This window comes from Candidatus Kryptonium sp. (assembly GCA_025060635.1).
Classification (GTDB): Bacteria; Bacteroidota; Ignavibacteria; order Kryptoniales; family Kryptoniaceae; genus Kryptonium.
In genome coordinates, this window is the sequence record JANXBN010000009.1 from 1 (window position 1) to 57671 (window position 57671).

The following is a 57671-nucleotide window of genomic DNA, read 5'->3' on the forward strand; positions in this document are numbered from 1 at the left end:
AGGTGCGATTCAAACATTTTTTGAAAAATATGTCTATGAAATTTCATTGCCGTTTCAATCCCTCACAGGTGCGATTCGAACGAGGATAAAATGAGTTATTACATCACAAATTATATAAGTTTCAATCCCTCACAGGTGCGATTCAAACTTTTTTAACGATGTTGTAGAAATTTTTTCATACAAAAGTTTCAATCCCTCACAGGTGCGATTCAAACTATTTCAACGATGTAGCGGAAATTTTTTCATACAAAAGTTTCAATCCCTCACAGGTGCGATTCAAACGCAATGTATTTAAACATCGTTGATGGAGAAAAGTTCAGTTTCAATCCCTCACAGGTGCGATTCAAACTTGAGAAGCCTTTAAATTTGAAATTCATATATGAAATGTTTCAATCCCTCACAGGTGCGATTCAAACATTTTTAGTGTGAACTGGCAAGAGGTCGAACTAGAGGTTTCAATCCCTCACAGGTGCGATTCAAACCAAGGAGCCATTCCAGGTGACGTAGCGTTAAAATTAGTTTCAATCCCTCACAGGTGCGATTCAAACGATTTTTGTTAGTAAAAATGGTTTAGCCTTTCCTATGTTTCAATCCCTCACAGGTGCGATTCAAACCCGTATAACATTTATAGTATTGAAAATTATATTCGTGTTTCAATCCCTCACAGGTGCGATTCAAACATCACAAAATTACTTTTACCGTAAACTGGAAATTAATGTTTCAATCCCTCACAGGTGCGATTCAAACAAAGGATAGCTACTTTTACGCTGTTGTTGTAAATTCGTTTCAATCCCTCACAGGTGCGATTCAAACTCCTCCATTTTGTTTTTGTTTGTTTCACTTTAACTTCGTTTCAATCCCTCACAGGTGCGATTCAAACAAAAAATGCTGGTGCAGGGGGGAAAGCACGTCTTCCTGTTTCAATCCCTCACAGGTGCGATTCAAACAGATAAAGGAAGAGACGGGTCTTTCAAGGAGCGAGCGTTTCAATCCCTCACAGGTGCGATTCAAACCAAATTGAATGAGTTAAAGTTTTCAAAGGATAAAGAGTTTCAATCCCTCACAGGTGCGATTCAAACAGTAGTTACCATCTTTTAATTCGGTGCCTCTCAATTGTTTCAATTCCTCACAGGTGCGATTCAAACCTTGTGCTATTTAAATTGCCCCCATTTTCATATGGGTTTCAATCCCTCACAGGTGCGATTCAAACTCATATCCGCTGTATAAGACATAAGCCCCTCATAAATGTTTCAATCCCTCACAGGTGCGATTCAAACAAAGAAAATTTTTGAATCTAGCGTAGGAAGGTTTTTCGGTTTCAATCCCTCACAGGTGCGATTCAAACCAAGGTTAAAATGGACAAAAAATAAAAACAAATAAAAGTTTCAATCCCTCACAGGTGCGATTCAAACCGAAATGTAAAATGAAGTTGTTTTTTAACGATACTATGTTTCAATCCCTCACAGGTGCGATTCAAACTTGACAATTTGCCAAGCCTTGTGGGACAAATGAATTTGTTTCAATCCCTCACAGGTGCGATTCAAACCGCGGAAAAAATATTAGCAGTTTACAACCCAAAAAAGGTTTCAATCCCTCACAGGTGCGATTCAAACATATTGGATAATTGACGATGAGCTGAAAGGGGGCTGTTTCAATCCCTCACAGGTGCGATTCAAACCTGTCTTATATTATTCAAGCTACCTCCCAAAGGGTATCGTTTCAATCCCTCACAGGTGCGATTCAAACTAATTTACGATGTAAAGGAGTTTTGGAGTGAGTGTTTCAATCCCTCACAGGTGCGATTCAAACTGTTTTAAACCTTCAATAACGCCTTTATTTTGTTTGTTTCAATCCCTCACAGGTGCGATTCAAACTGAGTGAGTTTCAAATCAACTTCATCCTTAAATCTCAAGTTTCAATCCCTCACAGGTGCGATTCAAACTAAACGTTTTATTAAACAATGAAATTAAGGTAATTTAGTTTCAATCCCTCACAGGTGCGATTCAAACAAGGTAAAAAAATAAAAAACAAAATGGAGGAATTGCTAGTTTCAATCCCTCACAGGTGCGATTCAAACATGATTTCAATGACAAAACATTATTTGTCCAGCTCGTGTTTCAATCCCTCACAGGTGCGATTCAAACGATTATAGCAAGCATAACTTTCATAAATTTTTAACATGTTTCAATCCCTCACAGGTGCGATTCAAACACGCACTTGGTATAGGAAGAGACAAAATCGAAGTATAGTTTCAATCCCTCACAGGTGCGATTCAAACTATTATAAATGGTATTGAATCTCACGCAGAATATCATGTTTCAATCCCTCACAGGTGCGATTCAAACCCAGGGTAAAACAATACTTCAAACACTGCAAATCACACACTTAAATATAATAAATTCCCAATCAAAAGTCAAGCCCTTTTGTGTTAACTTTTACCCCCAATTTTGCCGAGGATCGGACTGACAAAGTGTCAAGGAAAGTGGCAAAGCGAAATAATTGATTGAAAGACAGTGAGATATTCGGAAAATTTATTGTTAACTTATTCACGCGATTCTCGGCAAACGAAATAACGAATATTGAAAACAAGCGAAAACCATTGACTTTTTCAACTCATTTTATTATCTTAAACCAAAAATCAACCACAACTATGAAAATGAAAGACAATTTCTGGGCCAATATCTTCAAAGGAAAAAAGAAAAAAGATCAGGAGGTTGAAGACATACTAAAAGAAGTTCCCGCCTTCTCACATCTTGACCCGAAAGAAATTTCTCTACTCGCCTCAATCGTCCACAAACGAGAATACAAAAAAGGTGAATTCATATTCTACCAAGGAGATCCAGGTCTTGGAATGTATATCATACAAGATGGCGAGGTCCTAATTCAATACACCGACCCAGATGGGAACAAAAAAGATTTAGCAATTCTAAGCGATGGGGATTTCTTCGGAGAAATAGCACTAATTGATGAATCGCCAAGATCAGCATCTGCAATCTGCAGAACCGACTCTCATATAATTGGCTTCTTTAGACCAGACCTCTTTGAAATAATTGAAAAACATCCAAAACTTGGAATAAAAATCGTCCTTAAACTTGCCGAAATAATCGCCGAACGACTTAGAAGAACAAATCAAGAAGTTGCCCAACTAAAAGCTGAACTTGAATCATTAAAATTGCTGTTGGAAAATAAAAACGCTCAAAAGTAATGACCGAAATAAAAAAAATTCTCGTCCCAATTGACTTTTCGGAACACTCGCTCCAAGCCCTTGAATACGCCAAGCTCTTTGCGGAAAAATTTAACTCTGAGCTTATACTGCTAAATGTAATTGAACCAGTCGTCTTCATACCTGATTTGACCATGGGACAAATTAACATCCCATCAATTGAAAACGAACTTATGCAAAAGTCGGAAGAAAAAATAAATCAGCTCGTCAATGATTTAAAAAATAAATACAATGTCCGAGGTACGGTGAAACTTGGGAAACCTTATGTTGAAATAATTGAGCTCTCAAAGGAAGAGAAAGTTGATCTTATCATCATTGGCTCACACGGTCACACAAGCGTTGAACATCTTCTCTTTGGTAGCACCGCGGAGAAAGTTATCAAAAAATCCACTTGCCCTGTTTTGGTAATAAGACCGCAACTTAAGAAATAAATTAAACTCCCTTCTCAAGCAACGCGCTCTCGCCAGCTTTTATTATCTTCAAAAAAGAATCAACTTTCAAACTTGCTCCACCAACAAGGGCACCGTCAACATCTGGTTGCGAAAGAAGTGAATACGCATTTTCAGGGGTAACGCTACCTCCATATTGTATTGTTAAGTTCTGTGCTACATCTTTGTTAAACAAATCAGATATCAAATCCCTAATAAATTTCTGTGCTTCCTGAGCCTGCTCGGGCGTGGCATTTCTTCCTGTCCCAATCGCCCATACTGGTTCATATGCGATCACAACATCTTTAAGTTGTTCATATGTTAAACCATCAAGAACTCCTTTAACTTGTTTTTCAAGAACTTCAAAGGTTTTTCCTGCTTCTCTTTCCTCAAGTGTTTCACCGACACAAACTATCGGCTTAAGTCCAAATTCAATTGCTCTTTTTACCTTTTTGTTTACAATCTCATCTGTTTCACCAAAATATCTTCTTCGCTCCGAATGTCCCAAAATAACATATTCACATCTAACCGATCTTAACATCTTAGGAGAAATCTCCCCTGTGTATGCGCCTTCAACTTCATAAAACATATTTTGCGCGCCAACTTTTATCTTCGTCTCTTTTAGAAGATCTGCAGTAATCAAAAGGGATGTGAAAGGTGGACAGACGACGACTTCAACATTTAAATTTTGACCGATAAGGTTGTTTTTCAACGGGAGCAAAAAATCAAATGTTTCTTTGATATCTTTGTTCATCTTCCAGTTTCCAGCAATTATCATCTTTCTCATTTTCAGGTTCTATTTGTTTATATTATGAGCATCCGCTTGTTGAGCCACAATTCGGGCAAACATAACAAGATCCTGACCTTTGCATTATGGTTCCACAGCTTGGGCAAGGTGGTGCATCGGATTGGGATTCAAAAATCTGCTTCTCATATTTTTCAATTACCTCGCTCTTAAGTTTTGTCTTGTCTAATTCAGTTGAATAAATTCCATTTAAAATGTCTGCGTAATAATCAACATTGCTTGGCTGTTCATCCGGCGTTAAAAACTTTTTACCGAGCCATCTAAAAATGTAATCAATTATTGATTTCGCAATTGGTATATCAGGATTGTTCGTAAATCCGCTCGGTTCAAATCTCATGTGACTAAATTTATCAACTAATACCTTTAATGGGACTCCATATTGAAGCGCAAGTGAAATAGCTGTCGCAAACGCATCCATCAATCCACTCAAGGTTGAACCTTCCTTGCTCATCGTTATGAAAATTTCCCCTGGGGTTCCTTCTGGATACATACCGACGGTTATATATCCCTCGTGTCCTGCGACGCTAAATTTATGTGTGATTGACTTTCGTTCGTCTGGAAGTCTCCGACGCACAGGTTTAAATTCAATTTTCTTTTCTTCCTCTGTTGTTTTTTTGTCATCAATGCTGGTTGAAAGTGGTTGCGTTCCTTTGCTACCATCACGATAAACAGCGATTGCTTTTATACCCATTTTCCATGCGTCAATGTATAACTGCATTATGTCGTCAACGGTCACATCGCTTGGCATATTTACTGTTTTTGAAATTGCCCCAGATATAAACGGTTGAACAGCTGCCATCATCTTAACATGTCCCATATAGTGGATAAACCTTTGGCCCTTTGCTGGCTTAAATGCACAATCAAACACTGGAAGATGTTCAGGTTTCAAATGCGGTGCGCCCTCAATTGTGTCGTTTTTGTCAATGTAATCAACAATATCTTTTATCTGTTTATCTGTATAGCCAAGTTTCTTAAGTGCAAGCGGGACTGTGTTATTCACAATCTTTAAAAATCCACCGCCGACAAGTTTCTTATACTTAACAAGTGCTATATCTGGCTCAATCCCAGTCGTATCACAATCCATCATAAAGCCGATCGTCCCAGTTGGAGCTATCACCGTCACTTGCGAATTCCTATAACCATATTTTTGTCCAAGTTCGTAAGCTTCTTTCCATACTTTTTTTGCCTCATCATATAGTTCCTCAGGTATCAAATTTTTATCAATTTTATCAACATACGACATATGTTTTCTTATCACGCCAAGCATAGGTTCTCTGTTAAGTTTAAATCCTCTAAACGCTCCCATTTCCTTTGCTATCAAGGCTGATTGCCTATATGCTTCGCCTGTCATAATTGCTGTTATAACTGCAGCATAAGCTCGCGCTGGATCGCTATCATATGGGAGCCCCAAAGACATAAGCAAAGCCCCAAGATTTGCGTAACCTAAACCAAGAGGTCTATAATCGTGGCTGTTTTTTTCTATTGCCTTGGTCGGATAACTTGCGTTATCAACTATGATTTCTTGCGCCGTTATCATAATATCAACTGCATGACGGAAAGCTTTGATATCAAAAGTTCCATCATCATTTCTAAACTTCATCAAATTCAATGATGCGAGGTTGCAAGCTGTGTCATCAAGGAACATAAATTCTGAACAAGGATTGCTTGCGTTTATTCTGCCTGTATTCGGGCATGTGTGCCAATTGTTGATAGTTGTATCATACTGCATTCCTGGATCTCCACAAATCCACGCTGCTTCAGCTATCATTCGCATTATATCTCTTGCTCTATATGTATCGCATATTTCGCCGGTTGTGACATATCTTGTGTGCCATTCTTTATCTTCCAAAACTGCTTTCATAAATTCATCTGTAACTCTGACCGAGTGATTTGCGTTTTGAAATTGCACTGAATCATAAGCTCCTCCTGGGACATTAAATCCTGGATCGTATCCAGCTTTTATTAAAATATGCGCTTTTTTCTCTTCTTCTGCCTTTGTCTTTATAAAATCAATGATATCTGGATGATCAACATTGAGTATGACCATTTTAGCAGCTCTTCTTGTCTTTCCACCGCTTTTTATGACTCCTGCGAACGCATCAAATCCACGCATAAATGAAACAGGACCGCTTGCGATTCCGCCTCCTGAAAGTTTTTCTTTTGATGAGCGAAGTGTTGAAAAGTTCGTTCCAGTGCCAGAGCCATACTTAAAAAGCATCCCTTCAGTTTTAACGAGCTCAAGTATTGATTCCATCGTATCTTGAACTGAATTTATGAAGCAGGCGGAAGCCTGAGGTTTTTCCTCAATTCCAACATTAAACCAAACAGGTGAATTGAAAGAAGCATACTGGTTAACAAGCAAATAAACAAGCTCATTGTAAAAAATATCTGCATCTTCATCGCTTGCAAAATATCCATCTTTTATTCCCCAATTAGTTATCGTCCTTGCAACTCTATCAATCAACTGCTTAACACTGTATTCCCTCTCTGGGGTACCAATTTGACCGTGAAAATACTTTGAGACAACTATGTTAGTTGCAAGCATAGACCATTTTGCTGGAACTTCAACTCCCTTTTGCTCAAAAATAACTTCTCCTCTTTCGTTAGTTATAACCGCATCTCTTTTATCCCATTCAATCTCATCAAATGGATGAACACTCGGCTTTGTAAAAAATCTATTAAACTTTAAACCTTTCGTTGATGCTTTTGAAGAGGACAAAACTTCTTCCCCAAGGGTGTTTGCTTCAACACCCGCTGTTTTTTTCTTAACTTCCTCCATAAATACCTCCCAAATTGTTTTTTAAATTTATATAAAACTCCTACGAGGAGCTTTCGCTATCACAAATTTTAACTGCTGTTGGCTTCAATATAATAATCAAAAACGGAATTGTCAAGTCAAAAACTTAAGAGAAAAACTTTAAATAAATCAACACCCCCCGTTAATCTATTAACAGAGATTCATTTAAAAATTGAAGAATGCCCGCGCCGAAACGCGCGGACGAGGTAGAATTTAAATGTTAAGAACTAATCCCTCAACTCGGTCAATGATTTTCGTATTATCTCAATACCTTCATCAACCTCTTCTTTCGTTATCGTAAGCGGTGGTCTAAATCTTATTGATCTTTCACCACAGCCGATCATAATTGCACCGTTTTCGTAAACTTTCTTCAAGAACTTCTTCCTAAACTCAGCATCTGGCAAATCAAAAGCACACATCAAACCACGACCACGAGCATTTGAAATTATCTCCGGAAATTCAGCTTGTAATTCAACTAACCTATTCAATAAATGCTCTCCGACAACCCTTGCGTTCTCAAGAAGGTTCTCCTCATGTATGACCTCAAGTATCCTTGCAAATCTGACCATGTCGGTCAAATTCCCACCGAATGTTGAATTTATCCTGCTTGAAACATGGAAGACATTGTCCTTCACCTCATCAACTCTCTCGCCGACGAGAATTCCACAAACCTGGGTTTTCTTTCCAAACGAAATTATATCTGGTTTGACGAAATGTTCATGCGCCCACATCTTTCCAGTTAACCCGATGCCAGTTTGAACTTCGTCCATGATATACATAATTTCATTTTCGTCGCATATTTCACGCAAAGCGACCAAAAATTCCTTTCTGAAGTGATTATCTCCACCCTCTGCTTGAATCGGCTCAATTATAAGTGCAGCTATATTGTGACCATACTCTTTTATAGCTTCCTTTATCTGGTTCAGTGCAAGCTTCTCTTCCTCCTCAACTTTCTTGAGATTTTCTTCGTTCAAAGGGAATTTTATCGCTGGATTATGGATGCGAGGCCATTTAAACTTTGGAAAGTATTTATGCTTTATCGGATCAGTGTTTGTAAGCGAAAGAGTATATCCGAGTCGCCCGTGAAATGCATGCCTAAAATGAATTACAACCATCTTTGATTCGTCTTCTACAGATTTGTAAAACCCACGCTCAAGATTTTTCTGCATCTTCCAGTCAAACGCAACTTTTAACGCGTTTTCAACCGCCGGAGCCCCACCCTCTATGAAAAAGGCATACTTAAAATAATTTGGTACTGCGAGATTGAAAAATGTCTCAACGAACTCAGCATACTCAGCTGGATAAATATCAGAAAGCGTTGGCTTATTGATCGCAACAAGTGTAAGTTTTTCAATAAAATCTTTCTCAAGCAGCTTAGGATGATTCATCCCAAGGGCTGAAGACGCAAAAAATGAAAACAAATCAAGATATTTTCTTCCCGTTTTCGCATCAACAAGGTATCTGCCTTGGCTGTTTTTAAGATCCAAAACCATTTCAAATCCATCAGCAAGAATGTGCTTTGAAAGTGTGGTGTGAACCTCGTTGGGGGAAATTCTTATCTTCATCTATCACTTCCTTTTTTGTTATTAACTCACCTTAAATTTAAAAACTCATCCTGTAAAATCAAAAAACGATTCCAGCCAATAAATGCATTTAAAAAATTAATCACCACAGCCATCAACGCCTCGTCCTCCCTAAAATCTGTTTGCGTGAAAAGATTGATTTAAGTCACTTTAAAAATCTTCAGATTTTTGCTAAATTTGTAAAAAAATAAAGGTTAAAAACGAAATGAACGAGCCAAGATATTTATCCGAATACCTTGAGGACATCGTGACGGAAGAAGAAACAAAACCGAAGGCAAAAACAAACGGCAAAATAGATTGGAAATACATCTTGATTCTGCTTTTACCCTTTGGAACTCTTATATTGATTGGATTGATACTTTTCAAAAAACTCTATAGAAAAAACGGAGAGAAATTGGAGTCAGAAAGTAAAAACGGCGCCAGATGAATTTCTAAATCCTCATCTTCGCATAAAATCTAAAAAACCTATAGTTATAAACGCTTGAGCCGTATTTCTCATATTGAGCATAAATCTCAAATCTGAACAGATCAAGCTTTCCGTAAACTCTATAGTTCAAAGAAGTTGGATATTGAGGATTTTTTGCAATTGCTCCGGCAACACCAATCGTAAACCTTTTGAACAAGATTTGCTCAATGTTAACTTCTCCCCAATATGTTGAAAGTTCATTCGGGGTCCAATACGGAATTGAGTTCACATAAATAGAATCAAAATCCTCAAAGGCGTAAAAACCAACAAAAAGCAGCTTGGGATTTTCCCTTGAAACGAACAAGTTGAGATAACTTCCAAATGTTCTCTTTATGTTTCCGTCGGAATAAATTCCGTAGTCAAAAAGAAAGCTTAAACCAAGGGGGCTTAAGATCTGGTTATAAATTGTCACTGTGAAGTTGTCAATTCTGATTTTCCCATCTATCGCTCTGACCCCTTCTCGGTTCTCGCTCCTTCTGTATATAAATTGTGGATAAATTCTATCAAACGCATTCAAACCGAGCGCAAATCGCCAAACTGGGAAATTTTGTGCGCCATATTTAAACCCGCCACCACCAACTTCAAAATAATTTCCACGAGAAAAGTTGTATCTCAAATTAAAACTTCCCCCAAACCCATTGCTTCTCTCGTTAATTCTATCGTCAATGATCTTAACTTGCTCTAAATTGAAACTCAACTCCCAAAATCTATTGATAAAAATCCTCATCTCAAATGGATAGGTCATTCTCGTAAGTTTATTTGTATCTCTAAACCATCTTGCCTCGCCGACGAAATAGCTTGAGTAGTGAGATCTTATTTCATCAAGTATTTTCTTAGCGGTTTGGTTTTCTGGTTCAACTTGGATTAATCTCATCGCATAATTTTTCGCCTCATCCCATTCCCCAGAGTAATAGTGTAGTTGCATTGCAAGATCCAAGGCATCTCTATGTCCGGGATTTTTCCTGAGAAGTTTTTTGAGTTCTTTCTTTGCTTCCTCATTTTTGCTATTCCAAACGAAAAGCTGGCACAAAAGCCAATGATAATTTAAACTATCTGGGAACCTAATTGTAAGTTTTTGGTAAAGCGGGATAGCTTTCAATTGTTGATTGTTCCAAACATATTGCTGCGCAAGATAAGCGATTGTTTCGTAATCTTGTGGATTATGTTCAATAATTTTTTCATATAGTGGAATTGCATCGCTCGGTCTATTGTTCCAGATGTAAAGGTTTGCGAGCGTTCTATAAAAATTAACACTATCTGGATACAACTTGATTAGATTTTCATAAATTTTAATTGCGTCGTTTTGTCTTCCGCTCCATAAATACCATTGTCCAAGGTTCGTGAGTATATCGTGGTCAATGAATCCATTTTTTATGAGAGTTTCATAAACATTGATAGCGCCTTGCAAATTTTCAGTCCAGAGATAAAGTTCAGCAAGGCGTTTTGCAATCCTCAAATCGTTTGGCTCGTTCTTGAAAAGATCGCTGTAAATTTCTACTGCTTTTTTGAGATCTCCGTTTGCGATGTGAAATTCTGCTTGACCAATTCTTTGTGTTTTGCTATTTTGCGCAAAAGTGAAAATGTGTGATATCACAAGCGAGATTAAAAGTAGTTTTTTCACCTTTCAAAGTGTTAAGTTTTTAATTTGCTTTAGAACATATTCCCTTATCTTTGAAGGTTCTGGCGAGCGCTTTAGAATTTTTCCGTTTTCAATTACTTTTTCAAGAAGTGGCTTAAATCCTTTCCTATTGAACTTCTCGTTTGCTGGTAGGATGATTCTCTCACCAGTTTTTTCGTTCACATAAACCTGTTTCTCTCCAGATAATTTTCCGCGCTTTGCTATTGGTTTGCCATCAATTTCAACGATGTCCATTGCGAAGTCAAGCACTGGAGCACTACTTATCGTAGTGCCGACGCCATAAGCATCAGCAACTTCATTCAGCTGTTTTATAATTTCCTCATCAATTCCACCGCTTACGAAAATTTTAACATTTTTAAAACCACGGATATCAAGTTCCCATCTAACTTCCCTCAATATAGCAAGAAAATTTCCTCGTCTTGAGGTTGGAGTGTCAAGGCGAACTCCATAAAGTTTTCCGCCCAAAGCCTCGGCAATACGTATCGCTTCAAATTTTTCATCCGTAAATGTATCAATCAATGCGATCCTTGGAATTTTGGGATCAATTATCTCATCAAATGCTTTAACAGCTTCAAGCGTATCTCCAAACAAGAGTATCATAGCATGTGGCATGGTTCCACTTGCTGGGATTCCAAGCAATTTTGCTCCAATTGGAGTCGCAACACCATCACAACCTCCGATATACGAGCTTCTATCTATCATCGGAGTTATAGCCGGATGCATTCGCCTTGCTCCGAAATGAACGACAATTTTATCTCCCGCTGCAAGCTTGCATCTTGCAGATTTAGTTGCTATTCCCGACGCTTGACAAATTAATCCAAGTATCGCCGTTTCATAAACAGCAAAATCAAGATACATTCCTTCAATCGTCATCACTGGTTCGTTTGTTCTGAAAACCGTTCCTTCCGGCATTGCTTTAACAGTGACAGGTAAGCCCTCAAGAAGCGTTAAAACCTCATCAAGCCCCACGAAAACTCCCCACTGATAATTTGAAGGGAATTTTTTAACAACAAATTCAACTTTGACATACCTGTTTATCCCTTTCGCTTTGAGGACATTTATCGCTCTTTCAAAATATACATCTGTCACTTTGCCCGCCTTTATATCTTCAGGGCTAACTATATTGAACATCGCTTACCTCCGTTTGTTTTGCTTCGGTAAGATTGAAGTATAAATTTTCAATCTCGCTTATGTATTTTTCAAAGCTAAATTTCTCACGCGCAGTTTCTCTTGCTTTTTTCCCGAGCTGTTTAGCCAACTCTTGGTTGTTTATCAAAAATTTTATCTTTTCAGCCAGATCTTGATAGTTCCCTTTTTCAAAAAATAATCCATTTTCACCATCTGAAATTATGTCCAAAAATCCTGCGCTTTTTGTTGCAACGACCGGCAATTCCGTTGCCATTGCTTCAACAAGCGAAAGGCCGAAGGCTTCTGCATGCGATGGCGCAACGAAAATATCCACACCGCATAAAATATCATTAATATCCCTTCTAAATCCAGTCCATACCGTTTTGTCTTCAATGCCCAACTCTTTTTCAAGCTCTTGCAACTTCTTTGCATAGTTAAGCTCGCCAACCGTCGGTTCGCCAACAATTAACAACTTAACATTTTTAATTTCCTCGCTTAAAATTTTGAATGCCTTGAACAAATCCTCGTGTCCTTTCCCGGGACTGAAACGGCTGACAATACCAATTACAACTTCATCTTTAAAACCAAACTCTTTCCTTATCTTCTCGCGTCTATCTTCTCTAAATTTAAACTTATCAACATCAATTCCAAGATGAATTATTCTGACTTTCTCTTTTCCAACCGGCAGATTTTTCAAAAATCCGTTTGCGACATCTCTTGAAGGTGCTATCACAAATTTGATCTTTTTATAAATAAATCGGTGAAACAAATCTTTTTTATTGCTTCCGATGCCGATTTGCGGTTCAAAGATGGCGTTGATATTTTTCCCAAGCCAGAAGCTTACAAGCGAGATGAGTTTAACATCGTGCGAACGAAATATGTGGACGACATCAAAGTTTCTTCGTTTCAGGACATCGCATAATTTCCTAAAGTTTTCAAAAAATCCACTGCCCAATTCAATGATATTTATCTGACTTCCGTTTTCACTCTGGGATTTCCTTATCTCTTGATATAATCTACCTTCGTAATTGCAAGCGATGCTAACATTATATCCTTTTTCGGACATTTTTCTTGCGAGCCGTAAAATGTTCATCTCAAGCCCGCCCCAGCTGACAGCTGATGTGACATAGAGTAGTTCAAGGCTCATTTCACTGTGCTGAATATTTTATTTATGGAGTAAACAATTCCAACCACAAACCAAAAAATTGTCATAATTTCAGCATCTCCAAAGTTCCATTCAAACATTCCACTTACATGAAAAGCGACAAAGATCCCAAGCCCAGATAACAGAAAATCTCTTATCACAGGATAAGCCGAAAGGTTCTTATAAAAGATAAACATATCAATCAACATTCTTATAAAAAGCCCGATTATAAAAGCAAAGCCGACAATGCCGAACAAAACAAGCCACATGACAAAATTATTATGAAGATGCCCATGTCTTTCACTTGCTGGAGGATTCGGTCTAAATTTAATGTAAACCTTGTAAAGGTCAATATCCCCGTAACCAAGTAAAGGTTTTTGCAAAAACATCTTAAATCCAGTTTTCCACATCATATACCTTGCAACAGTTGTCTCCGAACCTAAAACTTCAGAAACATGCGCGTATCTATATTTCAGCGGGAAAAATAAATAAAAAACAACCACAAGAAAGACCCAGCCCGGGAAAAAGTATCTATACCTCAAAATAACAATCAAAAACAGCCCAGCGATGAATCCAAGCCAAGCGCTTCTTACAAATGTAAGAAGAAATGTAAGATATGTTGGAGCCATGACGAGAAGTATAATTGCTCTTCTCCTAAAGCTTATTTCTCTGTCAAGATAAAGCGGAAATAGAAGAAGCAAAGTTATCATCTTCAACTCGCCCGCCGTCATAAATGCTTGAAAAACACCAACCCATAAGATATCAAGCCGAAAATAATAAACTACAAGCTCTACAACTGAAGCAATTGCCGATACAACACCAATTGCGAAGATCGTATTGTAAATTCGTTCAACATCTTTGAGCGTGAATATCGCCATATAAAAAACTGCAATCAAAAGCACACGCCTAGATTGAAAAAATGCCTCCGCTTTATAATCAGAAAAGAGAGCACTTAAAATTTCAACCAAAACGAAAGCAAAAAAGAATAAATCAAGGTTTGTCTTAAGACCTTTGATCTCATCACGATTCAAAAGCATCCTCAAAACGAAAAGCAATCCAGCAATAGCAAACGAAATTGAAGATACCCCGATTGAGAAAAAAACGCTTATAACTTGAAGCACGAGAAAGATGTAAATCAAAACTTCGTAATTTTTTGACAAAACAAATTCTTTTAGATTCAATTTTGCTCCATTTTTGTTTTCACACGACTTGGTAAACAAAATATGGGAAAGAAATCTTTAAAGATTAAACTGCATTTCATAGAGTTTTCTGTAAAGTCCATCTTGCTTTATGAGTTCTTCGTGCCTTCCTTGTTGAACGATTCTCCCATTCTCAAGGACAATTATTCTATCAGCATTTCTTATTGTTGAAAGTCGGTGGGCTATTACGAAAACCGTCCGATTTTTCATCAATCTTTCAATCGCCTCCTGCACAAGGATTTCAGATTCAGCATCAAGGTTGCTTGTTGCTTCATCAAGGATCAAAATTGGTGGATTCTTAAGCAAAGCTCTTGCTATAGAAATTCTCTGTCTTTGACCACCTGAAAGTTTCGTCCCACGCTCACCTATCACCGTGTCGTATCCTTGTGGAAGTTGCATTATGAAATCATGCGCATTCGCTGCGATCGCAGCTTCAATTATTTTTTCCATCGGATAGTTTTCAAGACCATATGCAATGTTGTTTTTAACGGTATCATTGAATAAAATCGTTTCTTGCGTAACTATCCCAATCTTATCACGCAATGATTTTATCTTTAACAATCTCAGATCAATTCCATCAATTAAAATTCTTCCCTTCGTTGGATCATAAAACCTTGGGACCAAGTCAACAAGTGTTGATTTCCCAGCGCCACTTGGTCCGACAATTGCAAGTATTTCGCCTTTATTAACGATGAGATTTATGTTTTTAAGCACAAAATCACCATTTCTTTTTCCATCGTAAGAAAACCAGACATCCTCAAAGACAATTTTATCTTTGAACTCTTTAAGTTCAATTGGATTCTCAACCTCTTTTATCTCTGGTTCAATATCAAGTATCTCAAAAACTCGCCTAGCTGCAGCTGTTGATTCTTGGATTCTGTTATTTACAGTTGTAAGTTCCTTAACAGGTCGCATAATTTGAAAAATTGCTATTAAAAATGTCAAAAACTCGCTTGCTCTCATCGTCCCGAGTTCAAGCACTTGCATGCCACCATACCAAATTATAACTACTCCAGCTATAACGCTTAAAAATTCAGTTATCGGAGGTGCAAGGTTTCTTATCCTCGCAATTTTAAGCAATGACTTGAAATATCTCCAAGTTTCCCTTTGAAATTTTTTATTCTCAAATTCTTCCATTCCAAACGCTTTCACGACCTTAACTCCAGTTATCGTCTCCTGAAGCACGGAGGTTATATCAGCCATCCGCTCTTGCGTGGTCCAACTTTCCTTATGTATTCTCAAACCGAGATTACTTATAAAATAAAGAGCAAACGGGAAAACAAGAAGCGATATCAGAGTCAACTGCCAACTTAACGAAATGGCTATCCCGAGAAAGACGATGATCAAAAGAGGTTCCCTTATTAGATTCAAAAATGTCGCGGAGATGCCATGATTTATCACTGCTACATCATTTGTTATCCTTGAGATCAAGTTGCCGGTCCTTTCGGCGGTAAAATAGTTAAGCGAAAGCGTGTGAAGATGTTCGTAAACTTGATTTCTTATGTCCTTTATAAGTCCTTGTTCAACATAAGCCATGAAATATGCCTGAAGATATCCGAAGACATTTTTAAGAAGAAACGCGATTATTATGACGAGACAAATTTTTAACAATGCTTCAGAATGAGTGCCAGAGAAAACATATTTAAATAAGAATCCGAAAAACTCCTTTTTCATCTCGTTGAAGAATCCCGTCCCAGAAGAAGCACCTATTTTCCCCAGTGCAGACATGTAGTCCTGAGAGAAAAGCGTTTCAAGAAGTGGAATGGCAAGATAAATTGATACACCACTGAAAATTGAAAACAATATCGTGAAAAAAATAGAAAGAACAAGATGTTTCCAATAAGGTCGCACATAACCCAGCACTCTAAAAAATACCTTCAAACTACCCATTGAATTTGTCCTTCGCTCTTGACTTGACATTTTGCGTTTCCCAAATTTTCATATATGTTTGTAGTTTCGTCATCGCATGGTTTAAAGAAACCATCAATCCGTAAACCCCATCTAAAAAACCACGCTTTAAAATAAAATGTCCTAAAAAAGCAAAGAAAGGAACGAAAATTATGTGATACCATCTTACCTTTTTGCCCGACTTTTCTTCAGCGCTTAAACTTGAATAGCGATTTATCTTCTCAAATGTCTCAAACAAATCAACATGCGTCAAATGTATCAAACCTTCCTTCAAATACCCCGTTTTTCCATTGACGATGAATTTCTCGTGAACCTTTCGCAAAGTGACACTTCCTTTTCCCCTCCTGAAAAGACGAAGTTGATAGTCAGGATACCAACCGCACGATTTTATCCATTTGTCAAGAAAAAAATTTTTCCTTGGGATGTAAAATCCGTCGTATTCAGTTTCGTTTTCAAGCGTCTTTTCAATTTCTGCTCTCAGCTCTTGTGTAACCCTTTCATCTGCATCTAAACTTAAGATCCAATCTCCAGTTGCTTTCTCAATCGCAAACTGTTTTTGGAGCGCATACCCTTCCCATTTCTTCACGAAGATTTTATCCGTGTATTTTTTCGCTATCTCAACTGTTTTATCTTTGCTTTCTGAATCAACGATGATTATCTCATCCGCCCATTTAACACTTTCAAGGCAATCTCCAATGTTTTTCTCTTCATTTCCGGTAATTATCACAACGGACAATGTTTTTCTGTTCTTTTCCATCTCTATGCGCCGAAACCCAAAATTTTTGGAATTCCTAAAACCCCATCAGGATAATCGTCGCTCGTCAATTGTCTCATTTTCTTTTCAAAAAGATCGTAAAGATAAATTTCGGATTCGTTTTCAAAACCCTTATCAAAAATTATCTGCGTGTCGTTTATGAACCTGAAATTAAAAAGCCCGTTTCCGGAGTTTATTCGGTTGAGGATCCTTTTTTCAACATCAAAGAAATAAATTTCGCCTGTTTTCACATTTCTTCTCTCAACTGCTTCAGGTGTGATGTTTACAATTCTAAAAACTAAATATGTCCCATCTGAATTCCAATCAAGTTGTTCAATCTTCCAACTTGTCTCAAAAATTTTAAATTCATCAAGATCACTGATCAAGTAAATCTTTTTGACGCCAAGCGTAATGTCTTCCCTTATTTCAACTCTCCTTTTACCATTTGGTGCGATCATTTTTAAATCAAGCGTTTCCTCAGGAAACTCCCCCTTTCTCCAGTCGTATTCTTTCTCTTTCGTGTAGAGCAATTCTCCATCTGAACTAAATCCGTAAATTTCAAGTTTGAAGTTTTCGTTGGTTTGATAGCCACCACTTATTCTGTGAACTTCAACTGTATCAGAATTTAACCATCGTATTTTAACGCTCCACGAGTCTTCAAATTTTTTCAAAAGAGCTACTTCGCCAGTTGCAACATCAAAAAGATAAATTTGAGGATTTTTTATTGTTAGAAATCCTGCACCAATTGTTCCCTCAAAATCAGCTGTTTTAAAAAGTGCGATATCGCCAGCAGGGGAGAACTTTATCTCCCAAACGCTTGCAAATGTATCAGGAAGAATTTTCTCAATTTTATAATCGTCTAAATTGATCCCGTAAATTGTCGGCACCGAATCCCTTTGCGAGATGAAATAAACATAAGAGACATCCGGCAGACCTTGAGTCACTGGAACTTTTTTAATTTTTTGCTTACACCCAAACGCAAATGTCAAAAGAACACACAAGACAAAAATTTTAATCTTCACAGGCAATGCTCACGAGTTTATTTTTCACGACGACAATTTTTGATATCTTCTTTCCACTTAAATACTTTTGAACTCCAGCATCGTTCAAGACGATATTTTTAAGCGTTTCATCGTCAAGATCAATCGGTACTCTTATTCTTGCTCTCACTTTTCCGTTAACTTGTGCAACAACTATAACTTCTTCTTCCTTCAATGCGTTTTCATCAGGTTCAACCCATTTGCTCCCGACGAACAAACTTTCTTTTTCACCCGAGATCTCCCAAAGCTCCTCCGCAAAATGTGGAGCAAGTGGAGCGAGCATTATGATAAATCTCTTCACACAGTGGACGAAAACCTCTTTCGTTAAATCATCGTAGAGATTTGCTTCAAACTCCGAAAGCAAATTAAAAAGCTCCATAAGTGAAGAGATAGCGGTGTTAAAATTAAATGTGTCAATATCGTTCGTTACCTTCTTTATCGTTTTGTGCGTTTTTCTGTAGATTGCTTTAGCATAATCACTAAGCGCGTCAATCTCGTATTTATCCTTTGGCTTTACATTTCTCAACAATTCCTTATTTTCAAGGACGAAGTTATAAACTCTGTTAACAAATCTCCACATCCCATTTATGCCTTCATCGCTCCAATCGCCCCCTTCATCATATCTTCCCATAAACATAAGATATAACCTGAAAACATCAGAGCCATATTTACTTACAAAGTCATCCGGGTTTACAACATTACCTTTGCTCTTTGACATCTTTGCTCCCTTATTCGTGATCGTCCCTTGGTGATACAAGCTCAAGAATGGTTCATCAAATTCAAGATAACCAGCGTCTCTCAAAGCTTTAGTTATAAATCTTGCATATAGCAAGTGCATCGTTGCGTGCTCTGCTCCGCCGACATATTTATCCACAGGACACCAAATTTTAACGAGCTCTTTATCAAAAGGCGCTGTGTCAAGATGTGGCGTTAGATAACGAAGGTAATACCAAGATGAATCAACAAATGTATCCATAGTATCTGGATCTCTTCTTGCGGGACCTCCACAATTTGGACAAGTAGTGTTCATAAATTCTTCGCATCTTGCAAGTGGGGATTCACCTGTCGGTTTGAAATCAACATTATAAGGTAATAAAACAGGGAGTTGATCTTCTGGAACTGGAACTTCACCGCATTTTTCGCAATAAACAATCGGGATCGGAGCACCCCAATATCTTTGTCTTGAAATCAACCAATCACGCAAACGATACTTTACAGATTTCCTCGCTATTCCTTCTTTGCCCAAATCCTCAACGATCTTCTCCCACGCTTCTTCGGAGCTCATACCGTCATATTTCCCCGAATTTATCATGATCCCAGGCTCAACATAAGCACTTTCAAGTTCATCTTCTGGATTTGTCCCAGGCTGAAGAATAACTTTTCTAATTGGGAGATTAAATTTTTTCGCAAACTCAAAATCTCTTTCATCATGTGCAGGAACGCCCATAACTGCACCTGTCCCATAGTGAATCAAGACATAATCAGCAATCCAAATTGGAATTTTTTCCTTAGTTGCGGGATTGATCGCATAAGAACCAGTAAATACACCAGTTTTTTCCTTTTCAGTTGAAGTTCTCTCTATCTCGGTTTCATGGGCAACGAAGTCAAGATACGCTTGGATTTGCTCTTTATATTCAGGTTTTACAATTTTTTCAACGAGTGGATGTTCTGGGGCAAGGACTACATAAGTTGCGCCGAAGATCGTATCAGGTCGCGTTGTGAAAACTGTAAACTTATCGCCGGTATCAGCAACAACAAAATCAATTTCCGCACCTATGCTCTTCCCGATCCAATTTCTTTGCATGATTTTCGTTTTCTCAGGCCAATCAAGCTTATCAAGGTCGTTTAAAAGTTCTTCTGCATATTGAGTGATCTTGAAAAACCATTGTGTTAAAAATTTTCTCACGACCGGCGTCCCACATCTCTCACAAGCACCATCAATCACTTGTTCATTTGCGAGCACAGTATTACAACTTGGACACCAGTTAACAGGACCTGGGGCTCTATAAGCAAGTCCCATTTTATAAAGTTGAAGGAAAACCCACTGCGTCCACTTGTAATATTCAGGTTTAGATGTATCTATCTCATGATCCCAATCATACATTGCACCGATTTGCTTCAGCTGTTGACGAATGACATTTATATTTTGTTGAGTGCTATCGTGGGGATGGATCCCTGTTTTAATTGCGTAATTTTCAGCAGGCAAACCAAAAGCATCATATCCCATTGGCTCAAAAACATCGTATCCCTGCATCTTTTTCAATCTTGCCCATGTATCTGTTGGTCCGTAATTATACCAATGTCCGATATGTAGCTTATCTGCTGATGGATAAAGAAACATAACAAGGCAATAAAGTTTACGCTTGGGATTTCTTAAATCAACCTTGTAAATTTTTTTCTCCTCCCAATATCTTCGCCATTTTTCCTCAACTTCTTGAAAAGGATAACGAACCTGCATCTCTTTTTCTTCACCTCAAAATTTATTTTTAAGTTTTACGGGCAAATAAAAATAAACATAAATAGCTTCAAAATTTTCGCTCAATTTTCAAAGCAGAGAAAGTTGCATTGAATCTTGCTTTTGCGGTGGCTTCCCGAGCTTTCCCTTCTGTCGGAAGTAAATCATCGCTGTTTCAATGCTACCGAGCCGTAATCTTTTCTTTAATTCCTCTGGTGTCGCTCCATTTTCAACCATTATCATAGCCGCTGTGTGTTTAAGAGAATAAGGGGTTAACTTTCTGTTTCTACCTTTTTTAACGCCAGATTTCTTTAAATACTCACTTATGATTATTCTAATTCCTTTGTTCGTTAATCTTTCACCCATATTCTTTGGACCCAAGCTCACAAACATCGGCTGATCTGGCTCCACAGGTTGACGCTTTCCACGAATGGTGAAGTAATCGTGAAGTGCCTTGACGACATCATCAGGAACTGGCACAACTTCATCCTTCACATCCTTTCCCTTGCCCTGAACATAAATTATATACTGATCATTAACGATCTTCAAATCTCCAACATCAGCATTTGAAAGCTCAAGTTCGCTCATTGCGCATCCAAGCATCATTTTAATCATCGCATAATCCCTATATCCTGCTTCATCTTTCTTTTCAACACTTGAAAGAAGTTGGTCTATTTCTTCCCAAGTCAAGAATTCCCTGCTGTGAGATGTGGGTCTTTTATTACCCGGGATTCTCTTAGCTGGATTTTTCTCTATGACTCCAATCACTTTAAGATATTCACAAAAGCGACGAAGCGCCGTTAGATATGTTGAAACAGAAACTGGGGAAAGCTTTTTTATATGCGTCAAATAATCTCTATATCTTTGGACATCTTCAACAAGGAAACGAAATTTCTTATCAACCGCAAACCATCTCAAAAACTCCCGCAAAGCCCTTGTATAGGTCCCTTTTGTGTCCTCGCGCTTACTTGAAAGTTCGTTTGAAAAATTTTCAAAGTGTTGCGTCAACTCTTCAAGTGTCATCACCACTGGCTTAAACTCATCCCTTATCATCTTCGCACAAAAACAAAATTACTTTTTTAAAAATTTACAAATTGAGCCAAAGATTTGCAAGTTGGAAAACTTCCTTTTAAATTTTTAACGCAATTTCCCCAGCGATTCACCTTTAACAAAAAATGATTGAAAATGAATGAAAAATTTACGCAAAAATTAAAATTCGTTCTGGTGATTTTAATTGTTTTCTTCGTGGTTGAATTAACGGCTGGATTTCTCACAAACAGCCTCGCTCTTATCTCGGATGCTGGTCATATGGTCACCGATATTTTTGCGATAGTGGTAAGCTTGCTTGGTTTTAAAATCGCCGTAAGTAGAAGCACAAAAAATAAAACTTATGGATTTTACAGAGCTGAAATAATCGCCGCTTTTATCAACGGGATATTGCTAATTCTGATTTCTGGTTATATTTTGATTGAAGCGTTTGAACGGCTGAAAAACCCACCTGTTGTTAAAGGATTGGAAATGCTCCTCGTTGCGACGGCAGGATTAATCGCCAACATCATTGCCAGTGCTATATTGTTTTCGGAGAGAAGGAAAAATCTAAATATGCGTGCTGCTTACCTTCATGTCTTAAGCGATGCTCTTGGTTCAATTGGCGCAATAAGCGCAGGAATTGTAATTATTTTAACTAAATGGTTCTACGCTGATATATTGGCAAGTTTTTTAATAAGCGCTATAATTGCTTACAATTCAATACGACTTCTCAAAGATTCAATTAACATACTGATGGAAGGAGTACCTTCTGATGTTGATATTGATAAAATCGCAAATGAACTTTTGAAAATACCCGAAGTCATAGCAGTGCACGATCTTCACATATGGACGCTCGCAAGCGGGAAAAACATATTAACCGCCCATGTCAGAGTAAAGGGCGAGATAGATAGAAAAAAGTTAAATGCATTACTAAACGAAATTGAAACCACCATCAAGGAAAGCTCAAATATAGAACATACAACAATTCAAATAGAATCAGCTACATTTGACGCCGAGTTCATAATTCCAGACATAAAAGAGAAAACAGCAAATAAACTCAATCAAAATTAAACTTAACTGAAGCACCTCCAAACCAATTCCTCGGAAGCCCGGGCTCAATATATGCGTAAGGAGTTTTTCTTTCTGGATTTACGAAAATTGAGGCGATATATTTCTTATTCGCCAAATTATTTACCCCAGCACCAAGAGATATTTCAAACTTCCCAATGTTTATCTCAAATCCAGCAAAGGAATTTACGATAACATAATCTCCAACTTTAATTTCGTTTGGATCATCCGCGAAGTATTTACCAACATAAACGATCTCTGAATTCAAATTGAACGGTTTAAATTCAAAGTTCAAACTTAAATTTCCCCACAAATTAGGTATCCCAGGAACGAGCTTGCCTGAATGATTCCCGAGATCGTTTTCATATTTAACATATTTTGCGTCAATGTATGTTAACGCAAAATCAAGGTTGATCCATTTTTTAAAATCAATTTTTCCACCGAATTCAAAACCATTTCTCCTTGACTCACCCGCTGAGAAAAACCAACTACCATTAGCGTAGGGAACTATTTCATTGTGGACGACAATTCTGAAAACCGAGAATGAATATAAAATTCCAGAGATTAAGAAATTATCAAGCCCAAAAGCGCCTTTGATACCAGTTTCAATTGTCTGAGAACTCATTGGTTTCAAAAATGGATTTAACGAAACATTTACAAGTTCAGGTGGTGGATCAACCTCGTTGAACGCGGGACTTTCAACACCACCGCTTAAAGTTAAATAAGCGGAATTGCTTTCGTTTACCCTAAACAAGAGGGAGATTGACGGTGTAAAACGCTCAAACAGAAGAACATCTCTGCGAGTTGTTCTCTTTACTCCAGCTGGATAGATTTCGCTAATATATCTTTGAAAATCATAACGACCTCCGAAACTCAACGTAATTTCATTTAGTGGTTTAAGCTCAACTCTTGCAAAAAAGCCACCTGAGCGAGCACCTTCTCTTTTGTTGGTCCTGAGCGAATCCCCTCTTTCACCGTTTTTCAAATTATAAAACAAAATCGTCCCATCTTGATATGAATCATCATAACCGATAAAAATCTTCGGCTTAAAGAGCATAGCTTCGTTTGAATAGGCATAGGTTAAACCTGTGCCGAAGAAGTAACGATTGAAATCGCGAAATGTGTTTCTCTCCGAGCGTTGCAAAACTTTTGGAAGAAAGTATAACCTAAAATCAAAAGTATGATTTTGCCCGAGCGAATTTGTTAAGTTAAAGCCAATTCTTCCTATGCGATTATATCTTCGTTCCTTTCGTTGCAGATAAACTTGATTTGCTTTTGATGGTTCAGATATAAATTCGTCAAATGTCAGAGGTCCTGGGATGTAAAAGAGATTTGAAACGAAGCCAGTTATGATCTTCAAATTTGTTTGTTTTCCAGCTCTTATTTTAAGAACAGAATAAATTTGCTTTTTGCTTAATTCGCTATTCTCTCTCCAACCCTTGAAATTGAACGAAGTCCCATAAACAATCACATCTCCATTTTCAAAGCGTGATCCAAGTTTGAAATTTGTTCGCAATAACCCAAAACTTCCAAAGGTTGAGTTTAACTCAGCGAAAGAGTTTCTCAACTTTGTTGTTTCAAAATTAACTATACCACCGGAAGCATTACCGAAAAGAGTTGATAAATTAGTGCGAACGATTTCAATTTTTTCAAATGAAGATACATCTATAAAATCAAGTGATGTCCTGCCATCTGGTTCAGTTTCTGGGAAGCCGTCAACGAGAATTTTAATACCTCTTATTGTCCCGGCGTTTGATTTATCGCCATAGCCACGAGAGCCGAAGCCCCGAACTGTTAATCTGACATCTTGGGCTCCGGCTCTACTTTGAACGAGCACACCTGGAACACTTAAAACATCAGAAAGAGAAAGTTTTCTTTTAAATCTTACATCGTTAAAATCAACCAAAGTCACAGCCATCGGTAAATTCAAAACCTCACCACCTGCACGATAAGCCACAACCTCAACCTCACCAAGATAATATGTTTTAACTGTATCCTGTTGAAATACAAAAATGGCTGAGACAACAAGTGAAATTAAAAAATTCATACTTTTTGAAGCTATTTTGTTTCAACTATGATTGCAGGTATCTCAAGATCTTTCATCGCGCGATTGAATTCAGGTATATCTTTCTCCACAACTTCCTTAAACTTGTTCAATTGAACATCAAGTCGCTTTGATAGATCATCAAAAACATCATACATTTGCTTTGGCGGTTTTGAATCAGCACTTGCAACAGCGCTTGCAAGCGATGCAAGTTTACCATTCAATTTCACAGGATGATTCAGAATATCTTGTGAGCTTCTTGCTTTGTTTTGAGTTATTTCGCTTTCAATTGATGTCAGTTTTTCTTTTAATTGCTTGGCGAGTTTCGTCACCCTTTCCTCGTTCTTTGTCCCCTTCGTCCTATCTACGAAGGAATCAATTTGCTTTAAAATGTCCCTGATCTTATTTACAGTTTTATTTGCTTCGCTTAGTTTATCTCTAATTTTGATTAGAAGATCAAATTGCGCTTTGAAGTCCTCGTCAGTTGCTTCAATTCTTGGGTCTTTCTTGATCTCAAACCATTGTGTTAAGGTTTTTCCACCGACAATTAGTTTAACTTGATATTTTCCGGGCACCGCTAATGGACCTCTCGTTGTTCCACCCCAGCTCCAGAAGCGAATATCTCTTAGATTCTCAGCGTCAGGATATCGCATATCCCAGACAAATCTATTCATTCCCGCTTCAGCTGAAACTCTTTCTGTCCTCGGACCTACAAATTCAAACTCATCTGGTTGTCGTCCATCTTCCGGTCTTTCAACTTTACTTGAAAACGACTTTATCAAAGCGCCTTTTTCGTCATAAAATTCAATCTTTACTTCATCCTTTGGTTTTTCCTTGAAATAATAATAAACGATCACACCATTTGGCGGATTTTGTCCAATAGTGGAACCTGGCGCTCTAAATCCTCCACCTCCACGCATTCTGTAAGCATCTCTCGGTTTGAAAAGATAAACATCCGATTTTGCAACCTCATCAGATAGCTGATAAAGAGGAGTTAGATCATCAAGAACCCAAAATGATCTTCCGTGAGTTGCAACGACAAGATCTTTCTCACGAGAATGCACAGCGATGTCATATATCGGGGTCACAGGCAAATTCAATTGAAGCGTTTGCCAATTTTCCCCATCATCAAAAGAAACATAGATTCCATATTCGGTTCCAGCGTAAAGTAAACCTTTGCGATTTGGATCAGCTCTTACAACTCGCGTGAAGTGAGTGTCCGGTATTCCATTAACAATTTTTTTCCAAGTTTTCCCATAATCCGTCGTTTTAAAAATATAAGGTTTGAAATCGCCGAGTTTATATCTTGTCACTGCAATATAAGCAGTTCCAGCATCAAAAGGCGATGGTTCAATTATACTTATCAAACTCCATTCAGGTAAATCTTTTGGAGTCACATTAATCCATGTCTTACCATTATCTGTTGAGACATGAACCAAACCGTCATCAGAACCAGCCCAGAGAACTCCTTTTTTAATTGGAGATTCAGCAAATGCATAAATTGTGCAGTAGTATTCAGCGCTCGTGTTATCTTTTGTTATAGGACCGCCTGATGGCGCTGTTTTTGAAGTATCATTTCTTGTCAAATCAGGGCTTATGACTTCCCAGCTCATTCCCTCGTCTGTGCTTCTGAAGACATGGTTAGCAGTAACATACAAAACATTTGGATCATGGGGAGAAATAACTATCGGAAATGTCCACGCAAAACGATATTTAATGTCTCTTGCACCACCTCCAATCGGTGATTCTGGCCAAACGCTGATATTTTTAACTTCTCTGGTTCTTTTATCAAATCTCGTCAAAAGTCCTCCATAACTTCCAGCATAAACTATATTCGGGTTATCAGGTCTAACTGCGATATATCCGCTTTCACCTCCACCAACCGGAAACCAATCAGTTATATCAATTCCAAAACCAGTTGTTCTGCTTGCAATTCCAACCGTTGTGTTATCCTGCTGAGCTCCATAAATAAAGTAAGGAAATTGGCTATCAACCGTGACATGATAAAATTGTGCTGTTGGATAATCTTGCTCTGTCCATGTCAAACCACCATTGAAAGTAACGGACGCACCACCATCGCTTGCGTGTATCATTATGTTTGGATCTTTTGGATTTATCCATAAGTCGTGATGATCAACATGTGGGGTTTGAATAACCGTAAATGTTCTTCCACCATCAACTGATTTTAGAAATTGAACATTTAAAACATAAACGACATCTGGATTTTTAGGATCGGCAAAAACATGCATATAATAAAAAGGTCTTTGCCAAAGACGCTTGTCATCGTTTACCTTTCTCCAAGTTGCACCGCCATCTTCTGATTTGAACAACCCACCATTTTCCGCTTCAACGAGAGCCCAGACGAGCCCAGGTTTAGCAGCTGAGACAGCAATTCCAATCCTTCCTTTTATACCTCTTGGAAATCCCGGGTTATTTGAAATTTCAAACCATGTTTCCCCTCCATCTGTTGACTTCCAAAGCCCACTTCCAGGACCACCGCTTGAAAGTGACCAAAAATTTCTATAAACTTCCCACAATGAAGCATAAATCACCCGTGGATTTGTTGGATCAATTACTAAATCAACAGCACCTGTCTTTTCATCTTTATAAAGAACCTTTCTCCATGTTTTTCCACCATCGGTTGATTTATAAACTCCACGATCAGGTGATGGCGCGAAGGGATTTCCAAGTGCAGCTACTAAAGCAATGTTTGCATCTTTGGGATGAATTCGTATCTTTGAAATAACTTTTGTCTCAGCAAGTCCGATATTTTTCCATGTTTTTCCAGCATCTTCTGATTTGTAAACACCATCTCCAATTATGATAGTATTTCTTAAACAAGATTCACCCATTCCAACATAAATTACATTTGGATCCGACTCAGCGACTGCGATTGCTCCAACCGAACTTGATTTAAAAAATCCATCTGAAATGTTAACCCAAGTGACTCCTCCATCTGTCGTTTTCCAAACTCCTCCACCTGTTGCACCAAAATAATAAGTCAATGGTTGATCGGGATGCCCAGCAACCGCAATTGAACGCCCTCCCCTAAATGGTCCAATTTCACGCCACTGCATTGCCCGATACAAACTCGTATCATATTTCAAGACAGTTGGTTTAACAGATGGAGCTGTTTTTCTCTGTGGAAAAACAGACGAAATTGAAATCAAAGATATCAAGACGATAAAAAGTAGTTTTACAAATCTCATTTTTTAACTCTTCCAATTTTGTTTTGAAACGAAATTTCAAATAATTTGACGAAGGGCAAAATTTAAAATGTTCCCCCCTTAAACCTGAAATCTAAACAACACAACATCCCCATCTTGAATCACATATTCTTTCCCCTCAAATTTAACAAGCCCATGCTCGCGAAGAGCGTGTTCAGAACCATATTTAACAAGTTCATCCCATCTCATGATCTCTGCTTTTATAAACCCTCTTTGAAAATCAGAATGAATTTTACCTGCTGCTTCATATGCAGTTGTCCCCCTCCTTATAGCCCAAGCTCTAACCTCGTTTTCATTTCCCGTGAAGAAAGTTATAAGATCAAGTATCTCATAACCAGCTTTTATCACCTTGTTTAAACCAGGTTCATCAAGTCCAAGTTCTTTTAAAAATTCTTTTCTCTCCTCCTCAGGCAATTGTGCGAGTTCTGCTTCAAGCTTCGCACATATCACAACCACTGGCACACCCTTACGCTCACCGACTTTTTTAACTTCATCAACATATTTATTGCCATTTATTCCATCTTCATCAACATTTGCAACATATATAAACTTTTTGTTCGTCAAGAGATGAAGTTCATCAATTAACGGTTTATCTTCATGATGATAAACGAAAGAACTTGCAAACTTACCCTCGTTTAAGTGCGATAGCAAACCCTCATAGATCGCAAGCTGATGCTGTGCTTTTTTATCTCCACTTCTTGCGACATTTTTGACTTTATCAATTCGCTTCTGAACTGTTTCAATATCTTTCAGAATTAGCTCAATTTCAACGATCTCAATATCTCGCACTGGATTAATATCACCATTGACATGAGCTACATTCTCATCTTCAAAACATCTCACAATATGAATTATAGCATCAACCTCGCGAATATGAGCAAGAAATTGATTTCCAAGCCCTTCTCCCTTGCTTGCCCCTTTGACCAAACCAGCAATATCAAAAAATTCAATCATCGCCGGTGTAATCCCACGCTTTGGCTTGAAAACCTTCTCAAGCTGAATCAATCTTTCATCTGGAACTGAGACAACTCCGATATTTGGATCAATAGTGCAGAAAGGATAATTTTCAGCGGGAACATTTGAAGATGTGAGCGCATTGAAAAGCGTTGACTTTCCAACATTGGGCAAGCCAACTATACCACATTTAAATCCCATAAAAAGTTATGTAAGATTTTCAATAATTTTCTTCTTCATCAAAATAATCCTCGTCAATATCCCTTTGGATATCCATATCTCTATCAGAGCGTCGTGCCCCTTTTATTTCCACACCGCGCATTATCTCCGCAAGAAACGAGAGATAAGCTCTTGGATCTTGCTTTGACATTTGAATTTTTATCGTGTTAATCAACTCATCAAGCGCACTAACGATATCCCTGCCAGAATAATTAAGTTCATTTTCCTCAATATACTCACCAATTCTTGAAATAATGTTCCAGTGAATTATATCTGAATCCTCTGTTAGTTCCTCCCTCATCTCTTCAAGCAATGTTTCAAAGGATTTAGCTTTTATCAAATGTGTTAATTCCTTAAGCGATGAAACAAGATATTCATCCGTCAGTCTATCCCCTTGATTCTGAAAAATTTTGTCAACCTCATAAATTGCATATTCAATCACGGGCAAAATTTCAATAGATTTCTCGCTTAGCTCTTTAAACTTCTTCGTTCCCCGAGCTGACCCTTTCTTTTTGCTTTTTTCTTTTGCGGATTTTTGCGTCTTCTTCGCCATAAATTACCTATTTCAATCTAAATTTTGACTTCGGACGAAATTTAATCACTTTTTAAGATATTCAAAAATCTTTTTCCCAATCAAAGTGTTATCTCCAAACCCTGCAAAAGCTTCTGCGCCTGGTCCGAAAGCAAAGACGGGAACCATTATCCCAGTGTGATTTTTCGTTGCAAATTTACCTTCAACTTTTCTTTCGCTCACAGAACCTCCAACAAGCGCATATCCGCCCGTCTCATGATCAGCTGTGACAATGACAAGCGTTTTTCCATCCTTCTGTGCGAAATCAAGCGCAACTCCAATTGCTTCGTCAAAATCTGCCATCTCTTTAAGTATTTGCTCGCTGTTATTATCATGCCCTGCCCAATCAATTTGGGAACCTTCAACCATAAGGAAAAATCCATCTTTATCTCTTGATAAAAAATCAATCGCCTTTTTCGTCATCTCAGCAAGCGTCGGTTTCCTATCAGGAGCATAAGGCGGATGATTTTCCGCAAACAGACCAATTAATTTGTTAACTTTTTTCAAATCAAGATTATAAAATTCCTCCGATTTTGATATATAAACATAGCCACGCTTCTTCAAAGTATCTATCAAGTTTTGTCCATCAGTTCTCCTGCCACCTTCGGATTTCGGTAAGAACCATCCCCAGCCAGAACCAAGATAAATATCCGTGTTTGCTTCCTTTGCAATTTGTTCAGCAATTTCAAATTGCATGTTTCTATCTGGGACATGTGCAACAAAAGCAGCTGGAGTCGCATGAGTTATAGCACAGACAACAACTATCCCCGTTGATTTACCAATTTTATTAGCATATTCAAGAACGGTTTCTCTCCTTTCACCATTACAATCAACTCCGATAGCGACATTTTTAGTTTTATAACCTGTGCTCATTGCGGTTGCCCCAGCGCCTGAATCAGTGATATATTCATCACACGAATGCGTAGTCAAAAGACCAATGACTTTCATTTTTTCAAGGTTCAACTGACCTTTATAAGTTTTCCCAGCGCTTACCTGCGCAAGCCCCATCCCATCGCCAATCATCAAAATTATATTCTTGGGCTTTACCGACTGCTGTGCGTAAATCTCAAGTGTAAAAATTAACAGCAAAAAGAGATAGAAAAGTTTAACTCGTCTCATCTAATGTCGCCATTTTGTTTTTGTAGTAAAAGGTCAGAATAAGATACTTTAATGAATCTTTCTCGCTTCAAGCCAAATGCGTTTATTAAAAATTTCATCAACTCCTCCACCTGCTTTTCATCTCCATTGTAAATAACTTCCAACTCAACAAAATTTCCGAGCCCTTTAACTGTATCAACATGAATCCTTGCGTTCTTGTAAATGTAAACTTTCCTTCGCTTCTCAACCACAATTTTAACACTTAAAGCTTTTGAAAGCAAATTTTTCAAAGCTTCAGAATTATTAACCTTTACGATTTCGTAATCGCTCCACCTTTCAAAGTTATTTTCCGCTCTACGATAAAAGATAAGTTCAGCCTCCCCTAAATCAAATTCTCTAAGCTTCAATCTTCCATCTTTAACCTCAAAATAAGTATCAACTTGCACAAAGTCATTTGCTAATTTCGCTCCAATCTCAATGGCGATTTTTTCAACTAAATCTGGCTCGGTTATCTCTGCCTTTATCTCTAAATTTCTCGGCATCAGAAAAATCTTTGATTTGATACACCAACGACAAACTTGCTAAAAATTTAAAGCAAACAAAACTTTAAACAAAAGTTTCAAAAACAACCCCAACCAAAGAAAAGAGTTTGAAGCAAACATCAAACAAGAAATTTGGATAAATCTAATTCAGTGCGCTTCTCTTTTAGCACACGCAAATGCCCACTCTACTTTAAAAGTGAAACTTTCTGAGCTTTTGAAAAAACAAGTTTACCATTTTTGAGCGCGTTCATTTTACACAGATAAATTCCACTTGTAACCTCGTTTCCGCTGTTATCTCTACCATCCCAATAAATTTGGTAATCTCCGCTTGACTGCACACCAGAGAAAATCTTTTTAACTTCCCTTCCGAGCAAATCAAAAATTCTAATATCAACGAAAGAAACCTCTGGAACGCTATACTTAAAATTAACTACCGAATTAAACGGATTTGGATAGCCCGGGGATAAATCGTATTTATCTACAAACTCTTGATCTGCTAAAACATGCGTAATGACTGAATTTGATGGTTGGCTTTCGTTTTTCAATCTATCAAGCGAAGTCACAACATAAGTGTAAATTTTTGATGTATCAGGGATTCTGTCGTTGTAGGTATTAATAGAAACGGCTGACGGAACGATTGAAATTATATTTTTCGGATCATTTATATCAACAGTTCCGATACCTTCTGCCCTGTATATAACATAATACGCTGGTCTTTCCCCATCGCTTGCGGTTGCCGGATTTGACCATATCAATTGCCATACATTTGATGAGATTTTTCTTATTGACAATCCAACAGGTGGATTTGGGGGCACATTGTCTTTCCAAGGCATCGCAGGAGGAATTGCAAATGTCGTATATTGGTTTGCAACCAGCGAGTCAATGTAAGTTTTAGCATTTGCATATCTAAAAATAACATTTCCTTTCGCTACGATGCTTCTCGTGAAATTAACCTGTGCGGAAACTTCGCTATATGGATTATCTCCATAAATTCCGATGTAGACATGTTTATCATACATATTTGCATTCCAGTCCTGAGCTATAACTCTGAAATCATAGTCAGAGCCAATATCCCAATAAACTTGCGGAGCGTGATAATCAATAATCCCAAGTTGTGCCCATTTTCGTGGATCGCTTCGCCCATCGCGATATAGATCAAAGTAAACTTGTTTAATCGGAAGACGCCAACCTTGATAAATTCCTGGCGTAGTTGAACCAACCTTGACTTTTGGCTTTATTTTCCTAACGGTGTCATACGCAGCTCTTACAAATCTTTCAATTGATAACCTTGCAAAATCGTCCCTGGATAGACCATATGGATTGCCGTTTACAAAATCAGTTCTATTGTTGAAGTAATAATTAAACGAATCACCATATGTATAAGCCCCAGGAAAACGAATGTAATCAAAATGTATAGCGTCTATGTCATAGTTTTTAACGAGCTCAACAACAACGCTTACAAGATAATTTCTAACAAATGGATTTGCTGGATCAAGCCAAATGAGTTTAGAACCATCAGCGGGAATTAACCACTCGCCAGCGGAATTTTTCGCAAAAATTTTCGTATTCCAACGATTGCTTTCATCAATTGCAATATGCCTGGGCTGTGAAATGGCAAGACGATAAACTGTATCAGGTAATGTTATAAGATTAAAAACATTTATCCACGCATGAACTTCAATTCCATATTGTTTTGCTTTCTGTATAAGGTATTTCAAGGGATCATAAAATTGTGGTGGATTTTCTTTTGTACCAGGAGGAGTTCCGATGTTCGGATAAAGAGTCCCATCTTGATCAACTGTCAAAGGTGATGTAAGATACGAAGCCCATGGAACTATGCTTGATTCATAATACGCTTGCCCTCTTGCGAGAACTTGAAAAATTATTGCGTTAAATTTACCGAAGCGAGCAAAATCAACAATTCTATCAAGCTCTGCTTTTTGATCAGAAGCAAGAGTTGAGAGAGGGAAATCCAACCTACTTGCTGCAACCCACAATCCCCGAAATTCAAACTTTGGTTGAGATAAAAGCAATGATGGAATTAATAACAATAAAAGGATGTGCTTCATTTGGCTTGGAAAACTTTATTTTTACACCAATTTAAATTTAAACCCATTCCCCCTAACTTTGCAAGGAAAACTTTAAAATTTTCCTCAAATCGTCAAAAAACTTATCTATCTTCTTGACATGCTCGCTTTCATCAATGTTGCTATCGGTAATAACATAAGTGTAATCTATATCAACTTCTGCGATCGCTCTACCTTTCTTCGCTGGCGTTTTAGTTCTTAAATCTTCATCTTCGTCTAATGTTATAAATACAACTTTTATGTCCTTAGTTAGGTTACTCTGCTTAAGTTTTAAACTCCAATATGCGGTTTGAGCTACTCTCTCCCGTAAAGTTGTTTTTGAAGATATTATAATTATGGCTTTGCAAGTTTTAGGATCATATATTACAAGATCCGCATCTGGTAGATGTAAGCCAAATTCGCCATAATTTATAGCCAAACTTCTCTTCACCATAGATAAACAATCACCTAATTTTTCATCGCTTCTCTTGTCAAGATCTTTACCTTTAACTACCTTCAACCCTGCTTCTTCGGTTTTTTTAATAATATAACTCAAGATTATATCTTCCAAAACATTTCCTTTAAATGGCTTCCAAGATTGTTCCGGATCATCTACGCCGTAGTTTTTTATCCCTTGAATGTAACGAACACGTACCTCTTCAAGTATTGAAGATAACGAGTTTAAGCCCCGCTTTTCAACTTCGGTTAATATATCATTTCTGATCCTCTCAATGAATTCTTCCCTCTTCCCTTTACTATCTTTCATAATAGTTCCATTTAACTTTAACTTTTCTCTCCCGTCTTTCCCTAACCTTCCTGACGATGATAAGATATTTAAAACCCCTCAAATAAAAATTATGTTCAATTGCCTTGCTATGCCAAAATGGTGTATTTGAAGATTGATTCCTTCTCACAACGCACACGATATCAACAGGTTCAAAATACTTCGTCAATCGTTCATATACCTTGAACCCAACTGGTACAAAAACGCCCTTTGCCCACTGATCACCGATAAGCCAAGCTAAAATTTTACCATCTTTTAAAATTCTATAACATTCAGCCATAACCTTCTCAAGCTCGTCATAGAACCTTTTATCGGTAGCTGATATATGTCCAATGTTAAGAGGATGATCATTATATCTAATGTTATCTCCATAAGGAGAATCAACAAAAATCATATCAACTGAATTGTCTTTTAATGGAAGATTCCTCGCGTCAGCTTGTATTATATCTCGCCTTGTTGGAGATATATCAAACGCAATGCACCTTCTTCTTTCTTCTTTACAAACATCAATCGTAGTTCCAGAACCAGCCATTGGATCGCATACAAGATCCCCAGGAGATGTGTATCTGTGAATCAAATTGTAGATAATAAACGCTGGTGTTACACCTGGATACTTGTTATCACCTTTTGGACTGTCTCCATAACTTTGCTTTGGATAATCCCAAAGTGTTGTTGAAAATATCGGTGGTCTAAATGTCTCGTCAACTAAATTTTCTTTTCCTACCGATAAAGATGTTCTATCAAATTCAAATGGAAAAAGAAGATCCACTGTTAAAGACTTTGAGTTATCAATAAATGATCGCAAAACTTCAACGCCTTTATATGTCAAGATGTCCCTCCAGGATATACCAAGTCTCTTAAAGATTTTACTTGCATTCTGCATCTTTACGATTTCACCTAATGGTTCAACCTCAACATAATATGGATATTTGCCATTGAAAATTTCAAGCGACTTATCATATGAACCATCGCTCTTTGCCTTGAATGTGCCATAAATTATGTCTGTATCAAGATTGTAAAGAAAAACAAAATCGCCTTTTCTGATCGCAAAAACTTTGTGAGCATAAACGCGGTTGGTTGCAAAAATCAAGCGATTTAGGAACTCACTTTCACTTTTTTCAGTGCAAGCAAATATGAAACCTCGCCTTTTGGTTGTTTCTAAAGATATAATTGACATGTTGTTGCTTAAAAAAGAGTTTTCATCAGAACTGAATTTACGACATTAATTAAAATAATACAAAAATCTCAACATTTGCCCCTTTTCAATCACTATAAAAATTTTTTAAACCCAAGATCAAGCCATAATTTTTCAACTCTCCGCTTATCCCCCAAATAAAACAAGTGTCCAGGACAATTACAATCTGAACTACCAAACTTTTCTACAACCTCAAATCCAAATCTATGCAACTGCATAGCAACCTTGTGCTCAACGACCTTGTCAGTGTAAAACACGCTTTCAATTTGCGACTTTTCATCAGCCAAGATATAATCTATGTGCCAAAACAACTTTTTGACTTTCTTAAGATGTCTTCTTATCCTATGTTCAAAATTTAACTTCGCCGAACCCACATAAGCGTAATATCCCAGCTTTAACTTTATCCGTCCAAGCCTACCGATGACTTTTTCAATCTCGGAATTAATAAAAATTAACAAAATATAAGTCATATCTCTTTACCAATGCACTTTCCATTGCTAAAATATCCACAGATGCGACAATGTTCTTTTAAATCGGCAGGAATTGAAATACCTATATTTAAATCCATTTCTTTTATTTGTTTGATCATTTCCTCAATTTTGCTCTTAAAACTTTCCAGTGAATCACAAGTGTATGTGATTTCAATAGGCATGCTTGGATTCTTCGTGAATAAAATAAAACTTCTGAAAATTTTTTGATCTGGATAAATTTTGCTCAAAAGATACGAATAAACACCAATTTGAAATTCGTATTGACTCTTTTTAAGTGGAATTTCTTTTTCTTCAATATCATCTGTCTTAAAATCAACGATCTCCCATCCTTCGTTTGTTTTGTATAACTTATCAATTCTTCCCATCAAATAAACATCTCCAAACTTCATACTTATTCTATACTCCGTGTATTGCTCTTCTGCCGAAAAAATTTTTTTGCCAAGTTCTGAATCTAAAATCCTTTTTACTTCGCCAAAGACATAATCACTTAATACCATTGCTTTCTTTTCATTGACGATCCCATTTTGATGAATTACAAGCGAAATAATTTTCTTTAGTTCCTCATCACTCATCCCCAATCTACATCTTTCAAGAACTCCATGAAGAACCTTACCTCTGACGGTTCCAAGGATTTCATCTCTAAAATCATCTTCATATGGCGGTGCTGAAATATCTTCAAACTTCTCCTTATAAGCGGATTCCCTCCTGTGCTCTGGAAGACCAAGCCGAAACTTAAGATAAAACTTCATCGGACAAAGCGAAAATGTCTGCAACTGCGTCGCAGTGATAAACTCACCATAAGGTTTTGATTCAAGAGGTTCAACGAAAACCTTATCTTCATCAATTTCAACATCAACCGCTTTATTAATCAAAGAGACATTTTGCGTCACAAAATCACGAGGATCTCTGTAAATTTTAACCTCACCTTTATACTCTTTCTTATCTCCATTCATAAAAAATAATTCTGTCTGAAACTGAGCTGTTGAAATGCGATCAATTTTGTCTTCAACTTCAAGTGCTTTTAAAATCCAATTAAGATATGTTTCAGTATCATGCTTTGAGCATGTTCCAGATAGGATTAACATATCCCTTGCTCTTGTCATCGCTACATATAAAACTCGTTTCTCCTCTGCAATTGTCCTGTGTCGTTTTATAAGCTCATGAACAGCATCTATCGGCAACTTTTTCTCTTTACCTTCACCGTTGATCTCATATTTAATTCCAAGCCCTATTCCGTAATCAATATCTATATTGTAAGATTCATTAGATTTCGGAGTAACTTTTTTACCAAGAAATGGCAAGACAACGACAGGAAACTCAAGCCCTTTCGCAGCGTGAATAGTCATTATTTGAACTGCGTTAACCTTCGTCTGAACACTCGCCTGCCCTTCGCGCAAATGCACCTCCGAGAGGAATTTCAACTGTTCAACGAAATCATAAAGGCTGTTCAAACCTTTCATCTCAAATTCCCTTGCGACATCTATCAACTTTTGGATGTTTGCAATTATTTGTTCACCTCTTCTCATCGGCAAAACAGAACCATTATACATTGTTTTTTCAATTATCCTTTGAATTAAAGACGGAATGGACATTCTGCCTGCAACCTTGAGATCATCAAGCAAAATGTTAACGGCATATTTCAATTTTTCTGATGGAGTCGGTTCTTTATCTCGCTTTATGTAGTCGTTTGTCTTTTCCCAGAAAGTATAACCTCTGCCATAAACTGAAATTTTGAAAATTTCCGCATCACTTATACCGAAAAATGGAGATCGCAAAATCCCAACAAGCGAGACATCATCGTTCGTGTTAACAAGGAATTTAAGATAATTTGAAAAATCATATATCTCCTGTGTCTGATAAAATCCAATCCCACTTGAAACGATGTATGGAATTCCGAGTTTAACAAATGCATTTTCAAGTGGTTTCAAAACATTGCGGTTTCTTATCAACACAGCTATGTCGCTGGCTTCAACTTTCTTTCTCTCTCCGTCTTTGTACACATAAGCTCCCTCGTCTTCAAGCAACTTCAAAATTCTTTGAGCAACGAAATTTGCTTCTATATTCTCTTCGTTGTTCCCTTTCTCTCCGATTCTTTCACTGTCCCCTTTTTTAACAACAAGCAATTCAACAACGCCATCATCGTCAACATCTCTGCCAACAATTATCGGCTTATATTCAACCTCATAAATGCTTATTCTTTCACCCATTATCTTTCCAAAAACAGTGTTAACAAACGCAGCTATCCCCTTCAAAAGCCTAAAGCTTTCGCCCAAATATATCTCTTCACCCTTGACATTTTCACCTTTGATTTCTTTTCTAGTTATCTCAAAAACTCCAACATCAGAACCCCTAAATCCATATATGCTCTGTTTATCGTCCCCAACCACGCAAAGATTTGTTCTGCCTGAAAAATTGTTTATCAACTTTTTAACAATCTCATATTGTAAATAGTTCGTGTCTTGATATTCGTCAATCAGTATATATCTGAATCTACTTGAAAGTTCATTTTTGACCTCCTCGTTTTCTTTAAGTAATTGCAAAACTTTTAACTGCAAATCTTCAAAATCAAGATAACCTTTTTGAATCTTGTATCTCTCATACTCACGGTTTATTTCTCTATAGAGCGAAATTATCAATTTTGTTTTTTCTACATAATCGCAATGATATCTTTCAAGCTTTTTAAATTTACTTATTTCCAAATCTTTAATGTCATTGTAGACTTTTTTGATGATGCTTAACCTTCGTAATGTTTCCTCCCTTTCGGCCTCAGGAAGTTCGTTTAAAGCATTTCTAACTTCACTGCGCAACTCTCCTTTTTGCGTTAAAATAAAATTACGGGCGATATCATTAAATGTTTCATATGCATCCTCAATATTTTCTTCAACTTGCATTTCAAATTCATTTGCCTTGCTGATAAAATCGGCATCTTCTGAAAACACCAGCTTAGATAAACTTGCAAATATTCTCGTCATCCCGCTTTTCATGAAAACATTAGAAACATATTCAAAAATCATATCCCCCCACTTTTTAACAATATTCTCACTATCGCCACCACTCTCGTAGATGTCATATATAATCTTTTCAACAAGCTCCCTTGATGAAACAAGTTTCTTTATAAACTTATAAAAATTGTTTATCCTCATTCGCTCAATTACTTCAAGAAGATTTTTTGATTTTTCATCGTCACTCCCTAAAAATTTCCTTACCGTTTCCTCAATTATCATGTCAATTACTTGATCTCTTTCTGCGCCCTCAAGAATTTCAAAATTTGGATCAACCCCAGCAGTTATAGGAAACTCGCGAAGTATCCTTGCACAGAATGAATGGATCGTCCCAATAATTGCCGAAGGCATAGCATCTCTTAACCTTTCAAATTTTCTCAATTTCTCAAAATCTTTCTCATTAAACGCTTCCCTTATCTTGTTTTCTATTGCCTCGGTTGCCCGCTTTCTTAACTCACTTGCGGCTTTTTCTGTAAAAGTTATAACAACCACGCTTTCAACAATGTCGCTTAGGTCTTCAGAATCAAGCACATTTGATTTTTCATTAACAAGATCCTCAAGAATTTTTACATATTTTGCGATCAATACCGTCGTTTTCCCAGAACCAGCGCTTGCTGTAATGGACAGATGTTTTTTAGATTTTACTGCTTCCTCCTGCGCTTTAGTTAATTTCATATCACTGCTTGAGTTTGTTGATAATCAAACTTGAGCATTTAAATCAAAGTTTTGAGGATTTAAAAACTGTTCCCACCTGAAAAATAATTCCGCCTCAGCGATTATATCGTACATACAATACTGTGCTATCTCTCTGAATTTACCTTCCTTGAAAAGTTGATTTATATCGTGTCCCGTTATCCCGTGTGTTTTAGGACTTTCTATATTGAAAACCTTACAATAAAAATCAAGCGAAAACTTTCTCGTTAACCCGAAAAATGTAAACTCCTCAAGCAGATCAATATGTGGTTCGCGCTTTGCCCTGTTGTATTCCATAAGATCACGAGTTGGTTTTATCCCGAGAATTGCTGATCTTAACATCAAAAATGGACAATCAAACCCACGCCCATTAAATGTAATGAATATCCTAAACTTTGAAACATAATCCCAAAACTTTTGAATTATTTCGCTCTCCGTTCCCGAGATAAACTTTATTTTAACCTTATCTTTTCTTGTCTCATCTGGCGCAAAAATGTTTAAAACCTTATCAATCTCTTGCTCCCACTCTTCCTTATTATTTGACTGATAAAGCACAACACCCTGTGATGAATCAACATTAAGCATCCCAATTGCAACAACTTGCGCGGTCAAAGGATAAAGATTCAATCTCTCAATTACCTTTGCCCGTTCCTTTTCTCTTTTCTCCTCATTTTCTTCCTCCTCTGCAAACTTCATCAGGTATTCATATTGCATTTCGTCAAAAGCCTCTATTGGGAAACCCGATGTCTCAATGTCAAATAAAACTCTACTTTTCACCTCTTAACCCCAACTTTTTATTTGAATTCCGAATTTAACTTCATTTATCCTGCAAATTTCTATGTATGGGCAATTCCCACAGATGTTTTGTATTTCATCATCATGTTCTGTTAAGTTAAAAATTCCGTTAGTTATCTTATCAACAAATTCGTTTACCTTATTTACTGCCTCCTCAATTTTTAATTTAAAATCATCTTGATTGAAAACTTTAGAGCTATTCTTTTTTTTCGTTTTAATTTTTTCTTGAATCATCACATCAACCCTTTCAACATTGCCTCTGACTATATAGCTATATCCGCCCAACCCCTTGATTGACTTTCCTTTCTGATTAAAAATTTCCTCAGCGATTTTTATGTAAAGAGGTATCTGAAGGTGAATACCCTTCTCAACTTGGTTGAAAGATATACGACTCTTCCCGGTTTTATAATCGCAAATGATGAAACCAGCATCTCCAACATCAATTCTATCAATCTTACCCTGAATTTTCACCTTGCCTAACTGTATTGGTTCTATAGTTGAAAGGTTTTCATCAATGTTTCTCCTTGCACCTACTTTTGGACCAAAGGCGACTTCAAAATATGTTGGTTTGAAGCTTGAATCGGATTTTGACTCCTCTTTAACAAAGTTGATCATGCTTCGTATAAGTTCTCTTTTTTCAATCTCCCACAATGGATGATTAACCTCAAACTCTTTTGACTTTTCCCTTGCTATCTTTTCAATCAATTGAATGGCTTCATTCTCATTTTTACGGATACTCTTTTCGCGTTTGCTCCATTCAGTGTAAAATTTATAAAGCACCTCGTGATAAAGAATCCCTCTTTCAATTGGAGTGATAAATTCCTCAATTTCTTCAATTTTCTTAAGCGTCAAAACTCTCTCAACGAAATATCTGTAAGGACATTTAGCATATGTCTCAATTTGTGAAATTGAAAAGATTTTATCCCCTTGCTCTTTAAGTTTCAACCTTTCCTCGTCAGCTGGCTCTATAAACCCTTTATACTCGCGATAATCATCTTTATCTGATTCGCTTCTGCTTATGTTTATCTTTGAAATCTCCAAAATATGTCTAAAATTATCCTCATAATTTTTAACGAGTTTCTTAAACCTTTTTGAAACGAAATCAAACGTGTTAAGCTTATCCAAGTTAAATTTTAAAAATCTACCGTAGCGTTCATATAGCTCATCCTTTGAATAAATCCAATCTCCAAATACGGAAGAATCAACTTTTTCAAATTCAATCACCTGCTCAAGCGAATCTATAAAGCTTGATCTAACGAGTTCATTTTCTGCATCCATTTTTGGATAGGTCAAGTAAAGATGAGTTTTAAAATTGACGACCCCTTGATAGAAAAGATAGCGTTCGTCAAGCTTATGCATCTTCCTTGTCTTTCTTAAGCCTTCACTCAAGAAAACTTCCGGCTCATACACCGACGGAAATTCTGTATCAACAAGCCCAGCAATTATCATAACATCAAAGTCCAATCCACGCGTCTCTTCAAGCGCTGTAACATAAACACCATAACCATACTTTTGTCTTATGTTATACCGAACTCTTGGCAAAGCTTTTTTGATCAATTCAACATAATAGCCCAAACTATATTTCTCCTTCCTCTTCATGCTAAATTCAAAAACCTCAAGAAGTTCATCAACAACCTCAATAAATTTCTGATATGCTCTCGCATCTCTCTCAACTTCATTGTGTGTTGCAATTCTCCTTGGGACTTTCAAAATTTGTTGGCTAACCTTGAGTTGATTGAGAACTTCATTGAGTTTATTTTTAAACTCCGACGGTTTCATTGTCTCATTAAAATTGTCAACAATTTTAGTCACAAAATTTTCGTAATCATTAAGGGCATCTTCAAGAAGTTTTTTCTCTCTTAAAAGTTGCTCACGCTCATCTTGATCGTTCGCGCTGTCTATCTTTGAGCTTATTACTTTAATCCTATTTTTAACGCTTTCGCACCAATAATCCCTTCCCCTTTTAATTTTCAATTCTTTTGAAACGGAATAGATATTATCTGCGCTAAGATTTCTTCCAACAGCTGCTGAGAAATCAAAATACGGACTCATTAAAACTTTTATTATCTCGTCTATCCTATATTCATTTACTGGAATCTCAAGTAATGAAATAATTGATGAAACAAGCGGTGAACGCTCAAGGTAATATCTATCTGTTATGTTCGCTGGAATTCCATAAATTGGAAAGATCTCTCTGAAAAGATTTGTGTATTTTTCAGGTCTGTAGGTTGCAACACAGATCTTGCTCAAATCTATGTCTGGTCTCTCTCTCACTATCTTTTTTATTATCCGAGCTATCGTCCGCACCTCGTCAATCCTATCTTTTGCTTCAACTAATGTCACCCTATCTTTTGCGTCGTATTTACCTTCAAATTTTGAATTATTGTGATTGAAAAGATATTTGTTAATATGCACTGCAAATTTATCGGTCTTTGTCCGCTCTTTTATCTCGTATCTTGCAAATCCAGCTTCTATGAATTTGTTATAGCACTCATTTAAATGTCCGAACAGATTGTCGTTTCTTTCAAAATAGTCAAAGAAAATAATGATCGTCAGATCTTCAACTCCTTTTAAACTCTTTATAAGTTCTATCTCTGGCAAACGAAACATTGAGAAACCTTCAATGAAAATCACATCAACATTGTAAAACGCACTCCTGAAGTTTGTATTGACATCTTTAGAATTAAGTAAATTGTTTAACTCCTGGAAAATCCCAGGGACATCAATAAATCCATTGCTAATTAGAATTCTTTCGTATTGTTCGTAAATTTTCGCAAGGTCTTTGAGTTTTTTCTTATCCTCACTCTTTTTAGTTTTTTCAACTTCATCAATCAATTTCTCTGGATAAATTCCATCTTCTTTTAAGCCTATTATCGTGTCAATGATTTTATTTAAAGTTCCCTTTGGAAGTTCTTTGTTTTTTATCTCATCCGGTGGCTTGAAGTATTCAAGTTCATGAATAACATTTTCAATTGCTACTTGAAACACGAGAGATTGAATCGTATCTGAGATAAGACGTTTTGGTTTTTCAAGTTTTGCGGAGTAATACAAAGCTTGCGCAAAAAGATCAAGGGTAAAAAGATTTAATTCAGGTAGTGCGTTATTATTAGAAAATTCAAGTAGCTCTCGCCGCAGTTCCCTTATTTTTCTTCTCGTTGGGACAATGTAAATAAAGCTATCAAAGTTCCCATTTTCTATTCTACTTTTTATTTCCCTCCTTATCAAATCCTTTTCAATTTCCGTTGTCCGCTTTTCCGGTGGGAATCTTAAAATTACGCCCATATGATGAAAGTTTTTGTTGGACTTGTTCAAAATTTAAATCAAGCCCAAGTAAAAAACAAGTGTTTAAAGATATCTTGCAATTGAGAATTTGTTGAGCATTTGTCATTCCTTCAAATACTACCCCAATATCAAAAATAAAAAAGGCAGGTTTAACACCTGCCTTTGTGAAACCTTTGAATTAGATTTTTACACTTTTACGATTGTGATTGCGCAGCGGGGAAATTATTAACAAATTGAGCGAGTTTGGACTTGTATGAGGAAGCCCTGTTTTTGTGAATTATTCCCTTGACGACAAGTTTATCAAGTATTGAATAAACCTTTTTTAGCATAAGTTCCGCTTCTTCTTTCGTCTTGGCGTTTTTAACTTTCTTGATGAAAGTTTTCATCATTGACTTATAATGCCGATTGCGCTGACGCCTTCGTTCAGATTTTCTCATTCGCCTTTCGGCGGACTTAAGATTGGGCATTTATCAACGAATTTTGTTTGAAATTTTTAAAATTTTTGTTGCGGGGGCGGGATTTGAACCCGCGACCTTCGGGTTATGAGCCCGACGAGCTACCAGCTGCTCCACCCCGCGGTGTTTTATGCGACTATAAATATAATAAATTCAACATAAAATTTCAAATTTAAAATACGCCCCAAAATTGAATTCATCCTCACACCCAAAACCTCCACCTTTCGTCCAAAATTTGTCGGAGAAATCCTTAAAATAGATTGTTCAAAATTTTTTGGTATTTTAATACAGAAATAAAACTTCTTCAAAAACAAAACGAAAATTCTCCTGTGGTAAGCAAAGTTAACGCAGAGAAATTTAAATTTAAAATCCAAGTGCAGGTGAGAAGTTTTGATCTTGATTCTTATGGCATAGTTCATAACTCCGTTTATCTGAAATACTTTGAGATAGCAAGAACCGAATACATAAGACAAGCGCTTGGAATTGATCCCGATAGTTTCTTCTTCAATGATTTCTATTTTGTAATCGCAAGAAATACTTGCAATTACATTTCACCGGCAAAATTTGATGAAATACTTGATATTTACACCAGAGTTTCAAAAATTGGAAACACAAGCTTTGAAATGGAATATATGATTAAGGATTCAAAAACAAAAAGAACCATCGCAACTGGCGAAACTGTTATCGTCCTTTTAAATCGTGAGACATTCAAGCCAGAACCGATCCCACAAAATGTAAAAGATTCTATTTTTAAATTTGAAAAAGAGGATGTCATTTTAAAAGAAAATAAAACCTGATTCAGCGCTTTCACACTATAAAACTTTTAAACTTCGTCCGAAGAAGAAGATGTAAACCCAAGTTTCTAATTGCCCATTACTAATTGAGATATTTAGAGTTGTAAATCCGTTGCCTTATGCGTATTTTTAAATGTCGGTGAGATTAAAATCGTCAATTCAGCCATGATTTTGATAATTGACAATTATGATTCATTTACATATAACTTAGTGCAATATCTTGGTGAGTTTGGTGTTGAGATGGAGATCGCAAGAAACGACGCTATAACAATTGACGAGATAGAACAAATGAGGCCAGATGCTATTATCATTTCTCCAGGACCTTGCACTCCATATGAGGCTGGGATTTCAATTGAAGTTATAAAAAAATTTCATAAGTCAACCCCAATTCTTGGTGTTTGCCTCGGACATCAAGCAATAGCTGTTGCTTTCGGTGGCAAAATAGTAAAAGCACCCGTTGTTATGCATGGAAAGGTCTCGGAAATTTATCACAATAATTCAGATATATTTTCAGGATTGCCTAATCCATTCAAAGCAACACGATATCATTCTTTGATTGTTGATAAAGAAACTTTGCCCGATTCGCTTACGATCACAGCTTGGACGAAAGATGGTCTGATCATGGGTTTAAGACATAAAGAGTTTCCAACATTTGGAGTTCAATTTCATCCCGAATCAATCATGACAGAAGTCGGAAAAGAAATTTTAAAAAACTTCATCTACAGGAGATATTCCATCTAAAACCGAAGTGTTAACTTTGTAATGACGAAATCAACTTTTTATTTTAAGATTAGCCGAAACACTTAAAACCAAAACTATTTTTTGAGGAAATTATGACGGATAGGATTTTAAAAGATGAACAGATATGGCTTGAGAGCAGGCAAAAAGATATATGGAGAATTTTTAGAATAATGGCTGAATTTGTGGAAGGATTTGATCAAATGACAAAACTTGGTCCCTGTGTTTCAATCTTTGGTTCTGCGAGGACGAAACCAGGACACAAGTATTATGAAATGGCTCGTGAGGTAGCAAAGGAACTTGTAAAAGCTGGATTTGGAATAATAACGGGTGGAGGTCCTGGAATAATGGAGGCTGCAAATCTTGGAGCAAAAGAAGCAGGCGGATTATCCGTCGGAATCAACATTGAACTTCCACTTGAACAAAAATTTAATCCATATGTTGATGTCGGAATTGAATTCAGACATTTCTTCGTCCGCAAGGTGATGTTTGTTAAATATGCACAGGGATTTGTCGTTTTGCCAGGTGGTTTCGGCACACTTGATGAATTCTTTGAAGCTGTAACTTTAATTCAAACTGGAAAAACAACTCGTTTTCCTGTTGTCCTCATGGGAAGCGAATATTGGGAAGGACTAATAAATTGGCTTAATAATACAGTCCTATTTGAAGGAAACATATCGCCAGAAGATATGACAATTTTTGAGCTTACAGATGACCCAAAGGAAGCTGCGAGGATAATAACTGAATTTTATCAAGAAAATGTTGTTTCACCGAACTTTTAAAATTTAATTTTTGAATTTCTATGATTCGGCTTGAAAATTTAACAAAAAAGTTTGGTGATTTTATCGCAGTTGATAATTTGACGCTTGAAATAAAATCAGGGGAATTTTTCGGCTTTCTTGGTCCAAATGGTGCTGGAAAAACAACGACAATAAAGATGATCGCTGGATTGATCCAACCAACGAGCGGGAAAATTTTTATCTGTGGGATTGACGCATTAAAAGAACCCGAAAAAGCCAAAAGCTATCTTGCTTATATCCCAGATCAACCTCATATGTATGATAAATTAACAGGGCGTGAATTTTTATATTTCATTGGCGGTCTCTTTAAAATGGAAAAGAAAAAAATAAAAGAAAAGATTGATTTTCTTGTTGAACACTTTGAGATCGGCAAATGGGTTGACAGAAGAATTGATGAATATTCTCAAGGAATGAAACAAAGGGTCGTGATAGCTTCTGCTCTGCTTCACGATCCAAAGGTTATAATAATTGATGAGCCAATGGTTGGACTTGATCCAAGAAGCGCAAAAATTGTAAAAGAAACACTCAAACAGAAATCAAAAGAGGGTGTGACAATTTTTATGTCAACCCACTCACTTGAAGTCGCCGAAGAGCTATGCGATACAATAGGGATAATAAAAGATGGGAAACTGATTGCTAAATTTGAATCAAAAGATATTGAAGAATTTAAACGAAGCCACGACGGGAAATTTGAAGCCTTGTTTATTGAATTGATAAAGTAGAACCGCTTTACGAACTAAATAATTATCAAGATGTCCGACTTATTTGTGATTTTGAAGTTCAAAATACTTTCAATCTTTAAATCAACTTTTGATTCAAAGTGGAACGGGGTTTTGAAAGAGCTTGGTTCGCTTGTCGTCTTCACGGGATTTGCTCTTTCAACCTTCATCTCTTCAAACTATGCAACCGCATATCTTCTCGGAGAGATTAAAATTGGACTTTTCTTATTTCATAGGATCTTGTCTATGCTTCTTTTCATTCTTTTCGTCCTTGTAAGTTTGGGAAATATCATCGTTGCGTACTCAACGCTATACAAAAGCAAGGACCTTGAATTTTTCCTCGCAACTCCTGTGAAACCAATAAAAATTTACACTGTCAAATTTCTTGACAATTTCTTTTACAGCTCATCAACTATGTTTATATTTATTACCGCAATTTTGCTTGGCTATGGAAGTTACTTATCAAAACCATTACACTTTTATGTTTTCTCATTTGCCGGCGTCATCGTTCCATTTATGCTTATGTCTGCATCTATCAGCATCACATTTTTGATGTTGATCCTGAAGCTTTCAAAAAGAATTGACATAAGGAAACTTGCGATCATTGCTGGTTTAATTTATGCTCTTGGAGTTTACCTTTACTTTAAGAGCGTAAATCCGACGAAGCTATTTACAGAAGCGATGAAATACTATCCACACATTGATCAGTATTTTGCACAGATTGATCCCTCAATAGCAATATATCTTCCAAACCATTGGGTTGCAGAGATATTTTATTTCAGTGCGAGAGGAAACTCAGAGATGGTTTTGAAATACTTTTTAATTTTAATATCAGCGACGATCGGGATGGTTCTTGTTAACTTCGGGGTTGCACGAAAACTTTATTTTGAGACATTGTTTATCGCATTTGATTTAAAAAACAAAATTAAGAAAAGATTTGATGTTGAGTTTTTAAGTTTTGCAAAGAGATCTGTTCTTCATCCTCAAGTTGAAGTTTTCGTTAAGCGTGATTTAAAGATGTTTTTCAGAGAGCCAAGTCAGTGGGTGCATCTTCTAATAATGATTGTTCTTGTTTTGATATTTATCGCCAGCTTGACCAAAATGCGCTTATACAGAATTGAGGCACAGATTTTAAGCCTCGCTTTTATATCAATTTTTTCATTCAATGTTTTTCTTATCGCATCAATTGTAATTCGTTTTGTCTATCCATTGATCTCGCTTGAAGGACCGAGCTACTGGGCTGTGAGATCATCGCCTGTTAAGCTATCGCGGCTTTACATTCATAAATTTATAATTTCGTTCTTTCCGATTCTTATAATCTCCGAAGCCATAGCATATGCATCTGTCTTCCCATTTGGAAAAGATCAAAACATTGGAGTATTAATAACAACGGTGAGTTTCTTTGTCACACTTACATATGTCTCACTTGGGCTTGGGATGGGTGGATATTTTGCAAATTATATGGAAAAAAGCCCCGTTAGACTTGCTTCATCAAGAGGAGCGACAATCGCTCTTTTGCTTGGTCTTGTGTTAATTTCAATTTTCGCGGGGATTATTTTCGTTCCTATAACTTTTTACTTTCAATCTTTAAAGTTTAACTCTGAATTTTTCAAATCTGCAATTATAGGAGCATTTCTCGCTTCAATTATGCTCTCCATTCCATTCAACCTGCTTGGATTGACAAGCATGAAAAGAGATTTTTAACTTTTTCGTACCTTTAACTCAAAATTAATTTTTATCCTGGTCAACTCGCAGATTTTCCTCAAGAGATTTGGGGAGGGGAAAATTTTATCGTTTTTCATTAGAGCGAGGGATTATGAAAAATACTTCAGTAATTTAAATAAGTTTCGTGAAGAGCTTGGGAAATTAAACGATGAACAAAAAAGCGAACTTTTGAAGTTTATGTTATCTTCGCTTACACCTGTTGAGAGAAAGGTAGAGCCGCTGCAAGTTCCAGGATGCCGTGCTGATTGCTTGCTAACATCTTGCGAAACTACTTGCCCAGCTGGAACAAAACCAAAATGTCAATGTCATTGGTTCTTCGCCGATTGCGGCTGTGAACCTTACTAAGATTTACGCTTGGAGTTGAATTTGAAATAAAAATTTTTATTCAGTATATTTAAGACGGAATGCGCCCGTAGCTCAACTGGATAGAGCGTCTGGCTACGGACCAGAAGGTTGGGGGTTCGAGTCCCTCCGGGCGTGCTATAAATTTATTTATTCTCCTCACCTTCTTCATTTGGAGATAACCCCAAATCACCAAATAACATCATTCTTGCCTTTTCAGACATCATACTTGGATTCCATCTGGGCTCCCACACTACTACAACATCAGCATCTTTTACTCCTGGTATCTTAAGCAGTCGTTCTCGCACTTGCTGGCTTATGAATGTGTGTGCTGGACAGCCTGGAGCTGTAAGCGTCATTTTAACACCGACCCAATCATCAATGATTTTAACCTCATAAACGAGGCCAAGATCTACGATATTTATGGGAATTTCAGGATCATAGCATTCCCTTAAGGCTTCATATACTTGTTCTTCGGTTACCATGGCTTAAGATAATTTTGTTTTTGTTTAATATAGCAATTTAAAGAAACATTTTAAAGTTATTTTTTCTTTTTGGGATTTACAGTTGCCTCATAAAGTTCAAGTTTTTCAAGCATTTGAATTGTTTTGTTTATCTGCTCGCGAAGCTCCGCAAATGATGCAACGACTTTGCTTATCTCCTCCTGAGGTAGATCTGATTCCAAAGAAATTTTAGCGAGAAGTTCTTCAACACCGGCTCTCATCCTTTGATAACTTTTTAGAAATGTCTCACGGAGCAGTTTTGGTGTCAACTTAACAGATCTCAATTTAACTCTCGGACCAGTCCCATAGATCCCAACTTGCATTAAAATCCTCTCCACGCTTTCAGGAAGGTCATAGTGAACCGATTCGCTTGATTCAATAACATCAAATTTCCTGCTCCTCTTAAGTGCGGAGACAAACTCTGAAAAAGTAGGAAGCGATATATCCTTGTGATTATACTTTATCAACAAATAAATTTTTCTTGCTGGCACAAGGATTTCATCATCTTTTGAAATTATCTCTTCAACTATTTTCATTAGTTTTCTTGAAAGCATTCTCACTTACACAAAATTGATTCTTCCGTGCTTTTATCAAAGAAATGCACCTTTTTCATATCAATCATAAGTTCTTTGTAAATCCCTGTTTGCAATTCCTCATGAGCAGAGATTCGCGCAACACATTGCGCAGTTGCACTCGCAAAATAAACATAAATTTCATTTCCCATCGGTTCAACAACATCAACTAAAACTTTTATTCTCTCTCCGTTTGATATTTGAGTATAAACTGGGTCATATATATGTTCAGGTCTAACACCGAGGACAACTTCTTTTCCGATATAGTTTTTCAGCTTCTCATAGTATTCTTGAGGGATTGAAAGTTTAAAGCCGTTATTATTCTCAACGAACTTCAATCCTTCGTCTTGGATTATTTTTCCATCAAGAAAATTCATTGATGGACTGCCGATGAAACCTGCGACAAATTTGTTTTTAGGGAAATTGTAAAGATTTAAAGGTGTATCTATCTGTTGAATTATTCCATCCTTCATTACGACAATTCTATCTCCCATCGTCATTGCCTCAACTTGATCATGAGTAACATAAATCATCGTTGCACCAAGTTTCTGATGAAGTTTTGATATCTCAGTTCTCATTTGAACTCTAAATTTTGCGTCAAGATTGCTTAAGGGTTCATCAAACAGAAAAACTTTTGGATTTCTCACTATCGCTCTCCCAACAGCAACGCGTTGTCTTTGCCCGCCAGAAAGCTCTTTCGGCTTGCGATCAAGCAGATGTTCAATACCAAGAATTTTTGCAGCTTCTTTGACTCTTTTATCAATTTCACTTTTTGGATATTTACGAAGTTTCAATCCAAACGCCATATTTTCGTAAACGGTCATATGCGGATAAAGTGCGTAATTCTGAAAAACCATAGCTATGTCTCTATCCTTTGGAGGTACATCATTGACAATCTTGTTATCAATATAGATATAACCTTTCGTGACCTCCTCAAGTCCTGCTATCATTCTCAAAGTTGTAGTTTTTCCACAACCGGAAGGACCAAGCAAAACCATAAATTCACCATCTTTAACTTCAAAGCTCACATCTTTAACAGCGACGACATTATTTGGATAAATTTTGCTCACATTTTCAAGTTTAACTTCTGCCATTGTCCGTGCCTCCTTGGGTTAGGTTCTTAAAGAGCATTTTGTTTTAATTTATAATTTTTTTCAAAATTTCGTAAAAGTTTGGCAAAGAAATTTTAACGCAATCAGGTTCATCTATATATGTTTCACCTTCGGCTATTAATCCGGCGATTGAGAAGGCCATTGCAATCCTGTGATCTCCGAATGTTTTAATTAAAGTTCCCCTTAATTTTTTTCCACCTTCAAAGGCAAAACCATCTTCATATTCTTCAACTTCAACTCCCATACTTCTCAAATTCATAACTACTGCTTTTATTCTATCGCTTTCCTTATTTCGCAAATCCCAAGCGTCGCGAACCTCAAAAGTGCCTTCCGCAACTGTTCCAGCAATTGCAAGTATAGGTATCTCATCAATGATGTTTGGAATTATTTCACCCGAAAGAGTTAAGTTTTTAAGATTTATTTCCTTTTCAGACTTAACAATCAAATCACCAATCGGTTCATTTGTTACTTCTTTTAAGTTTTGAATTTGAATTTGTGCCCCCATTTTTTTGAGAACATCTATAAATCCAATTCTTGTTGGATTTAAACCTACATTTTTTATAACTATGTGAGAATTTGGGATAATCAAGCCAGCGACGATAAAAAAAGACGCTGATGATATATCGCTTGGGATAACGTAGTGTTGTGGTTTTATTTTTATTTCCGGTTCAACTTCAATTATTCTTTTGCCACTTTCGTTTTTTACATTTAAATTAAGCAATCTTTCTGTGTGGTCCCTGCTTGGAATTTTTTCTATTATAGTTGTTTTCCCATCCGCATGGAGCCCGGCAAAAATTAGGCAAGATTTCACTTGAGCGCTTGGAACTTCAAGTTCATATTCTATGGGATTTAACTTTTCAACAGCGAAAATTTTTAATGGAGCTGTCCCGCTTTCGGTAGCTTCAATTCTTGCTCCCATCAACTTAAGTGGCTTTACAATTCGCATCATCGGGCGTCTGCGCAGTGAATCGTCGCCTGTTATTTCGGAATCAAAATTTTGTCCAGCAAGTATCCCAGCAAGAAGGCGAATTGTTGTCCCAGAATTGCCAGCGTCAAGGATTGAATTGGGTTTTTGAAAATTTTTAATACCTTTTCCTTTTATTTTTAATTTTTGTGAAAGATCAATTTCAACTCCAAGATCTGCGAGACATTTTAAAGTTCTTATCGTATCATCTGATATAAGAAAGTTTTCTATTTCATTTTCCCCAGTTGAAAGAGCAGAGATCAGAGCAACACGGTGCGAGATTGATTTATCCCCCGGTAAATGGATTACTCCACTTACTTTATTTACTTTTTGAATCTTCACTTAAATAAATAAGATCTTTAATTGAGCAGAAAAGGGGTTGCCAAAGCAACCCCTTTTGAATCAAAACCTAAATTAGATTAATTTTCAGCTTTCCTCAACACTTCCAGTTGTTTCAACTTCTTCCTTTTTCTCAACGCCTAATTTAGACTCAAGGGATTCAATCCTCTTAACAAGCTCGTCAATCTGCTGTTGTAAAGTTTTAAATTTCGTGTCAACATAGTTTTTTGAAACACCGCCAGCTTTTGGTTGAGTCTTTTTTGCGGGTTTCTTTGATGTCTTTTTCGCTTTCGCCATAATAACTCCCTCCTAATTTGATTTTAACTGATTATCACTTTGCAAAATGTGGCACATTCTCAAGCATCAAAATTTCTCCGTCCATTTCAGGTGGAATTGGTAGTTCCATTATTTTAAGTATCGTTGGGGCTATATCACCAAGTTTTCCATCTTTTTTAAGTTCACCTTTATAATCATCCATCACAAGTATAAATGGAACTTGGCTTGTTGTGTGAGCGGTATGCGGTTCTCCCGTATCCGGGTCAATCATTTTTTCAGCATTTCCATGATCAGCGGTAACTATCATAACATATCCATTTTTCCTCGCGGAGTTGTAAATTTTTCCAATGCAAGTATCAACTGCTTCAATCGCTTTAACAGCAGCTGGAATTACACCTGTGTGCCCGACCATATCTGGATTTGCAAAGTTCAGAACAATAAGAGCATACTTTTGCTTATCCATTTCCTCAATGACTTTTTCAGTTACTTCAAAAGCGCTCATCTCTGGTTTTAGATCATAGGTTGCAACCTTTGGAGAAGGAATTAAAATTCTATCCTCACCTTCAAATGGATCTTCTCTACCGCCACTGAAAAAATAAGTTACATGAGCGTATTTTTCCGTTTCAGCGATTCTTAATTGTTTTAATCCATGTTTTGATATAATCTCGCCGAGGGTATTTGTCAAATATACAGGTTTGAAAGCAATTGGGACATCAAAGTCATCGTTATATTCAGTCATTGTTACAAAGTGAACATCAAGTTTTCTGCGGTGAAATTTATCAAAGTTTTCATCAATGAAAGCTCGTGTTAATTGCCGTGCTCTATCCGCTCTGAAATTGAAAAATATAATTGAATCACCGTCTTTAACTTGTCCAACTGGATTTCCATCTTCATCTACAACTATAAAAGGAACGACGAATTCATCGGTTATTCCTTTTTCATAAGATTTTAAAATTCCTTCCTCTGCACTTTTGAATTTTTCACCTTGTGCTTCTGTCATTGCCCTATAGTATTTTTCAGTTCTTTCCCATCTGTTGTCTCTATCCATACCATAATATCGTCCACCGACAACTGCTATCTTTCCAACACCGATTTCTTTTGCTTTTGATTCAAATTCTTTAACATAGCCAATTGCGCTTGATGGTGGTGTATCTCGTCCATCAAGAAGAGCATGAACGAAAACTTTTTGAATTTCGTACATTTTTGCAAGCTCAAGCAAGGCATACAGATGTTCCATATGGCTGTGCACTCCTCCATCGGATAAAAGTCCGACAAGGTGAAGTGCACTATTATTTCGCTTTACATTTTCAATTGCCCCAAGCAATGCTTCGTTTTTAAAGAATTCACCACTTTTTATTGCTTTGCTAATTCTAACGATATCTTGATAAACAATTCTACCAGCGCCGATATTTAAGTGTCCTACTTCCGAGTTTCCCATTTGACCATCTGGTAAACCAACATATTCACCCGAGGCGTGGAGAGCAACCCAGGGGTAATTTGCATATAGATAATCAAAATTAGGCTTTTTGGCAAGTGCTATTGCATCACCTTGAATTGGTATATTTTCATCGCGAACTCCAAATCCGTCAAGGATTACGAGTATGACTTTTTTCACTTTATACGAGTTTTTGTTTTAAAAGTTTTCGCTTTAAAAATATAAAAAGTTTTACACTTAATTTCAAAGAAAACTCTTGGGTGGTCTTGATTTGTTGGAAAGTTATTAATGTTAAGAACTTGATATGCTAAATTTTTTTATCATGATATAGGTAAAAACTTTTGGGAAGGCGAGTTATTAAGAAGGGTTAATAAATAAAAAAACCCGGCAGCGACCTACTCTCCCGGTCGCTCGCGCGACCAGTACCATCGGCGCTGGAGGGCTTAACTTCCGTGTTCGGAATGGGAACGGGTGTTTCCCCTCCGCTATAGCCACCGGGTCAAAAAACCATAAAAAATTGGAAGGGTGGAAAAGCCACAGGATACGAAACTTGCTTGCAAACCTAATCTGTAAGCGATAGAATTAGTTTTAGCTAAGTCGCACGGCCGATTAGTACCACTCGGCTAAACGCCTTGCGGCGCTTACACCTGTGGCCTATCAACCTGGTAGTCTACCAGGGGCCTTCAGGGGCTTAAAGCCTCGGGATACCTAATCTTGGGGTGGGCTTCGCGCTTAGATGCTTTCAGCGCTTATCCCATCCGAGCATAGCTACCCAGCGGTGCCACTGGCGTGACAGCTGGTACACCAGAGGCTCGTTCACCCCGGTCCTCTCGTACTAGGGGTGACACCCCTCAGGTATCCTGCGCCCGCCACAGATAGGGACCGAACTGTCTCACGACGTTCTGAACCCAGCTCACGTACCGCTTTAACGGGCGAACAGCCCGACCCTTGGGACCTTCTCCAGCCCCAGGATGCGATGAGCCGACATCGAGGTGCCGAACCTCCCCGTCGATGTGAACTCTTGGGGGAGACTAGCCTGTTATCCCCGGAGTAGCTTTTATCCTTTGAGCGACGGCCCTTCCACTCGGAACCGCCGGATCACTAGGCCCTGCTTTCGCACCTGCTCGACCTGTCGGTCTCGCAGTTAAGCCCCCTTATGCCCTTGCACTCTACGCACGATTACCAACCGTGCTGAGGGGACCTTTGGGAGCCTCCGTTACCTTTTAGGAGGCGACCGCCCCAGTCAAACTGCCCACCTAACACTGTCCCTCCCTAGGATTTACTAGGGCAGGTTAGAACCCAGACAGAACAAGGGTGGTATTTCAAGGGTGGCTCCATCCCGACCGGAGTCGGGACTTCTCAGCCTCCCACCTATCCTACGCATGCCCTGCCCGAGTTCAATGCTAGGCTGCAGTAAAGCTTCACGGGGTCTTTCCGTCCCGTGGCGGGTAACCGGCGTCTTCACCGGTACCACAAGTTCGCCGAGCCCGTGGCTGAGACAGCGTCCAAGTCGTTACACCATTCGTGCAGGTCGGAACTTACCCGACAAGGAATTTCGCTACCTTAGGACCGTTATAGTTACGGCCGCCGTTTACCGGGGCTTCGGTTTGGAGCTTCGCCCTTACGGGCTAACCCCTCCCCTTAACCTTCCGGCACCGGGCAGGTGTCAGTCCCTATACTTCCTCTTACGAGTTAGCAGAGACCTGTGTTTTTGATAAACAGTCGCTTGGACCCTTTCACTGCGGCCCCGTTGGGCTTGTTCCGCGAGGGAACTCACCTACTAGGGGCACCCCTTCTCCCGAAGTTACGGGGTCAATTTGCCGAGTTCCTTAGCCACGGCTCACTCGCGCGCCTTAGGATACTCACCCCGCCTACCTGTGTCGGTTTCCGGTACGGTCTGCCTGAAACCTCCCGCGCGAGGTTTTTCTTGGCAGTGTGCTCCAGACCAGTTTGTGGGCTTACGCCCTCCCATTCGCCTCTCGGAGTTATGAGGATGCGGATTTGCCTACATCCTCCTCCTACAGGCTTAGACCACCTAAGCCGGCAGGTGGCTGGCCCTTCGCTCCTGCGTCACCCCTCGCGGTCAATCGGTTTCAGGCAGGCACGGGAATATTAACCCGTTTCCCATCGGCTACGCCTTTCGGCCTCGCCTTAGGGGCCGGCTAACCCTGCGCCGACGAACGTTGCGCAAGGAAACCTTAGGCTTTCGGCGGGAGGGATTCTCACCCTCCTTATCGCTACTAATGCCAGGATCCGCTCTTCTATTCGGTCCATCCCAGCTCACGCTGAGACTTCAACCCGAATAGAATGCTCCCCTACCTCTCGATAGACTTTCGTCTATCGAGACCGCAGCTTCGGCGACAGGCTTAAGCCCCGAGAATTTTCGGCGCCGGGTCGCTCGACCAGTGAGCTGTTACGCACTCTTTAAATGAATGGCTGCTTCTAAGCCAACATCCTGGCTGTCTTAGCAACCCGACATCCTTTGCATCACTTAGCCTGTACTTTGGGGCCTTAGCTGGCGGTCTGGGTTCTTCCCCTCTCGGCAATGGAGCTTATCCCCCACTGCCTGACTCCCGCGAAACGAAATGGCGGAATTCGAAGTTTGACTGGGTTTGGTAGCGTTGTGACGCCCCTAGCCCAATCAGTGCTCTACCTCCGCCACTCTATTACGCGAGGCTAGCCCTATAGCTATTTCGGGGAGTACGAGCTATCACCGTGTTCGATTAGCTTTTCACTCCTACCCACAGCTCATCCGAGCGGTTTTCAACCCACACCGGTTCGGGCCTCCATGGGGTATTACCCCCACTTCACCCTGGCCATGGGTAGATCACACGGTTTCGCGTCTGCCGCGCGTTACTAAGACGCCCTATTCGGACTCGCTTTCGCTACGGCTCCCGGCCTGAGGCCGTTAACCTCGCAACGCACGGCAACTCCCTGGCTCATTAAGCAAAAGGCACGCGGTCACTCATCCTACCTCGGAAACCGAAGTAGGATTTGCTCCCACCGTTTGTAGGCACACGGTTTCAGGTTCTATTTCACTCCCCTCCCGGGGTTCTTTTCACCTTTCCCTCACGGTACTGGTGCACTATCGGTCACAGGGGTGTATTTAGCCTTGGGAGATGGTTCTCCCTGATTCCCACAGGGTTCCGCTTATCCCGTGGTACTTGGGATCATCCACCAGGAAGTCATCTCGTTTTTGCCTACGGGGCTTTCACCCTCTATGGCTGATCTTTCCAGATCATTCGGCTAACGAGATGATTTGTAACTT

General features: G+C 37.9%; 41 protein-coding genes, 2 tRNA genes, 2 rRNA genes and 1 CRISPR repeat array (1 of these 46 running past the window's edge). Of the genes, 10 read left to right on the top strand and 35 right to left on the bottom strand.

The window, feature by feature from the left end:
• Positions 1-51: 51 nt before the first annotated feature.
• Positions 52-2345: a CRISPR direct-repeat array (repeat unit 30 nt; unit sequence GTTTCAATCCCTCACAGGTGCGATTCAAAC).
• Between the two features lie 305 nt (positions 2346-2650).
• Complete coding sequence (locus tag NZ923_10065; protein ID MCS7230362.1) at positions 2651-3205, top strand: cyclic nucleotide-binding domain-containing protein; 555 nt, start codon at positions 2651-2653, stop codon at positions 3203-3205.
• Entirely contained in the window at positions 3205-3654 is a 450-nt protein-coding gene (locus tag NZ923_10070) for a universal stress protein (GenBank protein MCS7230363.1), read from the top strand. Before NZ923_10065 ends, NZ923_10070 begins: the two co-directional genes overlap by 1 nt.
• Before the next feature lies 1 nt (position 3655).
• Here the strand turns inward: NZ923_10070 and tpiA are convergent, their stop codons facing one another.
• From tpiA to lat, 3 genes are all read right to left on the bottom strand, one after another.
• Positions 3656-4438 carry a triose-phosphate isomerase gene (gene tpiA, locus NZ923_10075; GenBank protein MCS7230364.1) on the bottom strand — a complete coding sequence of 261 codons (783 nt, stop codon included), beginning with the start codon at positions 4436-4438 and terminating at the stop codon, positions 3656-3658.
• A 22-nt stretch (positions 4439-4460) separates the two neighbouring features.
• A complete protein-coding gene (locus tag NZ923_10080) occupies positions 4461-7235 on the bottom strand; it encodes a vitamin B12-dependent ribonucleotide reductase (protein MCS7230365.1) in 2775 nt (924 codons plus the stop codon).
• Between the two features lie 245 nt (positions 7236-7480).
• The gene (gene lat, locus NZ923_10085) at positions 7481-8818 is read right to left on the bottom strand and encodes an L-lysine 6-transaminase (GenBank protein MCS7230366.1); all 1338 of its coding nucleotides are present in this window, start codon (positions 8816-8818) and stop codon (positions 7481-7483) included.
• Between the two features lie 223 nt (positions 8819-9041).
• Here lat and NZ923_10090 point away from each other — a divergent pair, with 223 nt between their 5' ends.
• Positions 9042-9263: a hypothetical protein gene (locus NZ923_10090; GenBank protein MCS7230367.1), complete on the top strand. Its 222-nt coding sequence runs from the start codon at positions 9042-9044 to the stop codon at positions 9261-9263.
• 4 nt (positions 9264-9267) lie between these two features.
• On the opposite strand, the gene NZ923_10095 is transcribed toward NZ923_10090, so the two are convergent.
• The 9 genes from NZ923_10095 to NZ923_10135 all read right to left on the bottom strand — a co-directional run bounded on the left by NZ923_10095 (position 9268) and on the right by NZ923_10135 (position 21622).
• Positions 9268-10923 (bottom strand): tetratricopeptide repeat protein, encoded by a 1656-nt coding sequence (locus NZ923_10095; protein MCS7230368.1) that lies wholly within the window; start codon positions 10921-10923, stop codon positions 9268-9270.
• 3 nt (positions 10924-10926) lie between these two features.
• Positions 10927-12072 (bottom strand): nicotinate phosphoribosyltransferase, encoded by a 1146-nt coding sequence (locus tag NZ923_10100; protein ID MCS7230369.1) that lies wholly within the window; start codon positions 12070-12072, stop codon positions 10927-10929.
• Positions 12056-13216 (bottom strand): glycosyltransferase family 4 protein, encoded by a 1161-nt coding sequence (locus tag NZ923_10105; protein MCS7230370.1) that lies wholly within the window; start codon positions 13214-13216, stop codon positions 12056-12058. Before NZ923_10105 ends, NZ923_10100 begins: the two co-directional genes overlap by 17 nt.
• The gene (locus tag NZ923_10110; protein ID MCS7230371.1) at positions 13213-14394 is read right to left on the bottom strand and encodes an O-antigen ligase family protein; all 1182 of its coding nucleotides are present in this window, start codon (positions 14392-14394) and stop codon (positions 13213-13215) included. Before NZ923_10110 ends, NZ923_10105 begins: the two co-directional genes overlap by 4 nt.
• Before the next feature lie 57 nt (positions 14395-14451).
• Positions 14452-16332 (bottom strand): ABC transporter ATP-binding protein/permease, encoded by a 1881-nt coding sequence (locus tag NZ923_10115; GenBank protein ID MCS7230372.1) that lies wholly within the window; start codon positions 16330-16332, stop codon positions 14452-14454.
• Entirely contained in the window at positions 16295-17077 is a 783-nt protein-coding gene (locus NZ923_10120) for a glycosyltransferase family 2 protein (GenBank protein ID MCS7230373.1), read from the bottom strand. Before NZ923_10120 ends, NZ923_10115 begins: the two co-directional genes overlap by 38 nt.
• A gap of 2 nt (positions 17078-17079) precedes the next feature.
• On the bottom strand, positions 17080-18096 hold the full coding sequence (locus tag NZ923_10125; GenBank protein ID MCS7230374.1) for a hypothetical protein: 1017 nt from the start codon (positions 18094-18096) through the stop codon (positions 17080-17082).
• The gene (gene leuS / locus NZ923_10130; GenBank protein MCS7230375.1) at positions 18086-20572 is read right to left on the bottom strand and encodes a leucine--tRNA ligase; all 2487 of its coding nucleotides are present in this window, start codon (positions 20570-20572) and stop codon (positions 18086-18088) included. Before leuS ends, NZ923_10125 begins: the two co-directional genes overlap by 11 nt.
• 87 nt (positions 20573-20659) lie before the next feature.
• Positions 20660-21622: a site-specific integrase gene (locus NZ923_10135; GenBank protein ID MCS7230376.1), complete on the bottom strand. Its 963-nt coding sequence runs from the start codon at positions 21620-21622 to the stop codon at positions 20660-20662.
• Between the two features lie 132 nt (positions 21623-21754).
• Between NZ923_10135 and NZ923_10140 the strand changes: the two genes are divergently transcribed.
• Complete coding sequence (locus NZ923_10140) at positions 21755-22669, top strand: cation diffusion facilitator family transporter (protein ID MCS7230377.1); 915 nt, start codon at positions 21755-21757, stop codon at positions 22667-22669.
• Here the strand turns inward: NZ923_10140 and NZ923_10145 are convergent.
• The 15 genes from NZ923_10145 to NZ923_10215 all read right to left on the bottom strand — a co-directional run bounded on the left by NZ923_10145 (position 22656) and on the right by NZ923_10215 (position 44207).
• A complete protein-coding gene (locus NZ923_10145; protein ID MCS7230378.1) occupies positions 22656-24713 on the bottom strand; it encodes a TonB-dependent receptor in 2058 nt (685 codons plus the stop codon). The genes NZ923_10140 and NZ923_10145 overlap by 14 nt on opposite strands.
• A gap of 11 nt (positions 24714-24724) precedes the next feature.
• Positions 24725-27919, bottom strand: coding sequence for a glycosyl hydrolase (locus tag NZ923_10150; GenBank protein MCS7230379.1), 3195 nt, complete (start codon positions 27917-27919; stop codon positions 24725-24727).
• 78 nt (positions 27920-27997) lie between these two features.
• Positions 27998-29092 (bottom strand): redox-regulated ATPase YchF, encoded by a 1095-nt coding sequence (ychF, locus tag NZ923_10155; protein MCS7230380.1) that lies wholly within the window; start codon positions 29090-29092, stop codon positions 27998-28000.
• 19 nt (positions 29093-29111) lie between these two features.
• Positions 29112-29663, bottom strand: coding sequence for a hypothetical protein (locus tag NZ923_10160; GenBank protein ID MCS7230381.1), 552 nt, complete (start codon positions 29661-29663; stop codon positions 29112-29114).
• 45 nt (positions 29664-29708) lie between these two features.
• The gene (locus NZ923_10165; protein ID MCS7230382.1) at positions 29709-30800 is read right to left on the bottom strand and encodes an alkaline phosphatase; all 1092 of its coding nucleotides are present in this window, start codon (positions 30798-30800) and stop codon (positions 29709-29711) included.
• Positions 30797-31321: a class IV adenylate cyclase gene (cyaB, locus tag NZ923_10170; protein ID MCS7230383.1), complete on the bottom strand. Its 525-nt coding sequence runs from the start codon at positions 31319-31321 to the stop codon at positions 30797-30799. The genes NZ923_10165 and cyaB overlap by 4 nt, the downstream gene beginning before the upstream one ends.
• A gap of 185 nt (positions 31322-31506) precedes the next feature.
• Positions 31507-33390 (bottom strand): family 10 glycosylhydrolase, encoded by a 1884-nt coding sequence (locus NZ923_10175; GenBank protein MCS7230384.1) that lies wholly within the window; start codon positions 33388-33390, stop codon positions 31507-31509.
• A 52-nt stretch (positions 33391-33442) separates the two neighbouring features.
• Positions 33443-34153: a BsaWI family type II restriction enzyme gene (locus NZ923_10180; protein ID MCS7230385.1), complete on the bottom strand. Its 711-nt coding sequence runs from the start codon at positions 34151-34153 to the stop codon at positions 33443-33445.
• The gene (locus tag NZ923_10185) at positions 34143-35348 is read right to left on the bottom strand and encodes a DNA methyltransferase (protein MCS7230386.1); all 1206 of its coding nucleotides are present in this window, start codon (positions 35346-35348) and stop codon (positions 34143-34145) included. Before NZ923_10185 ends, NZ923_10180 begins: the two co-directional genes overlap by 11 nt.
• A 92-nt stretch (positions 35349-35440) precedes the next feature.
• Complete coding sequence (locus tag NZ923_10190) at positions 35441-35836, bottom strand: GIY-YIG nuclease family protein (GenBank protein MCS7230387.1); 396 nt, start codon at positions 35834-35836, stop codon at positions 35441-35443.
• Positions 35833-39534 (bottom strand): UvrD-helicase domain-containing protein, encoded by a 3702-nt coding sequence (locus NZ923_10195; protein MCS7230388.1) that lies wholly within the window; start codon positions 39532-39534, stop codon positions 35833-35835. Before NZ923_10195 ends, NZ923_10190 begins: the two co-directional genes overlap by 4 nt.
• Positions 39535-39558: 24 nt before the next feature.
• The gene (locus NZ923_10200; GenBank protein MCS7230389.1) at positions 39559-40329 is read right to left on the bottom strand and encodes a ribonuclease H-like domain-containing protein; all 771 of its coding nucleotides are present in this window, start codon (positions 40327-40329) and stop codon (positions 39559-39561) included.
• Between the two features lie 3 nt (positions 40330-40332).
• The gene (locus tag NZ923_10205) at positions 40333-43629 is read right to left on the bottom strand and encodes an exodeoxyribonuclease V subunit gamma (GenBank protein MCS7230390.1); all 3297 of its coding nucleotides are present in this window, start codon (positions 43627-43629) and stop codon (positions 40333-40335) included.
• 194 nt (positions 43630-43823) lie between these two features.
• Positions 43824-44096: a 30S ribosomal protein S20 gene (gene rpsT / locus NZ923_10210; protein ID MCS7230391.1), complete on the bottom strand. Its 273-nt coding sequence runs from the start codon at positions 44094-44096 to the stop codon at positions 43824-43826.
• A 38-nt stretch (positions 44097-44134) separates the two neighbouring features.
• Positions 44135-44207: transfer RNA gene (locus tag NZ923_10215), tRNA-Met, on the bottom strand.
• Between the two features lie 206 nt (positions 44208-44413).
• On the opposite strand from NZ923_10215, the gene NZ923_10220 reads away from it, so the two are divergent.
• The 6 genes from NZ923_10220 to NZ923_10245 all read left to right on the top strand — a co-directional run bounded on the left by NZ923_10220 (position 44414) and on the right by NZ923_10245 (position 49340).
• A complete protein-coding gene (locus NZ923_10220; GenBank protein ID MCS7230392.1) occupies positions 44414-44881 on the top strand; it encodes an acyl-CoA thioesterase in 468 nt (155 codons plus the stop codon).
• Between the two features lie 162 nt (positions 44882-45043).
• Positions 45044-45619 carry an aminodeoxychorismate/anthranilate synthase component II gene (locus tag NZ923_10225; protein MCS7230393.1) on the top strand — a complete coding sequence of 192 codons (576 nt, stop codon included), beginning with the start codon at positions 45044-45046 and terminating at the stop codon, positions 45617-45619.
• 92 nt (positions 45620-45711) lie between these two features.
• A complete protein-coding gene (locus NZ923_10230; GenBank protein MCS7230394.1) occupies positions 45712-46398 on the top strand; it encodes a TIGR00730 family Rossman fold protein in 687 nt (228 codons plus the stop codon).
• 20 nt (positions 46399-46418) lie between these two features.
• Entirely contained in the window at positions 46419-47138 is a 720-nt protein-coding gene (locus NZ923_10235) for an ABC transporter ATP-binding protein (GenBank protein ID MCS7230395.1), read from the top strand.
• A gap of 51 nt (positions 47139-47189) precedes the next feature.
• Positions 47190-48839 carry a hypothetical protein gene (locus tag NZ923_10240; protein ID MCS7230396.1) on the top strand — a complete coding sequence of 550 codons (1650 nt, stop codon included), beginning with the start codon at positions 47190-47192 and terminating at the stop codon, positions 48837-48839.
• Between the two features lie 427 nt (positions 48840-49266).
• Positions 49267-49340: transfer RNA gene (locus NZ923_10245), tRNA-Arg, on the top strand.
• Between the two features lie 8 nt (positions 49341-49348).
• Here the strand turns inward: NZ923_10245 and NZ923_10250 are convergent.
• The 8 genes from NZ923_10250 to NZ923_10285 all read right to left on the bottom strand — a co-directional run.
• Positions 49349-49687, bottom strand: coding sequence for a metal-sulfur cluster assembly factor (locus tag NZ923_10250; protein ID MCS7230397.1), 339 nt, complete (start codon positions 49685-49687; stop codon positions 49349-49351).
• 56 nt (positions 49688-49743) lie between these two features.
• Positions 49744-50259 carry a hypothetical protein gene (locus NZ923_10255; protein ID MCS7230398.1) on the bottom strand — a complete coding sequence of 172 codons (516 nt, stop codon included), beginning with the start codon at positions 50257-50259 and terminating at the stop codon, positions 49744-49746.
• Positions 50260-50261: 2 nt separating this feature from the next.
• The gene (gene ugpC / locus NZ923_10260) at positions 50262-51371 is read right to left on the bottom strand and encodes a sn-glycerol-3-phosphate ABC transporter ATP-binding protein UgpC (GenBank protein ID MCS7230399.1); all 1110 of its coding nucleotides are present in this window, start codon (positions 51369-51371) and stop codon (positions 50262-50264) included.
• Between the two features lie 43 nt (positions 51372-51414).
• Complete coding sequence (gene aroA / locus NZ923_10265; GenBank protein ID MCS7230400.1) at positions 51415-52695, bottom strand: 3-phosphoshikimate 1-carboxyvinyltransferase; 1281 nt, start codon at positions 52693-52695, stop codon at positions 51415-51417.
• 84 nt (positions 52696-52779) lie between these two features.
• Positions 52780-52989 (bottom strand): hypothetical protein, encoded by a 210-nt coding sequence (locus NZ923_10270; GenBank protein MCS7230401.1) that lies wholly within the window; start codon positions 52987-52989, stop codon positions 52780-52782.
• Positions 52990-53023: 34 nt separating this feature from the next.
• Positions 53024-54583 carry a 2,3-bisphosphoglycerate-independent phosphoglycerate mutase gene (gene gpmI / locus NZ923_10275; protein ID MCS7230402.1) on the bottom strand — a complete coding sequence of 520 codons (1560 nt, stop codon included), beginning with the start codon at positions 54581-54583 and terminating at the stop codon, positions 53024-53026.
• Positions 54584-54785: 202 nt separating this feature from the next.
• Positions 54786-54902, bottom strand: a 5S ribosomal RNA gene (rrf, locus tag NZ923_10280).
• An 89-nt stretch (positions 54903-54991) separates the two neighbouring features.
• A 23S ribosomal RNA gene (locus NZ923_10285) occupies positions 54992-57671 on the bottom strand; it runs 346 nt beyond the window's last position.

Excerpts from the sequence above, each read along its gene's own strand:
- NZ923_10185 (MCS7230386.1), bottom strand. The coding sequence starts at position 35,348 with ATGTCAATTATATCTTTAGAAACAACCAAAAGGCGAGGTTTCATATTT.
- NZ923_10090 (MCS7230367.1), top strand. The coding sequence starts at position 9,042 with ATGAACGAGCCAAGATATTTATCCGAATACCTTGAGGACATCGTGACG.
- NZ923_10080 (MCS7230365.1), bottom strand. The coding sequence starts at position 7,235 with ATGGAGGAAGTTAAGAAAAAAACAGCGGGTGTTGAAGCAAACACCCTT.
- NZ923_10190 (MCS7230387.1), bottom strand. The coding sequence starts at position 35,836 with ATGACTTATATTTTGTTAATTTTTATTAATTCCGAGATTGAAAAAGTC.
- NZ923_10065 (MCS7230362.1), top strand. The coding sequence starts at position 2,651 with ATGAAAATGAAAGACAATTTCTGGGCCAATATCTTCAAAGGAAAAAAG.
- leuS (MCS7230375.1), bottom strand. The coding sequence starts at position 20,572 with ATGCAGGTTCGTTATCCTTTTCAAGAAGTTGAGGAAAAATGGCGAAGA.
- NZ923_10135 (MCS7230376.1), bottom strand. The coding sequence starts at position 21,622 with ATGATAAGGGATGAGTTTAAGCCAGTGGTGATGACACTTGAAGAGTTG.
- NZ923_10070 (MCS7230363.1), top strand. The coding sequence starts at position 3,205 with ATGACCGAAATAAAAAAAATTCTCGTCCCAATTGACTTTTCGGAACAC.
- NZ923_10230 (MCS7230394.1), top strand. The coding sequence starts at position 45,712 with ATGACGGATAGGATTTTAAAAGATGAACAGATATGGCTTGAGAGCAGG.
- NZ923_10115 (MCS7230372.1), bottom strand. The coding sequence starts at position 16,332 with ATGTCAAGTCAAGAGCGAAGGACAAATTCAATGGGTAGTTTGAAGGTA.
- NZ923_10140 (MCS7230377.1), top strand. The coding sequence starts at position 21,755 with ATGAATGAAAAATTTACGCAAAAATTAAAATTCGTTCTGGTGATTTTA.
- NZ923_10150 (MCS7230379.1), bottom strand. The coding sequence starts at position 27,919 with ATGAGATTTGTAAAACTACTTTTTATCGTCTTGATATCTTTGATTTCA.
- cyaB (MCS7230383.1), bottom strand. The coding sequence starts at position 31,321 with ATGCCGAGAAATTTAGAGATAAAGGCAGAGATAACCGAGCCAGATTTA.
- NZ923_10100 (MCS7230369.1), bottom strand. The coding sequence starts at position 12,072 with ATGTTCAATATAGTTAGCCCTGAAGATATAAAGGCGGGCAAAGTGACA.
- NZ923_10205 (MCS7230390.1), bottom strand. The coding sequence starts at position 43,629 with ATGGGCGTAATTTTAAGATTCCCACCGGAAAAGCGGACAACGGAAATT.
- NZ923_10250 (MCS7230397.1), bottom strand. The coding sequence starts at position 49,687 with ATGGTAACCGAAGAACAAGTATATGAAGCCTTAAGGGAATGCTATGAT.
- NZ923_10145 (MCS7230378.1), bottom strand. The coding sequence starts at position 24,713 with ATGAATTTTTTAATTTCACTTGTTGTCTCAGCCATTTTTGTATTTCAA.
- NZ923_10105 (MCS7230370.1), bottom strand. The coding sequence starts at position 13,216 with ATGAGCCTTGAACTACTCTATGTCACATCAGCTGTCAGCTGGGGCGGG.
- NZ923_10195 (MCS7230388.1), bottom strand. The coding sequence starts at position 39,534 with ATGAAATTAACTAAAGCGCAGGAGGAAGCAGTAAAATCTAAAAAACAT.
- tpiA (MCS7230364.1), bottom strand. The coding sequence starts at position 4,438 with ATGAGAAAGATGATAATTGCTGGAAACTGGAAGATGAACAAAGATATC.
- NZ923_10160 (MCS7230381.1), bottom strand. The coding sequence starts at position 29,663 with ATGGCGAAGAAGACGCAAAAATCCGCAAAAGAAAAAAGCAAAAAGAAA.
- NZ923_10255 (MCS7230398.1), bottom strand. The coding sequence starts at position 50,259 with ATGCTTTCAAGAAAACTAATGAAAATAGTTGAAGAGATAATTTCAAAA.
- NZ923_10175 (MCS7230384.1), bottom strand. The coding sequence starts at position 33,390 with ATGAAGCACATCCTTTTATTGTTATTAATTCCATCATTGCTTTTATCT.
- ychF (MCS7230380.1), bottom strand. The coding sequence starts at position 29,092 with ATGGGATTTAAATGTGGTATAGTTGGCTTGCCCAATGTTGGAAAGTCA.
- NZ923_10225 (MCS7230393.1), top strand. The coding sequence starts at position 45,044 with ATGATTTTGATAATTGACAATTATGATTCATTTACATATAACTTAGTG.
- NZ923_10270 (MCS7230401.1), bottom strand. The coding sequence starts at position 52,989 with ATGGCGAAAGCGAAAAAGACATCAAAGAAACCCGCAAAAAAGACTCAA.
- rpsT (MCS7230391.1), bottom strand. The coding sequence starts at position 44,096 with ATGCCCAATCTTAAGTCCGCCGAAAGGCGAATGAGAAAATCTGAACGA.
- NZ923_10180 (MCS7230385.1), bottom strand. The coding sequence starts at position 34,153 with ATGAAAGATAGTAAAGGGAAGAGGGAAGAATTCATTGAGAGGATCAGA.
- NZ923_10165 (MCS7230382.1), bottom strand. The coding sequence starts at position 30,800 with ATGAGACGAGTTAAACTTTTCTATCTCTTTTTGCTGTTAATTTTTACA.
- lat (MCS7230366.1), bottom strand. The coding sequence starts at position 8,818 with ATGAAGATAAGAATTTCCCCCAACGAGGTTCACACCACACTTTCAAAG.
- NZ923_10120 (MCS7230373.1), bottom strand. The coding sequence starts at position 17,077 with ATGGAAAAGAACAGAAAAACATTGTCCGTTGTGATAATTACCGGAAAT.
- ugpC (MCS7230399.1), bottom strand. The coding sequence starts at position 51,371 with ATGGCAGAAGTTAAACTTGAAAATGTGAGCAAAATTTATCCAAATAAT.
- NZ923_10235 (MCS7230395.1), top strand. The coding sequence starts at position 46,419 with ATGATTCGGCTTGAAAATTTAACAAAAAAGTTTGGTGATTTTATCGCA.